This is a genomic window from Parabacteroides goldsteinii (genome assembly GCF_020091425.1).
Classification (GTDB): domain Bacteria; phylum Bacteroidota; class Bacteroidia; order Bacteroidales; family Tannerellaceae; genus Parabacteroides; species Parabacteroides goldsteinii.
The window spans coordinates 4,786,728-4,844,398 of the sequence record NZ_CP081906.1 but is presented as its reverse complement, the minus strand read 5'-3'; the positions used below and the strand labels follow the sequence as shown (position 1 = coordinate 4,844,398).

Below are 57,671 nucleotides of genomic sequence, written 5' to 3'. Positions count from 1 at the left end.
ACGTGCAGCTTCCTACCGAAGTCCAGTGGGAATGGGCTTGCCGTGGTGGTAGTGACCAGCCTTTCTGGTATGGTGCTATGGACGCAAACTTCGGACCGTATGAGAACCTGGCCGATGTACAGTTGGAAAAGATGGCCGTTACAGGTATCGATCCCCAACCGATGGAGAAGGATAATCCCTGGTTCCCGTATTATAACTATATGCCGAAGGTTGATACGGTCAACGACGGTCTGATGATCCCGACGGAAGAATATACCTATAAGGCAAATCCGTTCGGCCTGATCAACATGCACGGAAACTTACAGGAATGGACCCGTTCGATCTATGCTCCGTATCCTTATAATGACAAATCTCAGGAAACCCTGGAAGCTAAACAGGTAGTTGCCCGTGGCGGTTCCTGGGTAGACCGTCCGAAAGATGCAACGGCAACAGCGCGCCGTGCTTATCTGCCCTGGCAGAAAGTGAATAATGTAGGGCTTCGCCTGATCATTGAGGATTGAAAACCGGATCTATGTAAATGATCATTGTTCTTACAAAAAATACTACTTATCAATAGGTGAAATGAAAACTTATTGATGAGTAGTATTATACTTTGGAAAACTGGAGGGTCGAGTCAAATATGCACTAAGTTAATTTTGCCAATGGGTTATTCATTGGTTGTCCCTGTTAGCCATGCGACTTTTTGGCAGGATTCATGCGGCTGCCCTATTATATCCGCATAGAGTTCCGGACGACGGGCGTTCCGGTAACGATATCCTCCAGCTAGTTTTAACTTTTCGGGGATAGCTGTAGCTATCACGAAATCATCTCCTAATTTACGGCATTCTGCCAATATATCGCCAAAAGGATCCAAAATCATTGAGCAGCCGTTCTTGATCTCATTATAATCATGCCCGATCGGATTAGAGAATACCACATAAATCGCATTGTCATAAGCACGGGCGGGAAGCCACTTCATGAGCCAGGCTCGTCCTTTCAAACCATCGAACTCCTGTCGTAAGGTAGTAGGGTTGTTCTCCCTGTTTTCCCACAAAGCGGGATTGATTAAGCCGGCTCCAGGACGAGGGGATGGAGTACACATTGTCACGTGGGGCATGAAAATAATATCCGCTCCCAATAGGGTAGTGGCACGTACATTTTCTATGATATTATTATCGTAGCAAATCAATATGCCGCATTTCCATCCTTTAATATCGAACAGTACATATTGGTCACCCGGTAAGATATGCGGATTGATGAACGGATGTAACTTGCGATACTTCGCCTTTAAGCCTTGCCCATCCACGCATACTTGCGCCTTATAAATACGATCCCCGTCTCGTTCGAAGAAACCGGCCAATAGCGTGATGTTAAACTCCTTCGCGATGGCAATCAAGGTTTGCGTGCTTTCCCCTGTAGGAACTGGTTCGGCGATAGCCAGTAATTCTTCATAAGACAAATCCTTGGCGAATGTATATCCGCAAACCGAGCATTCGTGAAATGCTACCACATCCGCTCCCTCAACTGACGCTTTCCGGCACATATCCCGGATGACAGAAAGATTATACATTTTATCGTTATCCCGTGTCTCAAATTGTACGGTGGCGATTTTTAATGGTTCCATGATTTTTGTTTTAAGTTTTGCAAAGATAGTGAACTTCAATCATGTAGTACTAAACTTTAGTATTTTACTAAGCTCTTTAACTCCTTCCGAAGCACCGGACTTTATAAAGTGGATATCGTTGCGGTAGGTATTCACCTCTTTCGGGTCTATCAGGTAGATCGGTTGACCGCGGCGTACGTAATTCAGTAGTCCGGCAGCCGGATAGACGTTGAGGGAGGTGCCGATGATGACGAAAATGTCGCATGATTCTACCATACGTATGGCCGGGTCGATCATTGGAACCGCTTCACCGAACCAGACAATGAACGGACGAAGCTGTACACCGTGCGGGTCTTTGTCTCCGATATGGATATCCGGATTCTCGGGTGACAAGTCGTAAGTCGTATTCAGGTCGCGGACGGAACAGGATTTCATCAGTTCGCCATGCAGATGGATCACATCGCTGCTGCCGGCCTGTTCGTGCAGGTTATCGATATTTTGTGTAATGATATGAACGTCAAAGTCCTTTTCCAATTCAGCCAGTCCGATATGTCCTGCGTTGGGCTTGGTGTTGAGCAATTCCCTGCGTCGCTGGTTGTAGAAGTTGAGGACCAGTTCAGGGTTGGCGGCAAAGCCTTCGGGGGTTGCTACATCTTCCACCCGGTATTTTTCCCAGAGACCGTCGGAGTCACGAAAGGTCGAAATGCCACTTTCGGCGCTCATGCCGGCGCCGGTCAGTACGACTAATTTCTTTTTCATAAGGCTATTGTGTTTTAAGTTTAGCAAAGATAGGTAAATAATAAGAGATACTGTTATGAATTAGAAACAAATATTTCCGGTGTATTCTGTGGGATCGGTTGTTTTTTCGGGAGTAAAGCGAGGTGTTATTATTTGTATAAATTACATAGTTCTGCTGGAACTAGGATGAATAAATCGTTGCAAATATATAAACAAATACAATACAAACAAATTTTAACCTGGATTTTTGCAATTTATTTAATAAATACCAAAATGTATTATCAAAGTATAGCCTTGATGGGGAGGTGTTATTGAAATTATTCACTCGTGTATCCCTGTACATACCTTAAAAATCCTAGTTCCAGCAGAACTCTGTTGCTTTTTGTTCTTGTAAAATTGATTGATAAAAATTTATTACTGGTTAGGGTGTGATAATATCAAGTTTGATGTGATGATATTTTTAGATCTAAAATGTTGATAAATGAACAATTAATTATTTAAATTCATGAAAAAACTGTTATGTTTATCGAATGCAAATAATGCTACGCTCCTGAAAATCCCAAAACAAGCAGGCATTATCACCAGCATTTTACTGGCTTTTTCTCCGGTAATGAGTGCTAACGGAAATCCGGTAGCGGAGCCGGAAATTGTGGTACAGGTTTCTCAGCAATCTTCGACAGTAAAAGGTGTTGTAGAGGATGATATGGGTCCTGTAGTAGGAGCAACGGTAGTTGTGAAAGGAACTACGAACGGTACGGTAACCGATATGGACGGCAACTTTTCTTTACCCGGGGTGAAAGAGGGTAGCATATTGGTCGTTTCGTATGTCGGTTATCTCTCTCTGGAAATTACTTACACCGGACAATCCTCTCTCCGGATTCAGCTGAAAGAAGACTCGAAACAGCTGGATGAAGTGGTAGTTGTGGGGTATGGCTCACAGAAAAAAGTGAATCTGACAGGATCTGTCAGTACGGTAGATTCCAAGGTCCTTGAATCTCGCCCGGTTCAGAACGTATCGCAGGCACTTCAAGGCGTTATCCCCGGTTTGAATATGTCGGTAGGCAGTAGCGGAGGTATGCTGGATGGATCACTGAATATTAATATCCGTGGCGGAGGTACGATCGGTCAGGGATCGAGCGGAAGTCCGTTGGTACTGGTTGATGGTATCGAAGGGGATATGAATACCGTGAATCCGAATGATATTGAAAATATCAGTGTCTTGAAGGATGCAGCTTCGTCTTCCATCTATGGAGCACGTGCCTCATTCGGTGTGATCCTTATTACGACCAAAAGCGGTAAATCCGGTAAGACCCGGGTGAATTACTCGGGCAACGTACGTTTCTCCGATGCTGTCCAAGTGCCGGAGATGGTCGATTCTTATTCATTTGCCCAATATTGGAATAGGGCAAATACGAATGGGGGAGGAAATCCGATATTCAATGACGACGCCATGAAAAACATCAAGGATTATATGGACGGTAAGTTCACCGACCCTACCAAACCTGAATACTATGGTACTGTTGCCGGATCTGATGGTAAATGGAATAACTATGGAGGCGCTTTTGCCAACACGGATTGGTTTGCCGAGTTCTATCGTGACTGGGTGCCTTCTACGGAACATAATCTTAGCCTGAGTGGTGGTACTGATAAGTTGACCTATATGCTCAGTGGTAGTTTCCTTGACCAGACCGGCTTGCTAAAGCATGGCGATGACAAGTTCAACCGTTATACAATGAATGCAAAGATTTCGGCAAAACTGGCCGACTGGGTCACTGTAAACTACACCGGCAAATGGACGCGTGAAGATTATCATCGCCCGACCTATCTGACGGGCTTATTCTTCCATAATATTGCACGCCGCTGGCCGACCTGTCCGGTTGTCGATCCGAACGGGCATTATCAGCGGGATATGGAAATTGTCCAGCTGGAAGACGGAGGAAAGCAAACCAGCCAGAAGAACTGGTATACCCAGCAGTTGCAGGCTATTTTCGAACCTGTTAAAGACTGGCGTATCGTTGCTGAAGGCAGTATGCGTTCTTACTACCGTAAACAGAGCTGGGCGGTATTGCCTATTTATGCGTACGATGCCAAAAATGAACCGTATCTTCTTTCCTGGAACGGTGGTGCAGCCGGCTACTCGGAAGTATCGGATTCACGTGAGGATGAAGACTACTTCTCTACCAATATTTATTCGGATTATACCAAATCGCTGGGCAATCATAACTTTAAAGTAATGGCCGGTTTCAATGCCGAACTTTACCGTCCGAGCGGATTGAATGGCTTCGGTACGGATCTGATCTCTGCGGATGTCCCGTCGCTCGGCCTGACACAGGATAATAAGAAAGCTAGTTCCTGGGCACGTGAACGGGCCATTGCCGGTTTCTTCGGACGTATTAACTACAATTATGCCGACCGTTACATGCTGGAAGCCAATCTGCGTTACGATGGTTCTTCCCGTTTTATCGGCGATCAGCGCTGGGGCCTTTTCCCTTCCTTCTCGGCAGGTTGGAATATAGCTCGCGAAGCATTCTTCGAACCCCTGAACAGTGTAGTCGGAACATTGAAGGTAAGAGCATCCTGGGGACAGCTCGGTAATAACAATACGGACAGTACCGATGCCTGGTATCCGTTCTATCAGAACATGCCGACCGGCACGGCTTCTTCCAGTTGGCTGATAAACGGTACCCAGCAGAATGTGGCCGGCCTTCCGGGCATCGTCAGCAGTCTGATGACCTGGGAAACGATCGAATCATGGAATGTCGGTTTCGACTGGGGATTGTTCGACAATCGCCTGACCGGTTCATTCGATTATTACAACCGTTATACATATGATATGATCGGGCCGGCTCCTCTGTTGCCTTCCGTTTTGGGAGCCAATGCTCCGCAGATCAACAACTGCGATATGAAGTCGTATGGATGGGAACTGGAAATGTCATGGAGAGACCGTATTCAGAAATTCGACTATGGTGTTCGTCTGGTAGTATCCGACAACTTGCGTAAGATACTCAGGTATCCGAATGAAACAATGGCCCTGAGTACGTATTATAAAGGACAGATCCTGGGGGATATCTGGGGATACCAGACGGTCGGGATCGCACAAAGCCAGGAAGAGATGGACAAACATCTTGCCAACGGCGGTACGCCTAACTGGGGAACAAGCTGGGGACCGGGCGATATCATGTATGCCAATACCGATGGTAAAGACGGTGTAGACAGCGGAGCCAATACGCTCGACGATCATGGGGACATGAAGATCATCGGAAATAACACGCCACGCTATAACTTCGGTCTGACATTGGACGGAGCCTGGAACGGACTCGACTTCTCTATTTTCCTGCAAGGTATCATGAAAAGAGATTATATGCTGGGTGGCCCGTATTTCTGGGGAGCACAAGGCGGCGAATGGCAATCCTGCGCTTTCAGCGAACATATGGATTACTGGCGTCCGGAAGGCGACCCGTTAGGAGCCAACACCGGAGCTTACTATCCGAAACCCTATTTCAATACCGACAAGAACCAGCGTACCCAGACCCGCTATTTGCAAAACGCAGCTTATATACGTTTGAAGAATATGCAGGTCGGATATACCTTACCGAGAATATGGACGCAAAAAGCAGGAATGGAATCGGTACGTATTTATGTTTCCGGTGACAACTTGCTGACTTTATCTGATATCAGCGGCGTATTCGATCCTGAATTGCTGGGCAGCGACTGGGGAGACGGTAAACTCTATCCTTTGCAGAAAACTATTTCAATCGGTTTAAATGTAAACTTTTAATTCATTGAATGAATATGAGACTAAAATTAAAACATATATATGTCGGCGCATTGATCGGTATGGGCGGATTGGCGATGACATCCTGTAACGACTTTCTGGAACGCGCTCCGATCAGCCAGATAACCCCGGAATCTTATTTCACAACAGTGGATCAGGTGGGTAATTATGTGCTTAACTATTACGATTCCCAGCTCGAAAATTCCAACGGAACCAAGATGTATCATCAAACGTCCTGGAATTCCGGCGTGCAACGTAATGATGCCAATACCGATAACCTGCTGACGGACGAAGGCAACCTTAATTATTTTGCCGGAAACTGGCAGGTGTCGGCCGGTAAGACCACACAAGGCTTGTTATCCCGCGTCCGTGTATGGAATTATCTGTTTGAAGAGGTGCTTCCTAAAGAAGAGGCCGGAACGATCCAGGGGGCGAGCGATCTGCTTAGCCATTATATCGGGGAGGCCTATTTTTTCCGTGCATTGAGTTATTACGTAGCCCTTGTGAAATACGGTGATTTCCCGATCGTGGAAGAAGTACTGCCCGACCAGAGCGACGTGCTTGTCGAACACAGCAAACGAGCACCCCGCAATGAAGTGGCCCGTTTTATCCTGAAAGACCTCGATGAGGCGATCTCCCGTCTTAAAGATCATGGATTTCAAATGAACCAGCGTATCAATAAACAAACAGCGCTACTGCTGAAATCGAGAGTAGCCCTCTTTGAAGCTACTTTCGAAAAATACCACCAGGGTACGGGCCGTGTACCGGGCGATGCAAACTGGCCGGGAGCTAAGATGGACTATAACAGCGGTAAATCGTTCGATATACCCGGCGAAATAGACTTTTTCCTGACTCAGGCTATGGATGCTGCGTCAGCAGTAGCCGATCAGGCCACGCTGACGGATAACTCCCATGTGATGAACCCCGTTTACGGACAAGTATACGGCTGGAATCCTTATTTCGAAATGTTCAGCACGCCGGATGCGTCAGGGATTAACGAGGTGTTGCTATGGAAGCAGTATAATAAGGGATTGAGCATTTCCCATTGTGTACCCATCCGTTTGCAGGTAGGTGACCGCACCGGAATGACCCGTGCACTGGTTAATACTTTCCTGATGAAGAACGGGCTGCCCATTTATGCTGCCGGTTCGGGTTATCACGGAGACGTCACCGTATCGCAGGAGAAAAAAGACCGTGACGAACGCCTGCAACTGTTTGTCTGGGGAGAAGAAGACGTACAGCGCAGTGATACGAAAGACCCTGCAATAGCCGATACCGGTGTCGTAGTGCACATGGAAAATTTCCGTATCATTTCAGATGCCGAACAAAACCGGGATATCACCGGATACCGTCCGCGCAAAGCTTACACATACGATTACGACCAGAACAGGAATGACGAATTGCTGGGAAGTAACGGTTGTGTTATTTTCAGGGCTACGGAAGCCTATCTGAACTATATGGAAGCATGCTATGAGAAAAACGGTTCGCTCGATGGCAAAGCGCAAGGGTATTGGAAAGCTATCCGCCGCCGTGCCGGTGTTGATGAGGATTTCTCAAAAACCATTGGTGCAACCAATCTGGGCAACGAAAATGACCTGGCCGTTTATTCCGGCGATCAGTTGGTGGATCCGACACTTTATAATATCCGTCGCGAACGTCGTTGCGAATTTAATGGCGAAGGCATGCGTTGGGACGACCTGATCCGGTGGCGTGCCTGGGATCAGTTGCTTACGAAGCCTTATATCATTGAAGGTGTGAACTTCTGGGATGCCGCTTACCTGAAATATACAAAAACGGTAGACGGTGTAGAAGTTTCGGCAGTAGTTGCCGACGGCACGACTGAGGCAAATGTTTCGCGGAAAGAAGATAGTAAATATTTGCGTCCGCTACGCAGGACCAGTATCAACAACCAGCTTTACGATGGACTGACCTGGCGAAAGGCATTTTACCTTAGTCCGATCGGTTTGCAGGATATGCAGCTTGCCGCCACCAATCCGGAAGATATAAACACCACGGTAATGTATCAGAATCCGTATTGGCCGATGGCACCTGGTAAAGCACTGGAATAATACTGAATATTTAAAGAGTACATACAGTTAACTGAATTGATGGTTAACAAGGTAGGGGAAGAGAGTTCGGGAGAATATTCTTCCCCTTTTTGATGAATCTCTATTTATTTCGACTTGCCTATGATTTTTGACGTGTTTTTTATTGCATCCTTTAATTATTATCGTACATTTGCTGTGCATTTCATTCCAAAAGGTGGGGAAACCTGCCAATTCCCGTGGCGGGCATTTTTATGTCCGCTTACGATCATTCTATATGGCGGTTCCGTACCCCCGTGTGGAATATTAATGTATCTACTGCCTTTTGGGGTGAAATGCAACGGGACAGGCGGAACCGCTCTTATATTCAGAAAATCTTCGCCTTCACATCTAATATTAATAGGTATGGACACAGAATTTTTAACTGCCCAACAAAGTGAAGACCTGCAAAGGTTAAGTGGAAACCCCTCTCCTTTTTCTGAAGAAGAACTAAAAGATTTTTACCTCAAACTGGCCCGTCTGATCAATCCGGGCGCATGTTCCTCTAAACGCACCGACTTTGAAGTATTGAGCATACTAAGCAAAGACCTGAAGAGAAATCTCGGATTTTTATGTAAGTATACGCAACACTCCTGGGATGAAGGATTGTTAGAAATACAAATGGCCTGTGGAGTTTATTCCGTACAGGACAGTATCCCCAAAACGCAGCGATTAGAAATGAATACTTCCCTGGGAAGACATTTACAATTTCTTGCCCGGATGGCATCCAGCTGTTCAGTTGCAAGAAAGATGCATGCGGAATATACCCGGCATTTTATTAATGTAGAATACCTGCTAAGGCAAATGGGGAAATGATAAAGAGGCTGATTCAAGACAGTATCTTTATCATCTGAAGTTTTTCTGTTTTTTTCCTTCATTTGTTCATATAGGAGTTACTGTGCAGATGATTAATGGTTTGTAGATGAACATAATGAAGGATATCATCCTGTAGCATCTATATAATTCAAATTTTCCATGTAATAAATGAATAAAGGAAATTTTCTGTATATCAACAAAAGAGTAAGTCATATGTTGTAAGCATTTATCTTATTATTCTTTAGTTCAAAAGTCATGTCCGATTTCTTGTCCGTCAATTGTCAAACGCTTGTTCGACTAATATCGGATAAGCGTCCGACATATATCGAACAAGCGTTTGACGAATGACGGACAAGAACGGATACAGCACTTTTGATCTAAAAGTATATCAGTCCCACTCTACCTGTACACTAATAAAGAGATAAGATATACCTTTGGATTTGCCGGTATCCAATGGTTGTTCATGATGAAGTGATAGGGAAGAAATAGAGATGTTTACATCGATTCAATTACAAATTATATCGGATCCTTCATTGTATTCATTTTGTGTTCTTTGATTTATAAACTCTATATGTTATAGATGAAGGAATGAAGAAAAAAAACGGAAAAACTTTTATTGGGAGAGTCTGCAATCAGTTTTGTTTTATTTACTGGCATTAATACATCTCTTATCCCCTTTCAAAGAGAAGAAATAGGTACAACTAGTCATATTCACAGATGGTTCACTTCTTATCAGAATTGAGCTATTTATAGTGACTGGTTGTACCTGTCTCCCCTCTCAAGAGGGGAATTGGTTACTCCCGTCGCTATAAACTGATAGCTCAATTATTTCTATATTGACTCAATCATCCCAAATTATTCAATATATCCGTTTTACCTTCCTGTACCAGGCGGTAAATCATTTCGCCGAACAAGGTGTTAACCCAGGCGAACCAGGAGCGGGTGAACTTCTTTGGATCGTCTTTGTGGAATGATTCGTGCATGAAACCGGTGTCGCCGTCCGTATCACGGAGCATTTTTACACAGTGGCGTATTTCTTCGTTGTCGTTGGTCGTATTGCATCGCATGATGATACTCATCGGCCAGATAAAGTCGAAACCGATGTGCGGACCGCCGATACCTTCGCCTGCCTTGCCTTTATAGAAGTAGGGGTTCAGCGGACTCAGAACCAGTTTGCGGGTATTCTGGTAGACCGGATCGTTTACATCGACACATCCCAGGTAGGGCATAGCCAACAAACTGGGGACATTGGCATCGTCCATGAAAACGTGGTTATAGAAACCGTCTGCCTCGAAAGCATATACCTTTCCGAATTCGGGGTGTTCTACAATACCGTATTTCTCGATGGCGGCAGCTACTTCGTCGGCCAATGAGTCGCACTGGCGGGCAAAGTCGTTATCCTTTTTGATGTCGCGCATCATCTCTGCCAACTGGCGGAGTGAAGTGACGGCAAACATATTCGACGGGATCAGGAAACCGAACAAAGTCGCATCGTCAGACGGGCGGAAAGAGGAGACGATCAATCCGACAGGGTTTACCGGACTACCGTAACCGTCGTTCAGCAAGGTGTCTCCCTGGCGGTCTGTCTTACGGGAGAAACGATACGGACCGAGTCCATCCTTACGTTGTTGTTCAATGAACGTTTTATAGACGGTTTTCATTGCTTTCTCCCACTCGGCATCGAAAGGAGAGGTGTCGCCGGTCTTTTTCCAGAAGTGATAAGCCAGGCGGATGGGGTAACAGAGCGAGTCGATCTCCCATTTGCGTTCGTGAAGTTCCGGTTTCATCTCCGTACGGTCACTTTCCCATTCGCTGCCTGTCGGGCCTTCGTTGAAACCGTTGGCATACGGGTCGATGTTGATACACCAGGTCTGGCGGTTGATAACACCTGCCAGCATTGTCTTTACTTTCGGGTCTTCATTTGCAAAAATGATATGCGGAAAAACCTGTGCGGATGAGTCACGGAGCCACATCGCATGGATATCACCTGTAAGGACGAATGTGTCAGGCTTGCCGTTTACCATTTTATGCTCACAGGTTGTGTCGAGTGTGTTTGGAAAACAGTTCTCAAACATCCAGGCCAGCTTCGGATCTTTCAGTTTGGCTTTTGTCGTCTGGATTGCCTTTTCGACGGCGGCAGAAGTAAACTGGCGTTTTTCCGGTGCCGGACGTTGGCAAGTATACTGTAATGTGTTAGACACGAGAGGTGCGCCCGGTGTAGCCGATTCTGCCAAATGAGCAAATGATTTTTGCCCGACCAACAGACCTGCCAGAGACAAACCTCCGGATTTTAGAAAGTTTCTACGTGTAGTCATGGGTTTATATATTTTATTTATTGAATGTTACTTGTTTCAGCAAAAAGCTCGATCATACAGGCATTGTCCAGTAGCCACTTGAACTTTTTGTTGTCGGTCCCTGCCCAGTCATTTCCCAGGAATCCGTTTTCGTCGCGGGTATATTCCCAGGCGTAATGGGCATTGTCCGCCATTGTTCTGACATATTTATAATCGTTGTCTATCTCCGCCAAAGCAAGGAGACCGCGTAATAAAATGACATTGAACCATGGATTTGTGGGGTAAAAGTAAGCATCTTTTCCGTTAATCCCTGTACGTTTCCCTAAAAAATGCTTGTAAGCGCCTTTTGCAGTGTTCTTTGCGTCTGCCAGATAAGTCTCGTCCGAGGTCGTCTGGTAGAGGAGTACGCCTGCCTGGATCATTTGTCCGCTGTTGTAGGTGAATTTGGCTTTACCGATTGTTTGATCGAGTCCGATGTTGTCCCAATATACCGAATCGGCAGGGTCGCACAGGTTCTTCTTTGTCCAGTTATATGTTTCGATGGCCTGGTCGAGGTACTTTTGTTCTTTCGTCAGGTTATACAGTTTCATGCACAAGACGGTTGCCGGGGCATTGGAGCAGGTGTTTTTAGAGGTCTTTTTCTGTTCGCACCAGTAGATGCCGCCTCCCAGCGCATCGTCCCATCCGCTGTATATATATTCGTGCAACACTTTTGCTTTCAGGAGATATTGCTGGTCTTTGGTGAGGGCATACAAATCGCAGAAGTCGATGGCCAGCCAGTCATTATCATCGTAAAAGCGGTCGCTTTCACCATTGAATCTCGGATAGCTTTGATAACAGTGCGGGGTACGTGTATTATCCCAATACAGATCCAGTCCCGGGATAATACGTTTTTCCAGTATTTCCAGATATTTCTTATCTCCGGTAACGTCATAGAGGGAGATACAACCCGACAGCATACCGGAGTAAGGCCATAGGAAAGAGACTTCCTGGTTCTTTTTCTGTTCGCTCCCTTCGGCAAGGTAAGTGACCTGGTTTTCCGGGTTTACCGGATAGGTCTCGGAAAGAAGGCCGTACTTTTCGACGTTATACTTTGTCAGGATGTTGGTTAATAAGGAATCTGCGATAGCTACATTCCTGTTTTCACCGGGAAGATGTTGTCCGGTGCACGCACAAAAACACAATGCGAGCAGGCAACAATTAAGAATTGATTTAGTATTCATGGTCTACAATAATTGAATTAAGAATGAAAGGTGCAAATATAATATTTTTCTTTAGTTATTGAATTATAAAAGAGGCAGGTAAAAAACTAGAAATTGTTTTGAGTTTATTGTTTGGTTCCAATGTAGGAATAATTGAGTTATCCCGTTCCCGTGCTTGACACGGGATCGCAAGGGGACAGACTGTATCCTGTATGTATTTTTTGATACCGCCAGTTCTCTTGCGGCCCCGTGTCAAGCACGGGGACAAGATAGCTCACTTTTGACAATAAATAAATCAAATAATAAATTCAAAGCAGTTTCTAATCCGACCGGCGAATAGATCAGTGGTGTATTATATCTAATGACGTTAAGATGTTGATGCCATATTTGTTGTCGGGCGAACTCCACCATTCCGTATCTCCGTTGGCACAACGGATGGCATAGCGGTTGTTATATTTCAGGCGTTCGGAGCCATCAGGAATCCAGAGACCTAGCCGGTATTTTCCTGTTTTCAGGTTTTCCGGAATAATAAATTGTCCTTTGATGGCATGAAGCAAAGGTTTACATTCCGGATCTTTGGGCTGGTATGGTTGGAAGTCGTGAACGTTCGTCTCCGTCAGAAATTCCGTGATCCGGTTTTGTTCATCGATCAGTACAAAATAAACGGGATGCTCATTGAATAAGGTGGAAAAACCTCTGTTAATCAGGGAGAGGTCCAGTGAGATTTCTTTTCCGGCTGCCGGGTTGCCGTTTATTTTGAGTTGTTGCAGTTCCAGCCGGTAACCCAGATGATCCCGGATATAATCGAATACGTTTCGTGTAGCCGGACTTCCGTCCTGATTTTTAAAGTATTTGTCGGAAACGGGCATATGGTTTTCAGACAAGAATGTTTCTTCCACAGGCGTTTCTTTCCAGTACATCATTGAATATTTATCTTTAGTTCCTTTCTCCTTGTAATTATGGATGGCACTGAGCGAGGTATAATGTTGCAGGAAAAGCTGTCTGGCGGTCGCTTTGCCGTCGATAACCCATCCGGCTTCCGGGTTGTCGGGGTCTTCGTTCATGCTCCAGGTGCCCCAGGGGAGTTCTCCGTCTATAATTAAATAAGGACTTTCTTCAACGATCTGGTTGAAGTAGGGAGTCCCTTCGTGCATGCCTCCGTCCCATTGATGAGGTTTTATTACGATAAAATCATCATGGAAAGAGATTCGGTTGTATGATTGGTCTTCCTTGTTGATCAGGTTTTTATATTCGGGAACTCTTACCTGTACCATTCTGTTCTCCGGAGTCATCCAGACTATCTTTTCCAGGATGGTACGTTTGCTGTCGTTTGTTTTTTCCAGTCCGTGGAATGAACTGTGCCATTCGCCCCATGCGCCGATGAATCCGGCTTGAACAACTTGGATGACATCTGTGTTTTGTGCAAGGAATGGCTTCAGTTGTTCCATATGGCGGAGTACATCTTCCAGGGTAGGACCAGTTCCCGCCCTTCCCATAAAGGCGGTTTCATAAGCGAACCGCAACACTGCTTTTTTACCTGATTCCCTTAGTTTATTGAAATAGGTGTCCATTGTGGCAAAAGCATCTTCAGACAGTTCCTTTCCAGCAAATCCGGTGAGATAAAAATAACTCTGGACCAGGCTGATACTGTCTGATGCATACATAGCGGATTCTGATTCTAAATGACTGGTTATATCAGGGAATTGTTTAGGATTCCAGACATCTTTCCGACCGGCAATATCGACTGCTATTTCTAACCGTAAACCTCTTTCCGGATTGTACAGACCTTCCTGTCCGGCAGGGTCGTCGGCATAGATGCCGCGGAAGGTGATTGTCTTTGCTTTTTCGTTGCCTTTGTCCGGATTATTTCCGTGTATACAATTGGCAAAGCAAAAGAATAACCCTGATAGAATAAGAATAAAGCATTTTTTTTGTTTCATGAGATATGATTTAAGAGAGAATAAGCCCTATACTAATAATATAACTAGTATAAGGCTTATCTGTTTTTATAATTAATCAGTTTTTACCATAAAGGATTCTGAATCAGAAGCCGGCTTTTTTGTATTTCATCCTGTGGTATCGGATAAAGGTACATGGCACGTCTCCAGGCACGGTTTTCAAGAACGATGCGGGTAAAGAAAGAATTGTTGGCTCCGATCGGCTGATCTTTATATCCATTCATGTTCATTGAATGGAGAACGCTTTGGTCTGCCTCTTCACCTTCTCCGCAAATCATCCAACGGCGGATATCGAAGTAGTGCTGTCCTTCCATAAATAATTCCACAGTACGTTCGCGTTGAATCATTTTTCGTTGCAGTTCCTGATTGCCGATGATATTCTTTTTACCGGAAGCGGCCAGTTCTTTATATCCGGGAATACCGGCACGTTGTCTTACCAAATCCAGGTATTTGATAATATTGGGATCGTTCGGATCTATTTCATTACAAACTTCTGCATAGTACAGATAAAAGTCAGCTAAACGGAAAAGAATGGAAGGACGGGCCCAGGCCTTCAAATAATTCCCGGTAAACAGGATTTGACGGTTTTTGAATTTAGTTGGCAGGTAACCGGTACGAGGGTTATCGGCAGATGAGTTGTCGCAGCCTTCCCCTTTGGCAAATCCGAGTGTGTAATCGGGTCTTCCCACCGGTTGAATATGCCAGCTTTTACCTTCATACCCTACACCGGCATAGAAACGCGGTTCGCGGTTGGCATACATATTGAACACATTGGTATCTACCCGCTTGTTTTCGTTACATGGGTTGACTACATCGGTAAAACCATCTTCTTTATACAGGCTACCCGGATCGTCGATTGTTAATCCGTCTTTAACGAAGAAGGCATCCACTAAATCCTGAGATACTCCAAGATATCCCCAACCAGTGTAGCAGTCTCTGGGGTTGGTGTTCTGTTCCATTGTCGAACCGTTCCAAAGGTTGTCTCCGGTAGCCCACAATATTTCGTCATTGTAGTTCTGGAATAATTGATAGACCGATTCGTCCGGATTAATGCTTCCATCTGTATTATATACGGTAAACAAAGTGTGTTTGTTTTGTTCCGCATTATTTAACAGATCTTCCAGGCGGCTTTTAGCGGTGACCCATCTGTTGGCATTGTAAGAAGCAAATATTTTTTTACCGTCGGTATTGGCAACATCCAGTGATTCTTTGTAACCACCATTGAATAGCGGCGAAGCTGCATATACCCAGAGCTTGGCTCTTAATGCTTTAGCTGCGGTCACTGTTGGACGGACAATCTCATTCAGATTGTACCGGTCGTTTCCGGTAGCTGAATGATTCTGGATAATTGATTCAGGCAGGTCGCCGGATTCGATGACTTCTTTTAATAGGTTATCGATGTATTCAACGGTTTCATCCACAGATGCTCTGGCATAATCCAGCCCTTTATCTTCCGGATCGGCTAGTTCATCCAGGATAGGAACCGGGCCATACAGTTCGAAGAGTGAGAAATAACTGTAAGCGATAAGGTATTTTGCTTCAGCCTTCATTCTCTTAACATCTGCCTCCGTTAATTGATATTGGTCGTTAATGTTACCTTTAGGATTTACTCTTTCCAGAAAAATATTAGCATCACGAATATATTGATATAAGTCTTTCCAGCGTTGTTGGAATGGCGCATTAGCAGAAGTGAAACCGGATATCATTTCACTCATACCGACACCACTAAGTGTTGTTTCTCCACACATGGATACCCAAACCCCGGAAAATCCATTGGCTTTATTCTTACCGATACTGGAATATTCTGAAATACTGTTGAACAAATTACCATGCCAACGGCGCATGTAGTTGGGGTTATCGAAAACTTCATCTAATGTAAGGTTTTCTGCCACTTCATCCGATACGTCCAGATAATCACTACATCCTGTGAGGGCTAAAGTTAGAAAGCATGCAGAAGCAATTGATGTTATTTTATTTAAGAATTTCATATTTGTTGTTTTTAAAATGTGACTTCTAATCCAAGAGAATATGTGCTGCATATAGGATATTTGGCACCTGAATTCGCACTACCTAATTCAGGATCCCAGAATTTGATGTTATCCCAAACTGCCACATTGTTCCCTTGCAAATAAACTCTCAAATTTTTCATACGGAGTTGTTTGAGTATTTTGTCATTGAATTGATAACCGATTTCGATGTTCTTCAGTCGGAGAAATCCTGCATTGCGATACCACCAGGTGCTCTTCTCCGTATTATGGCTGAAGTTGCTGGTATGCAAACGTGGAAAAAAGACATCTTGATTGTATGGATTCTCTGCTAACCAACGGTCTGAAATTTCTGTCCGGCCCGAGCCGTTATCAACCCCTTGTGTGAATGGAAGCAGGGCATAATTGTTTGCTAACATATTGGCAGATGTATGTGCTGTTCCTTGGAAGAAGACACCAACGAAGAATCCTTTCCATTCAGCATTTACTCCGAATCCATAGACAATTTCCGGTGTCGGTTGATAGTATTTATGATCATAAGTACGGTCATAAGAGTCGATGACACCATCATTATTTAAATCTTTATATTTGATATCACCAGGGGCAACATTAGCTGCGGGGGTGGGTAGACCGTCTTTCAATTTATAAGTCTGACCGCCATATTCGTTTGTTGTAATATTGAAATCATCCGGAGTATAAAGTCCTTCCGCAATATACAGTAATGGTTTGTCGATGGAGTTTCCTGTATATGTCTGATAACCGTATTTCTGAGGGATTTCGTCTCGTTCAAGGATCTTATTTTTTGCGTAAGTCAAGTTCCCACGAGCAGAGAGATCTACATTTCCTACTTTCTGTTTCAGTATAAGATTGGCGTCGACTCCCTGATTTCTAACAATACCGAAATTCTGGTATGGCTTTACCCGGAGACCGGAAACGTTTGAAACGGTTTCTCTTTGCAATAAGATATCGCTACGACGGTTATAGAAATAATCGGCACTGAAATCGACACGACCTCTGAATAATCCCAAATCAATACCTGTATTCAGCTTTTTTTCAATTTCCCATGACAGGTTAGGCATGGCGAAGCTACCTTCTGCAATCCCATTGCCAGGAGAGTTCCCTTTACCGCCATTGGCTCCTGGTGTTAGTCCGAAACTGTAACTATTAAGACCTGTATTAATATTTTCTCTGTATGGGAAACGTGTATCTTCACCAATATTATCATTTCCGGTTATACCGTAAGAAACTCTCAATTTCAGTTTGCTGATATAATCTTCCGCTCCTCTCATGAACTTTTCATGGCTGACAAACCAAGCTGCACCTACGGCAGGGAAAATCCCCCATCTATGGCCTTGTGCAAAGTTTTCACTACCGGTCATACCCATACTAGCTTCCAGCATATACCGGTCATCGTATCCGTAAGTTGCACGGGCAACCACACTTTGCTTGCGATATGGTAAGAGTTGCAAACCATCTTTATTCTGATATTGCGTTTCTTTTTGCATATACAATACCATACCGGTTACATCGTGTACTTTATTGAAGGAACGTTGATAATTCAAAGAGGCTTCCAAATAGATTTTTTTCGTTCCGTCACGACCGGATATGGCGGGATTGCTCAGAGCGGAACTTTCTTTGATTGTTTTCTTATTGAGGGTTCCGTCTTCATTTCTGCCTAATGCATAAAAGGTTTGCGGAGTTTTTGATCTCTTCATGGTTGAATAGAAGTCGGCATCAAAGCTGACAGACCCCTTTACAGATAATCCTTCTGTGATGAATTTTAGGTCTTGCTTCAACGTTACTTTGGTTTGTAAGAAAGCACTCCATGTTTTACTGTATCCACTATTGTTTAACATGTTGTATGGCTGATATTCAACACCCCATCCGGGAGCTCCATGATCCGAGGCAGTATCGTCAGAATAGTACATCGGAATAACATGTACGGGGAAGTGGCTGATATAATTGAAGATTTCATCCGAAGTATATCCCGGTTGATTTTTCTTCAAATACTGTCCACTCATATCGATAGAAAGTTGAGTCGTTTTTGTCAGGTCCATATCTACGTTGGAACGCAGGTTGAAACGTTGCAATCCGATATTGGCATTGTAATCCTCTTTGGGAGTAGAATCGAAGATACCATCTTCTGAATAGTAAGCTCCGGAAGCAAAAAAACGTACTTTCTCGGAACCACCTCTGAAGTTTACCGTATATCTCTGGCTTTGTGTATGATCCTGAAGCAAATCATACCAGTTTACAGAAGGATATAAATCCCTGTCTATACCGGTTCTGTATTTTTCAAGTGTTTCGTCGGTATATTGAGGATTAAAATACTCTTTGTTCGGATTGCCTTGGTCATTCCACAATGCTTCATTATATAATGACAGGTAATCATAAGAATTTAAAGTCTCAGGCATGCGTGTCGGAGTGACAATACTGTATTGTGCGCTGAAATTGACAGATGTCTTTTGGGCTTTACCGCGTTTGGAAGTAATCAATACAACACCATTCGCACCTTCTGCACCATAAACGGCAGTAGCAGCAGCATCCTTTAATACGGTGAAACTTTCGATTTCATCTACATCGATATCGTCCATACTTCTGGGAACACCGTCTACTAATACTAGAGCAGATGTACCGCCGGCATATGAACTTTGTCCGCGAATATAGAATGCAGCAGCATCGTTACCCGGCTCACCGCTTCTCTGTACGGCAATTACACCGGCAATTTGTCCGGCCAACGTGTTGCGCAGGTTACGCTGTTTTACATTTAACTCAGCCGGTCCGATCGTGTTCAATGAAGATACAACGCTCTCTTTTTTCTGCTGGCCGTAACCGATTACGACAACGTCTTCCAGACCTACGGAGGCTTCCATCATGCGAATGTTGATGTTAGCTTCGCCTTTGTAGGTTTTTTCTTCCGTATTAAATCCGATATATCGGAACTCAATGACGTCGCCTTCGTTGACGTCATTGAGTATATATTTACCATCTATATCTGTTGTAACACCATGGGTGGTACCTTTGATAGTAACTGTTGCCCCGATAACCGGATTGCCGTCAGCATCAGTCAATAAACCGGTAACGGTTTTTTTTTGCTGGTTGGTACTCAAAACCTCTGCATTTTCTTTTGTCTGTGATTTTTTGACAATGATCTGTCGACCTTTTATGGAATAGGTGTCGTTTGTTCCGGCAAAGATTTCATGAAGAATTGTTTGAACAGGTTGATCGTTCAGGTCTATGGATACTTTTCTATCCAGGTCGATTTTAGTACCTTGGTAGATAAAAATGAATTCACTGTTTTTTTCGATATAGGAAAATACATCCCGTACCGTTTTGTTGTTCATTTTTACAGTTAAATAAACTTGTGCCGAATAATTTTCGGTTAAATTGGCTGTTGCCTCTGCTGCAATGCATAATAGACAGCCACTTAAACAAATACTTTTTAGATAATTAAATCTTTTAGATTTGATACTCTTTTGTTTTTTCATACATTTGTGTGTATTTTTTAGTAACGAACTAGATTAATACTTTCCTGAGCCAGGCAATATGACGGTATTGTCTGGCTTTTTCAGTATCATATACTTTTCTCTCTTGAGGGGGAGATGTGGAATTTCCCTTTTCATTTTGTGTGTTTATTTCATAAGCAAATATATTTTAGGTTAAACAATCATTTATTGAAAGATCCGGATACTCCCGTCCGGCTCGGTTTTATATTTAATATCCAGTAACTCTGTAAGAATATCTAATGAGTTATTTATGCCACTCTTTAAGTCCAGCTTTCCTGAAACCGGATATGAGGCTATGGATGGTTCGCATTCGATATGAACGCCATAATAGCGTGATAAACGTGTGAATACATCTCCGGCGCGATGCTCTGCAAACAGCATGATATAATCTTTCCATGAAATGTATTCATTTACATCTACGATGCTGACTGTTGATTCTCCGTGGGTAATAGCGATTTTCTCATTGGGTCTGATCGTGGTTTTCTGATTGTTGTTATCCACTTCCACTTTACCTTCTACCAGTACGACGGATGCTATAGCGTCGTCTTTGTAGGCGGAGACATTAAACGTTGTGCCCAAAACTTTTACATCGAAATCCTTTGTCTTAACGAAGAATGGACGTTTGGGGTCCTTGGCTACTTCCAGGTAAACCTCTCCTTCTACAAGAATTTCTCTTTTGTTTTTATCGAAGTCGGAAGGATAAATAACATGACTTCCGGAATTGATATACATAGATGTTCCGTCTGAAAAGGTTATGGTGGCCCTTTTTCCTTTCGGGACGATAATGTGGTTGAGCTTTTCTTTGTGACGGACGGGGCTTTCTTTAGTAACATCTTCTTTGTTTACCTGTAGTGTCCCATTTTTTTTGTATTCCAGAGAAGCTTCGTTGGAGAGTTTCATCCGGTCGTTTTGGGTGATCAGGGTGATCTCTTTATCTTGATGAGGTATGCTATCGTTCAATAAAGATGTCGCCAGCATATCCCAGTCGTAGGAGTTTGGCGAATATAGAAAGTTGATTGATAAGGCTGCAATCAATAACGATGCGGCAGCAGAAGCAGCGTAAAGCCATAGTTTTCTCCGTTTGTGTTGTATCTGATAGCTGTTTTTCAGATCTTCCAGAGATTGTTCGATTCTTTGCAGGTCAACCTTTTCGGTTTCCTGTATATGATCGATCAATGCCTGTCCGGCCTTTTTGAAAGAAGTTTTCTGTATGTTGTTTTCTGCTTTGTTCATCCTTTTTTCGTTGTCTCTCTATTATAAGTACGGCGAAATTGGGAAAAGGTACTTGTAAGAAACCGAAAAAAGTTATTTTTTATTCAGAAAAAATATTTTACGTAATTGTACGAGTGACTGGGATAGTCTGTTTTTGCTGGATTGATAGTTGATATTCAATATGTCGGCAATTTCTTTGTGAGAGATACCTTTGATATAAAAAAGATATAATATTTCTTTTTGTTTGGCAGAAAGTTCCTGATAAGCCAACGACAGATTGCTTATATCTTCTTTAAGGGCAGATTCTTCTTCTGTTGTAGTGTGATATACTTCCGGTATTTCGTCAATGAAGATGAAATCATTGTGTTTTTCTTCTTTTTCAAGACTGTCCAGCAGATTGTTGCGGAAGGCTTTAAGTAAATATCCTTTTACAGAGGGTGTGTCTGATAAGTTTCGTGATTTAGACATTAGTTTTATAAACAAATTCTGAATACAGTCTTGCACCAGATCCTGATTGGCAGAAAGTCTGCATCCGTAATTCAAAAGTAATGGATAGTATCGTCTGTATATCTGTTCAAGGGCTTCTTTGTCCCCTTTCAGATAAAGTGACCATAGTATTTCGTCAGACTGATTTTCCATTAATGAGTATTTGAACTGTTTAAAACAATATGGATAAATTTAAGAAATCTCCTCCTATCTCGTCTGCAAATGTATGATATTTTTGTGGATAGGGTAATATTATTTCATTGTTTTCAAAAGAAAGAGGTTAATCAAAAATATCAGGCGGGATATCTTTGATTAACCTCTTTTGTAGTATTTGGATTTAGCTATCAGTTAAAATTCAGCCGGTAGCAAAGGCCAGTTCGTATCTTTTGTATGGACTTGTTCCATTAATGTTTTCAATTCGGCAACCTTTTCGGGATTGCGATCGATCATGTTGTGTACTTCCGATGGGTCGGCAGCGATATTATACAACTCATATTTGGGCGATTTCTGGATATCCAGCAGGATCAGTTTCCAGTTTCCCCGGATGATGGCCTGGCGTCCGTTCATTTCGTGGAATTCAAAGTAGAAGTAGTCGTGTTGCTTCTGGCCTTTTTCTCCTTTTAATGTAGGCAGGATACTGATACCGTCGCATTCCGGAGCTTTCTTAGTATGGATGACTTCGGCAAAAGTAGGCATCATATCCCAGAAAGCACAAGGCTGGTGGGAGATCGTTCCTTCTTCTATTTGTCCGGGCCATGCAGCGATCATCGGTACACGGATGCCTCCTTCATATAAATCCCGTTTGATGCCGCGGTAGATGCCATTGCTGTTAAAGAATTCAGGGTCGGCTCCTCCTTCACGATGTGGCCCGTTATCGCTGGTGAAGATGATGAGTGTGTTATCATATAACCCCAGTTCCTTCAGTTTGGCAACGATCTGGCCTACATATACATCGTAGCGGTAAACCATTGCTGCGAATGTGGCATGCGGATATACCTGGGAACAATAGCCACCTTTACGGAACATAGGTCCTGAATCGGTACCGTGATGAGGCTGTTCCGGATACATTCCTCTGAATTTCTGGATAATACTGTCTTCCGGTACCAATAATTCGGCATGGGGTAAGACATAAGGAATGAAGAGGAAGAAAGGCTCTTCTTTATTATCATCTATGAATTTCAGGGCATGTTTGTGGATCTCGTCCTGGGAATAGGTGCCATAGGCTCCGTTTGCATTTTCAGGATAATCAATTCGTTTATCGTTATCCCACATATGGTCAGGATAATAGTTGTGTGCAAGAAGCTGGCTGTTATACCCGAAGAACGTATCGACGAATTGCTTGTTCGGATCACCGGTGCTGCCAACTTCTCCCAGTCCCCATTTCCCGAAAGCTCCGGTTTTGTAACCGGCTTCTTTGAATATTTTGAAGATGGTGTTGGTGCCGGTAGGAAGGGCTACTTCATAATCCGGGTTTACACTGGAATTGCCACGGATGCAGGTATTTCCAGTGTGCATTCCGGTTACCAGGCTACAACGGGAAGGGGCGCTGACGGTCGTTCCTGAATAACATTGGGTGAAACGTATGCCCCGCTGTGCCAGTTCGTCTATATTAGGTGTCTGGAATTTTTCCTGTCCGTAACAACTCAAGTCGCCGTAACCGAGGTCATCAGCCAGGATGAATACGACATTTGTTTTCTCTTTGGCTGAAAGGGATATTGCACTGCTCCCAGCGGCGAACAGGCAGATACTGTAAAGTGAAATATTTCTTTTCATGGAATTAAGTGGGAATTTAAAAGGCTGTTTCAAAACGAAGGTTTCAAAAACAGCCTTTTATAATTAGTAATGGAATTGTTTATTCAGCATTGGAACGCGGATAACCTTCATTCTGATCCAGATTCTGATTCAGCAGCAGTTCGTTGCTAGGCAACGGGAACAGGTAATGACGGTCTACCCATCCAACCGGTTTACTGAAGAATACGATACGTCCTTCATCTCCGTTTCGGTCCAGTTTTAGTTTGAAGTTGGACGGATTGGCGTTATCACCCATATGGCGTGTGTCTTCCAGGTCTGATTTTTTCAGGTAAACACCGAATTGCTGTGTATTCATGTATTCAGCCTTTTTCCAGCGGCGCAGGTCGTCGAAACGATACCCTTCGAACATCAGTTCCACACGGCGTTCACGACGGATCTCCCATAAAACCGGATCGACGCTCTGGTCCCTTTTCGGGTCGAATGAAGCATTGATTTCGCTGACTTTCATATCTGCGACATGTGCTCGTTTGCGTAATACATTGATCGTGGCATCGGCAACGCTCTGGTTGAACTGTCCCAGTTCCCAGGCTGCTTCTGCGTGATTTACCATCACTTCACCCATACGGAACAGCGGGAAGTCGGTGGAGTTTACGCTACCTGCCGAGTTGACCGGAGTAACTGTGTTATAATATTTCCATACATAGTAACCGCCGTAAGAGGTCATAAAACCTTGTCCCATATTATATGAGTTTTCGCGGAAATGGGGAACCTCACGTAATATCTGTCCGGCCCATTGTAAAGCAGGAAGTGTCTTGGTCGAACCGGCTGTATTCGAGATCTGAGCCATCAGGTCGATATATTCTTTATCTCTCGGATCGTCCGTGAAAGTGACTTTCGACATATCCATATTGGTTGCTGACGGGCTGTTCACCTTGTAAGGCGGACATACATTGTAATATAACCGGTAGTCCCTGTTTCTGAATTCGGTATATACATCGGCGTCTCCCGTTTCTTTATTTCCTTCGAACAGGTCGCTGGTATAGATCGGTTTGCCGTCCTGGCAAAGATACGCTGCGATACCATCCGAGCTGATCTCCGAATAATGGGAAGATGTTCTTACGTAACGGGTCATATTGTGACCTTTTCCGTCAGACAGGAAGTTTTTGTAAAGCAAGATCCCTGTCGTGCCTTGTAATTCTTCGGAGTTGAACAGTTCGTCGTAATGATTGTGTACAGTAGGATGCGCGTTAATCAGTTCCTTTGAAGCATCGAAACTTGCCTGGAGATATTTCAGACCATCAGAGATGCTGTGATATTTCTGCCAGGTCCCTTCAAACAGTCCGTAACGGGAGATCAGTGCACAGACAACATCACGGTTGATCGTATTTTCTCCGTCACCGTCCGGATTGATGTTCTCTTTGGAATATTCCAGCATTTCCAGTATTTTAGCTGCCAGTTCCGTACGGGGAGTTCTTTTGGCATACAAAATTTTCGTATCGGTATCTTTTAAGGCATTTTCTACCCAGATGGCACTTCCATAATGAGCGATCAAACGATAATATTCATTCGCTTTGAAGAAATACCCGAGACTGCGCCAATGCGCTTTTTCCGATTCTGTCATTTGTGAATTGTCCAGGTTATCCAGCATGATGTTGATGGCACGGATACGTTCGTACGGTTTACTCCATTCGTCAGCCGTACTGGGAACGGTTGTTTTTTCAGGCCATGTCCAGGGATTTTCACTGCCCGGATTCCCATAAAAACCATTGTCGGAATAACTATCGAAAATATATTTTTCGTTAGGTCCTCCTTTGATCGCTGTCGGTCCGGCATAAGCTGTCAGATAGGTATAGAATTTCCAGGAGTATGTTTTAAAATTGTCATAACTCACAAATACGGTCTCTTCTGTCTGCTTATCGAGCGGAAGTCTTTCCAGGTAGTCGTTGTTCAGACATGACTGAAACAGGGTGGTGCCTATTGCCAGGAAACTTATTAATAACTTTTTCATATATAGTGAATCTCCTTTACTTTAGAATGTTACATTAATACCAAAAGAAAATTGTCTCATCAACGGATATGACCATCCTGCAGCTTTCGAGTCGCCTTCGATATTAGCGTTTACTTTGTTGCTACCCGGTGCCATGCTGTATGAGTCAGGATAATAACCTTCCGGCAGATGATGCCATGTGAAAAGGTTTTCACCACTGAAGAATACTCTCAGTTTTTGAATGTACAGTTTGTTGCACAGATCGGCCGGTAAATTATAGCCGACAGTCAGGTTCTTTAAGCGTACATACGAACCGTCTTTCAGGTATTTGGTCTGGCGTTTGTTGTTGTAACCGTTGTTACCGCCTTCTCCATATACTCTCGGATAATAAGCATTCAGATTGTCTTCCTGCCAGTAATCGGTCTGGTAGTCGAATACGGAAGTAACGAACTGTCCGTTAGGAGCCCACAAATCGCTGATCCATAAATCGCGTTTGCCGACACCGGTGAAGAATAAAGACAGGTCGAAATCTTTATAAGAGATACCGGCATTGATACCATACTGGAAGCGCGGAGTGCTGTTTCCGATTTTGCGCAGGTCGCCCGGGTTGTTTTCCGAGTTGTCACCGTTACTGATCTTTCCGTCGCCGTCGAAGTCTTTGTACAAGATATCTCCGGGCTTTACGTTATCCCTGTTTTGACCCAGGAATACCGGAATATCATCTTTCAGCTTTCCATCGACAAAGTCGTTTTCCGTGTAGAAACGATCAGTAGTATATCCCCAGATTTCACCAAATTCCATACCTTCCCGATAATACATTTTTTCGATATTGTTATCTGAAGCATCTGTATAAGTCAACAGGTTATCATCGTTACTGTATTTAGTAATCTTCGAACGTGAATCATACAGGTTCAATCCGATATTATAACGGATGTCTTTTCCGATCTTGTCGCTCCATGTAACAGCCAATTCCCAACCTTTGCTGCGCATATCGGCGGCATTTACTTTCGGAGCATTTGCACCCAATACGGCCGGCAGCGGTTTGGCTGCAGTAAGCATATCTTTCGTATCGCGTTGGTACCAGTCGAAAACGATACCCAGGCGGTTGAACAGGTTCAGGTCGACACCAATGTCCAGCGTATTGACTGTTTCCCAGGTAAATGATGAACTAACCAGTCCCGGAACACCTAATGTAGTTACATATTTATCTGTGCCCGGCAGAATCCAGTTATAGTCATTTTTCGCATCGATCGTCGGCAGATAAGCATAATAATCCACATTCTGGTTACCGATGCTACCCCAGGAAGCTCTAACTTTCATGTTGTTCAACCAATCTTTCGTATCTTCCATGAAAGATTCTTCCGAAATACGCCATCCGGCAGAGAAAGAAGGGAAGAAACCGAAGCGGTCGTTTTTCGGGAAACGGGACGAACCGTCATAACGTCCGTTGGCTTCTACCAGGTATTTACCTTTGTAAGAATAAGTCAGACGATAGAACAAACTTCTAAGGGCATATTCTTTGAATGAATCTTCGGAAGTGATCGTTCCGGTAGATTGTGAGATAGATGGCAACCCTTGGTTGATCGGGTCTTCACGGGTCGCTTTCAGTGATTCGTAATACCAATTTTCCTGGTTATATCCGCCCATGACTGAGAAAGAATGATCGTCGATATCTTTGGAATAGGTAGCAAAGATGTTGATTGCATTTGTCGTTTCAAAGAATTGTTTCATCTGATACTTAGAGTTCGTATAAGTATCTTTCTTTTCTCCTGTTACGGGTGCAATATATTTATAAATTTCATTGAACTGTTTTTCCGAACCCCAGTTACGGTTGAAACTGTATTCTCCGATGATGTCCAGACCTGCAAGCGGTTTGATCATGACACGGCCCAGGATACGGGTATTGTTTGCCCGGTTGATTTTAGGAGAAGCCAGTCGCAACAGGTTGGACGGCGTACCGTAAGGCAGTAATTCATTATCATCTTCGGTGGCATAGTCATAACCCAGCGGGCACATGCTCGGCATACTGCTGGCAAATGACCAGACCGCATTTTCCCCGTGTTCGGAAGTTCCGGACTGGGCCGTCGATGTTTTCGAGTCTGTATAACGGAAGTCTGCCTGTAAAGTCAACCATTTGTTGGCATCCATACTTACGAATGCAGATGCGTTATAACGTTTGTAAGAGTCCTTGTCAGTCACCAGGATACCGTCTTCGTCCATCATACCAAAAGATACACGGTAAGTCGCTTTGCTGCTACCGCCTGTTACGGAAACATTATGCTGTTGCTGGAAGCCGAAATTATCCATCATATCGTCGATCACATCGGTCGGAGCCAGGTTGTAACGTACACCGTCGGACCATACATAACCATCCTTGTGTTGCCCGTTGCGATATTCGTCCAGATATCCTAGCCATTGTTCCGTATCCTGTCCGCCATAATAACGTTTCAGTCCCATATTGGCATACGTTTGAACCGTTGTATAAGGGTCGACCTTATTCGGCAGGGCAGCCGGAGTGGAGAAAGAGAAGTTATTGTTATAGCTTACACGCATCGGCGTATCTTTTTTCCCCTGTTTGGTTGTGATCAGGATTACACCGAAGGCTGCACGAGCTCCGTAGATCGCTGAAGCGGCGGCATCTTTCAATGTCGTAACGCTTTCAATATCATTCGGGTCCAGCAAATCAATATCCATCGGTACGTTGTCGACCAATACCAGCGGGGCACCGTTTGTATCGTCATTGATACTGGTAGCACCACGAACGTTCATATTGATGGTTGTACCCGGTTTACCATTGTTGCGGCTGACCTGCAGACCGGGGATTGCTCCTTCCAAAGCCTGTGCCGTGTTACCTACCGGGCGGTTACCTACGACATCTTCCATTTTAACGGTTGTGATCGCACCGGTCAGGTTTACCTTTTTCTGGGCTCCGTAACCTACCACTACCACTTCGTCGAGTGCCTGGCTGTCTTCTTCCAGGATTACGTTGAGGGTCGATTCGTTACCAACTTTAATTTCTTTAGTGTTATAACCAATAAAAGAAACTTGAAGGATTGCTCCCGGTTGTACAGTTAGTGTAAATTGACCGTTGACATCGGTGATCGTTCCGTTGGTAGTCCCTTTTTCGACAATGTTGGCACCAATAACTTCCAGTCCGCTTTTATCTTTGATAACTCCGGTTACAGTCTTTCCTGTCTGTTGGGATTGAGCAGTCGAATTTATTTCGGAAGTATTTTTTTTCATAGAAAGCACAATGTGCTTACCTTCCATTTCGTAGGTAATGTTTGTGCCGTTGAAGAGTTCCGACAATACTTTGTCAACTGTCTTTTCTTTCGCTTTAACAGAAGCCGTCCGGCTGACATTTACATTATTCTTGTTGTAAATGAACAAATAATCGGTCTGTGATTCGATTGAATTTAAAATTTTACTAACTGCCACGTTATTCTCGTTCAGAGTTACCCGGGCGTTCTGAGAACTTACATTTCCTGCAATACCAGTGAATGCGCAACTCAGTAGAAGGAATGTTGATAATTTCATAATCCGTCCCAAATGGTTTGATTTATACTTTTTAGGTACAAAAAGGGTTTGACAAAGAAAATTTATCATAACTTTGTGTGGATTTAAATGTTAATAATGAGATAATTAATCGATGTTGTCTCTGATTAGCTTTCGGCCGGGGGATGTGGGGACATCTTCCGGCTTTGCTTTTTTTCTTATGGGTCTCTGTTCATGGTGTATTAATTTTAAGATGTAACATATTTATATGATTGTAATTGTATTTAAATCATCGTCTCTTATATATTTGAATGATACGTCTTTCTGAAGAACTCTCAAAGCATATTCTATACCGTCGGTTTGCCTGAACTTTCCGGTGCAGCGGTATTTCGATACGTTGTTATTTTTTATGAAGATGTCGATGCCATAATAAACGGAGAATTTTTTCATCAGGCTGTCGAATGGTTCGTCATCCAGGCAGATCAATCCTTCTCTCCAGCGCAGATGTTCCATATTACTGATTGTATCTTTTCGCAACGTACCGTTTATTTCTGTTACTTTCTCATGGGGAGTGAGTGAAACATGCTCGGTATTGTTGGATGAGAAAACTTCGACTGCACCTTCCAGCAGGGAGGTTTCGAATGCACTTAGTTTATTCTGATAGGCGGAGATATTGAAAGTTGTTCCTAATACTTTGATATCATACTTGTGTGTTTTTACGATAAAGGGCGCCTTTTCATTTTTCGTTACCTCAAAATAGCCTTCACCATCCAGTATGACTTCGCGCTTCTTTTTCCCGAATGAAGTGGGATAGGTCAGTTTTGATTTGGAGTTGAGCCAGACCCGTGTGCCGTCTTCCAGCACCAACTCTACACGCTGGCCGGCGGGAACCATAACGGCTTGTAATCCCTGGGCTTCTTTATTCCCGGAGATAATCCAGATCCACGAGAGGGCAAACAGTAGAGCGACGGAAGCGGCGATACTCGCTACTTTCCAAAGAATAAATGATTTATTCTGAACTGAGAATGCTGTCGCGTTCTCAGTAGGCTTTGTATAGTGTATTAATAGGGCATTCCAGATTTTGCGCTCTTCCAGATACTCCCGGTAATTGTCACCGGAAGCCTCCGCCCAATCCATGATCAGTTTCTCTTCCTGGGGGGAAGTTTCGCCTCTGAAATATTTATGTAGTAATTCTTTTTCCATTCTTTCGTATTGACTTAGGTTCCCGTTCAGGGGCCTTTCATACTAATAACACCCCATTCCCGGATTACCCTAACGAAAAAAGAAAAAAAAATTACATCTTTTCAGATCAGCACTGATCACAGATCGGTGAAAGCTTGTAAAATATATGTGTGTTTGACTTGGGAATCAATGTTTTATTTGAAATAACTATGTTCCTTGATTACGGCTCCTTTGTCATCGAAATAAACTTTCATTTCTTTTCCTTCGCGTGTCACCAGGATAACCTTGTATTTAACATATGTGCTGTTATTCGACACGTAAACGGATTTTATCAGACAGTCTTGGTGGACATTGTTTACACCCTCCTGAAGTATCTGGGGGATATTCGTAACGTCTATTTCATAAAACTTATCCTGTTTTTCTACCTGTGTTTTGTCATTACTCAGTATATTTTGTGCCTGGCTCTGTGATGTAAAAGCGGCGCACATGGCAATCACTGCCATTAAAACAATCTTTTTCATATCTTTTTTGCCTTAAAATTGAAAACCTAAATTTATCTTTTGCTATATATAATCCAATATTCGTGCCAGAAAGGTAAACTGAACTATTCTTTCAGGTAACATGTTCTAAATGGGCAGGTTAATTTTTTTATTGATTAACCGGATTAAAAAGAAGTACATCCGTCAGGTGTGGAATTTCTCCATACTTGTGTGGATTTTTCTACAAGAAGAAGTACCTTCTGTAAGGAATCGAAGGAGAAACAAAAAAATTACTACCTTTGTCAGGTTGTGATAGAAATAAAAATATTGCATGATATATAATGTATAGAAAATCAAGATGAAACAAACGAGTATACTAATCACTATTCTCTCATTTTTTCTGTTAACGGCTTGTGTGACAAAGCAGGCTAATGAGACTGTTGTTACAGTCACGATTGAACCTCAGCGCTATTTTGCGGAAAAGATAGCAGGAGATAAATTCAAAATAAATTGTGTAGTTCCTGCCGGGCAAAGTCCTGAAACATACGATCCTACTCCCCAGCAAATGATACAGATCGGAAGAAGTATCGCTTACTTGCGTATCGGTCCTATCGGGTTTGAACAGGCCTGGATGGATAAGATACGTGAAAATAATCCGAAACTACAGGTGTTTGATACATCTGAAGGAATGAACCTGCTGACAGATACGGAAGATGACGACCATGCACATGAACATGGCACGCACGATCATGATGCCCATGCCGGAGAGGAGGCGCATCACCATCATCATGGCGGAGTCGATCCGCATATATGGAGTTCGATTGCCGGAGCTAAGGCTGTTGCCTGGAATACGTTGAATGCATTTATTGAACTCGATCCCGACAATACGGAGTATTTTTGGCAGAACTATAATAAACTGGTGGACGAGATCGATAAAACAAATACTGAGATAAAGCAATTGCTCGACCCGTTGACCGACCGTACATTTATTATCTACCATCCGGCACTGACTTATTTTGCCAACGAGTTCAATCTCACGCAACTTTGTATCGAGATGGACGGCAAAGAACCTTCGCCTGCACAACTGAAACGGTTGGTGGAAACAGCGCGTGCCAACAATGCCCGCGTCGTATTCATTCAACAGGAGTTCGATCAGAAGAATGCCGAACTGATTGCCAAAGAGACAGGCTGTAAACTGACTGTAATCAATCCGTTGGCTTATGACTGGACTAAAGAAATGATTCATATTGCAAAAGCACTGGCTGATGGACAAACTCATTGAAATAGATAAGATAACAGCCGCTTATGGGAATAAGACTGTTTTGAAAGATGTCTCCCTGACCGTATGGAAAGATGATTTTCTGGGCATAATCGGTCCTAACGGCGGTGGTAAAACAACACTGCTGAAGGTGATCCTGGGATTACTTCAGCCGGTATCCGGTGCGATACGTTTTTATCAGAATGGGGTTGAAGTTTCTTCTTTACGGATTGGTTATCTGCCTCAACTGAATAATATTGACCGTAAATTCCCTATTTCCGTATGGGAAGTGGTCGCTTCGGGACTAGCTGCTGAAAAGCCTCGTTTTCGTTCTTACACGGCTGTCCAGAAGGAGCGTATTGAGGTGGTGATCCGGCAGATGGGGCTCGAAGATTTGTACACCCGTTCAATCGGAGAGTTATCGGGAGGGCAGCTACAACGTGTTCTGTTAGGCCGTTCGATCGTTTCACGTCCGCAATTACTGATTCTTGATGAACCAAACTCGTATGTCGATAAACGGTTTGAGTCGCGTTTTTACCAGTTACTGGAGGATATCAATAAAGAGAGTGCCATTATTCTGGTCTCTCACGATATCGGCACGGTCCTGGCCATGGTGAAAAATATTGCCTGCGTGAACGAGACTTTGCATTATCACCCCGGTGTAGACGTTTCGGAAGAATGGTTGGGCGAGAAATATGCCTGCCCGATCGAGTTGATCGGACACGGGAATCTACCGCACCGCGTATTGAAAACACACGAACATTAATATTCTTAATTCCACCATGTCACACACACTTTGCTTAATCTCATTACCGGAAGCCGGTATTATCGTAGGCATTGCCGTTATCCTGTTCGGATGCAAGGCCGTTACGCAAAATCCTTTTATCTCCAGAGGACAGAAGATTGTATGGATACTGATCATTATTGTTCTCAACTGGATTGGTCTGTTATGGTATTACTACACCTATTATATGAAGAATAAAGACTGAGTTATGAAGATATTGATTACAGGTGCAAGCGGATTTATCGGTGGTTTTCTGGTAAAGGAAGCGTTGCGCCGGGGATATGAAACCTGGGCGGGCGTACGTGCCACAAGCAGCCGTGAAAACCTACAGGATGAACGGATTCATTTTATTGATCTTAAATATAACAACCGGGAGGCATTGACTGCCCAGTTGAAGGATTTTGTCCGTGAGCAGGGCGCCTGGGATTATGTTATCCATAATGCAGGTCTGACAAAGACGCTCGATAAGCAGAATTTCTTCCGTATCAATGCAGAGAATACGCATAACTTCATAGAGGCATTGGCTGCTGCCGGTTGTAAACCGAAAAAGTTTCTGTTGATGAGTAGCCTGAGCAGTTATGGGAGGGGAGACGAGGTGAATTTCCGTCCGATTCGCCTGGATGATCCGCAACAACCGGATACTGCCTATGGAAAAAGTAAGCTGGAAGCGGAGAACTATGTGCGCAACCAATCTCATTTCCCTTATGTGATCCTGCGGCCGACGGGTGTGTATGGCCCTGGTGAAAAGGATTATTTTATGGAGATCAAAAGCGTAAAGTCGGGATTTGACTTTGCGGTAGGATTCATTCCCCAGCGTATTACATTTGTATATGTAAAGGATTTGGCGAGAGTGGCATTCCTGGCGTTGGAAAATGAAACAATCCTTAACCGGCATTATTTTGTGGCAGACGGAGATGTGCATACCGACGAGTCATTTGCACGGATGATACAGGATATAGTAAAGAAAAGGCATGTGTTGCATGCCCGCATCCCGTTGGGATTGGTTTATGTAGCGTGCCATTGTTCCGAGTGGATAGGCAAATTGTTGAATAAGAGTATGACACTGAACACCGATAAATATATCATCCTGAAGCAGCGTAACTGGATTTGCGATGTTACGCCACTTCAGGAAGAACTAGGTTTCACTCCTGAATACCCTTTGCGCAAAGGGCTGGAGGAAAGTATTGAGTGGTATTGTAAGGAAGGGTGGCTGTAGATCAGTCCACCTTTTTTATGCTACCTAAACCTGCCCTTTCCTCTTTAATGGAAGGGTCTCCTTTATATCTGATATTCCCGCTACCGGCTATCTCGGCATAGATATTATTCGTTGCATGAGTTTCCAGTAAACCACTGCCCGCTATCTCACACGATACGTCTGATAGTAAGAAATTCAGTGCATGTATTTTCCCGCTACCGGCAATTTCGAATGCTGCTCTCTCTCCCGTACCAGCCAGGTTGAATGTTCCGGAACCGGCTATTTCACCTTTAAACTCCTTCGCATACAAGGTAAGTGCATCTACGGTACCGCTACCGGCTATAGATACTTCCAGTTGGTTTACCGTAACAGTATCTTTCATGTGAAGCATGACGCTGCCTGCCAGGTTAAATTTGATCTTGTCGTTCGAAGACAGCTTGCTGTTTACATTGAATTTTTCTGCACCGGCCAGATCTACCTTCTTCAACTGCCTGGAATTGGAGGTAATGGTGAATTGGGTCGGACGGAGGCGGAGTGTTTTATTTTCTCGTTTAGGGCGGATGACAAGCTTATTATCATCCGTCTTGAAATCGAAAAGGTCATAAATGTTCTGATCGACCGTGACAGTCAGTGCAGGCGCCGATTCTTCCTGCGTGTAATTGAAAACGGCAGCTGATGCATCGACGCTAATCTGATCGTAGTCTGAAATGTCGATCGTATGTGTCGTTACATTTCCGTCTCCTTTTACAGCAGGGAAAAATATGCATCCTTGAGCAAGTAAAAGGATACTGCCCAATATTATAAATGATAATTTCTTACTCATCTTATTTTACTTCTTCTACGGATCCTTTACCAATAACTTTCTGTTGAACGGCTGTCGGGCCTTTATAACGGATTTTGCCTTTGCCGACAACGTTTGCCTTGAGGTTGTTGGTGGGGTGAACTTCCATCGTTCCGTTACCGGTCATTTTGCAACTCAGTTCAGGAACGTCTACACCGAAAGCCATGATCTCTCCGCTGCTGGTGATGCTGTATTCACCTTCCTTGGCATTCCCTTTTTTCAGGTTGATAGTGCCGGAGCCGTTGATGCTGCACTCCAGTTTGTCTACTTGGAGGTCATTGACAACCATATTGGCGCTACCGGAAACATTCAACTCCAGTTTTCCTACTTTTATCAGTTCTTTTAGTTGTACCAGGCAGTTGGAGTTTGCCTTGATCTTTACCTCGTCACCAGTCAAAGAGCTGTTTATCATGAAATTCGCATTTCCGGCGGCTTTTACCTCTTTCAGCCATTTGGAGTTGGTCTTTACGATGAATTTGGTATAGTGATCCACTTTGGCACCTTTGAAACCAACAGAAAGTTCGCGGTCTTTTATATTGATGTTGACGTATTCATGCAGGTTTTCATCAACCGTAATTTCGATATAGGGTTCTGCATTCGACTGTTCATAGTTGAAATCGATAACGCCGTCAATCTTGATGGCATTGTAATCATCGATCTTTATTTTCTTTGTAGTAAGGGTACCGTTGCCCTTCACATGATCTGCCGCCTGGACTGTAAATAACAGGCCCAGCAACATGATAATAGATAATAACCCTTTTGTTCTCATAATTTATTTGTTTAGTATTGCCTTTTCTTATAATAAATAGACGTGACTCCGATGCGGTCGGTTACAAAAATAGGAGTATTTTAATTTATAAGTCCAACATTTCGTATATTTTTATAGGGAATTAAGTTTTGGAATTATAATGAATAACCCGGATATCACTATTCATCCAATACCTTGATGAAAAGTAATTCCGGGTTTTCCAACTCCCAATATAATGATCTCTTATTTTATGTGGTCGATATCGCTGGAACCGCTTGAATGCTTTTTAACTTCCGGATTGCCTTTGTATTTGATATCGCTGCTTCCGGATGCGTTGGCTTCCAGTTTTTCGGTAACGGTTGTGAAAATGTCACTGCTGCCGCTTGCAGAACATTTCAGTCTTTTTATAACGAAGTCGTATGCTTTGATATCACTGCTGCCGCTGCAACTATATTTTCCGTCGTTTGCTTTTCCTTTCAGATTCATGTCGCTGGAGCCTGAGGAGTGGGTATCTATTCTGTCACAAATCAGATCGGATACTTTCAGGTCGCTGGCCCCGCTCAGGTTGATCTTGCACAGGTTAGTTATGCGTATCGGTTTTTCCAGATAAACATCGCTTGCTCCGGAAGCACTGATTTCCAGGTTTTCTCCGGAGAGGGAACTGCGCAGAAAGAAATCGATGCCCCCTGATACCCCTAATTTATTTAATTCTGAGGAATGGGTTTCTATAATCAATTTGCTCGGATTAATACGAGTGCCGCGTTCTGTCTCTATCTGAAGTACGTCTCCGTTCGAGTTGAACTTTAATTCGGAAAGGAGGTTCTCGTCGATGGTGATCTTTAAGCCGGATTTACCGCCCTTCTGTGTGTAATTCACCTGGGGAGACTGGTTCTTGCCGAAGAAAGAGTTTCCGCCTGTTTCGATTCCCTGGCCTACTTTTATCTGTTTATAATCGGCGACCTGGATCTCTTTGGTTATTATATTACCGTTCCCTTTGATTTTCTCTGCAAAACAGGATATAGTGCTGAATGCGATTAAACTGATGATGGCGAATGTAATTCTTTTCATGATGTTCGTTTTTAAGTGATGTTATTTAGTTTGCACTTTTTAATTTACCGGAGCCGATGATACTTTTGCTCGTAGTGGGATTACCTTTATAATAGACATTCCCGCTTCCTACGATGTTTGCTTCCAACTGATTTCTGGTATGAGTCTGGATATTTCCGCTACCGGCTATGTTGCATTCCGTTTTGCCGGTGACGCATTTGTAGGCTTTAATGTTGCCACTTGCAGCCAGATTGTATTCTGCGCGGTCCGCTTTGCCTGCAATCTGGATATAACCGCTGCCTGCCAGGCTGCATTCTATTCCTGCCAGATCGATATTGGAGGCTACTACGCTCCCGGAGCTGGCCAAATTGATTTCCAGCTTGTTTCCTTCTACTTTCTTTTCCAAAAGAATATTGCCGCTGCCTGCCATGTTGATTTCCAGTTTTCCGATATTTATCGGACTGGCAATAATGAAATCGCCGGAAGATACCACGTTCAACTCTTTTATTTCGCGTGAGTTGGTTATAACCTTGAATTTGGTCGGTTGAAGGTTATATGAATTACCGTTACGACTATTTTCCTTGATCTTTTTCGGACCGATTATCAACTCCTTGCCGTCTACCTGTGCTTTCAGTAACGGAAACAGATTCTCGTCGATCATGATTTTCAGATAAGGAGCGGCATCCGATTGTTCATAAACGAACTCCATGACTCCGACTGTCGATATTTCATTATAGTCGCTGATAGAAATTTCTTTGGTAATGATATTTCCGTTTCCTTCCACTTTTTCATTGGTGAAAGCAAATCCTGTCAATGTGATCAGTAAACAGGCAATAAGGAGGGATACTTTTGTTTTCATCTGTATAATTTTTTAGTTCTTTTATTTATAAGACGAATGCTATTGCGTTTAGGTTGCAGATTGGAAAGAGTTTTTTCAGGAAAAGTGAAAGAAAAGGGGCGGGTAGATAAAAAAGAAAACCGCAATCCATATAATTAACGGATGCGGCTTCTTTGCTTTCCAACGAAGCAGTCTCACGATTCCTCCTTTGCAAAGACTTGTTAACCTTAGATCTAAAATACTATGAAAAAAACTCATTGCAAATATAAGAGGAATTATAATATGTGCAATATACTATCGTCTCAATTTATTGTAAATTTGTCACTTTATGACGTAAATGTTACAATTTTTGAATGATTTGTTACAGTATACCGAACTTTTCCGGGATAGAATCCATAATATCAAACAGTTCTGACACTGTTTCAGCGCGCAACATGGCGACACGTGTTTGCTTGAAATCGCTAATTCCTTTGAACAATGGAGTGGCTGCCAGGTGGCGTCGGATATGCAAAATACCGCGTCGTTCGTCCAGGCGTTCCACACTTTGGTTGACCTGCTGTTTAAGGATATCCAGATACCAGGTGAATTTTTCTTCCGGCAGTGCTTCCCCGGTAGTCAGGAAATGTTTCACTTCACGGAATATCCAGGGGCGTCCGATACTTCCGCGACCGATCATAACACCATCTACTCCGTAATTGTCGAAACGCTGTTTGCATATTTCGGCAGAGGTCACATCGCCGTTGCCGATAATGGGGATATGTATCCGGGGATTATTTTTTACCTCACCGATCAGTGTCCAGTCCGCTTCGCCGGTGTACATCTGGGCACGGGTACGGCCATGGATGGAAAGGGCGGCGATGCCACAATCCTGCAACTGTTCGGCCAGGTCGACGATTATTTTATTATCCGCATCCCATCCCAGACGTGTTTTAACCGTAACCGGAATATTGACGGCTTTTACTACTTCTTTCGTTATTTCAAGCATCAAAGGAATGTTCCGGAGCATACCGGCTCCGGCACCTTTGCCTGCCACTTTCTTGACCGGACAACCGAAGTTGATATCCAGTATATCAGGACGGGCAGCTTCACATATTTTGGCTGCTTCCACCATTGCATCTACTTCTTTTCCATATATCTGGATAGCGACCGGACGTTCATCTTCGGCAACGGTCAGTTTTTCCTGTGTCTTGTTTACGCTGCGTATCAAGGCGTCGCTCGATACAAATTCCGTATAAACCATATCAGCACCGAAGCGCTTACACATCAGACGGAAAGAGATATCCGTTACATCTTCCATCGGTGCCAGGAATACCGGGCGTTCACCTAAATCTATTGAGCCTATCTTCATACCTTCTTATTATAGACCACAAAAGTACAGCTTTTTCCGCGAAGATTTATGATGGAATTGTCTGCAATCAGGGTAATTGTATCCAATTAAACAGAGTTAGCATTTCAAGTGATACAATATAACAATCGGATTTTCATCTCCATTCATCTTTTTTAGAATGTCTGGAGCTTTTTTAAGCATACCTTTATCTCGCAGATAATCAATAGTTGAAGCAGGGGTGCACTGTATAGATATTTTTTTGTTCTTATACCAATGTAACGGGGCAATAGGTAGTCCATGATCTATATCATTATTTATTCCCCACATGGTCATCCAAAAATCAACATTTGAAATATCATTCCATTTATATGGAGTAGGTGTGGATAATATTTTACCACTCTGTTTATCATAAAGCATTATGTACGATTTTTCCTTATATACATACCTAAAGCAAATAGATTCAGGGAATTCTATTATATCGTAAAGAAATAGTTCGGTATTTGTTGGTATAAAATTCAAGAGTGAATAAGAACTTTTTAAAGATTCTTCATTTAGATTCCTCTGCCAGCAGAATGCTGGAGTGATTGTATCTTTAGTCAAACGATAAATAGTATCATTTGTCATGGTTGAAAACAATACTCCCGAATCACTGGGTATACATCTTGTTAACTTAAAACCTGATTCTTTTGATGGAGATATTTTATCATTTGAAAAATTGTTTTTCATCATTATTGTATCTCCTTTTCCCATATTGCTAAATATACCAATTCCAAAATGTCCTTTTGCCTCAAAAGGTATGCCTTCGGAACTAGTCTCAACGACTCGTCCTTCTCCAATAGGATAAGAGTAAAAACTCATTCTCCCTCCCCGGTCGAACGCTTCTTCAAATTTCCCATCAAAATTGTATATTGTTGTCTGGTACGCCCCGGTGATATATAGTTTACTATCTTTTTCTACTGAATACATACTTATAGGAAAAAGAAGTTCTCCAGGGCCTTGTCCATATTTTGCTACTTGCCTAATGAAATTCCCTTTTATATCAAATTGAAGCACTCCACATGTAGGGTCAGATAAGACAAATATATAATCTTTGGTAAGGACTACATCCATTATTTTCCCAACCATTGAGCTGTTGTCGTCGGTTAATTCTAATGGAATATATTCTATTCTTTCAATTTCCTTTTTAATAGAAATTGCATCATTGGAATTTACATAAGCTCTAACATCAATGGAAACAAGCTTATTTTTTGTAGTTTCTGCCTTCTCACTACATCCTATACTGATTATTGATACTATGAGTATAGGATACATTTTAATTTTATAAAACTTCATATCTTATAGTATTACATGATTTTTAATTGAGTTATGCGCAAATATAGAATGACAGGAATAATAAATAGCTACACTTTAGAGTAGAGAAATCATTTATGCGTGATTTTTTTTGAGACGATGTCGTAAAATTGATTATAATGTTCGTATTTTTAGCAGACAGTAAAAAACAAGACATGAAAGAATTTAGTGTAGAGAAATTTTTTGATCCTGTTAAGAGGCCAAAGATTGATGACGATCTGAATGAAAAGATGAAGAACAGTATGGATATTGTTCATCGTATGGCATGTACGTTGAATCACTCTTTGTATGTGATTGATTATCTGAAACAATCATTTGTCTATGTGTCTCCTGATAAATTGTTTTTGTGTGGCTACTCTGTGGAGCAAGTACTTGAGTGGGGGTATTCATTTTATACCAGGGTTGTTCCCGAAAATGATTTAAGGCGTTTATTGGAAATTAATAAGGCCGGTTTTGACTTTTACTATAAACTTCCGATCGAAAAGCGGTACATGTATTCTATTGAATATGATTTTGACCTTGTGCATATAAACAAAAAAGTAACCAGGGTAAATCAACGGTTGATACCGCTCATAATTAATAAGGCTGGCGATCTTTGGTTAGCGGTATGTGTTGTGACACCGCTATATTCGAAAGCTAAAAATAAAACGATCATTAAAAATTTCAATACAGGGGAACAATTCATTTATCAGGAAAAGGAGAAATTCTGGTACAAAAATACTTTACCACTTCTTACAGTTAAAGAGAGACTCATTTTGCAACTGTCTTCCCAAGGTCATACAAATGCAGCTATAGCCGAAGAATTGTCATTGAATGTGAATACTATCAAGTTTCATAAAAGGAATATATTCCAAAAACTGGATGTTGAGAATTGTATTGAAGCAATTACAGTGGCATCCCATTGGGGATTAATTTGAAATGTAGCAAAATAAAGATCCGGATATGGATGAATTATTCTTTTGATGCGGTTATCCTGGCCTTTAATGAATAATCTACTGCGTTTTATAGTAGATTAACTATGTGTTATAGTTGTATTACTGGAAAATATAGTTATATTTGTGCATTCCTTTAATAAAACAACAGATTATGAAACGATTGACATCGAAAGAAGAAGAGATATTAGGCTATTTCTGGGCGAAAGGCCCTCTGTTTGTCCGCGAACTTCTCGACTTGCAGGAGGAACCCAAGCCGCATTATAATACGCTTTCAACCATTGTCCGTACATTGGAGGAAAAAGGATATATCGGTTATAAGGTATTTGGAAATACACATCAGTATTATGCATTAATCTCGGAAGACGAATACCGGAAGAAGACCCTGAAGCAGGTGGTCGATAAATATTTCGATAATTCCTATACCCGTGTCGTCTCTACTTTGATTGAGGAAGAGGCGTTGACTCTTGACGAATTGCAAGAGTTGATACAACAGATTAAAAATAAGTAAAAACGTAGGCTTATGGGAGCTTTACTTTTGTACATACTGAAATCCACTATTTGCCTGATATTATTTTATTTAGGCTTCAAGGCGTTGCTTAGTAACGATACGTTCTTCCGTTTTAACCGGTGGGTGTTGTTGGTAGGAATCGCTACCTGTATGTTGCTGCCAGCCATAAAGATACAGACTTCCGAACCTTTATTGATACAACAGCCGATCATTCATTTGGAAAAGATGATAGCTGGTGAGGAAACAGTTGTAACTTATCTTTCGGATAATAACCCCGAGGTCGATATGATTCCTGTGGTTACGCCGGCTAAAATGATTGATTGGGGACAAATCATTGCTCTTCTTTATTGGGCAGGATTTATTTTTTGCCTGATGACAACTTTGCTCTCATTCAGAAAGATGTTTGTTTTGATTCGGAGTGGCCGCAAATTGCAACAGGGGCGCTATACATTAATATTAGTTCCTTCCTGTGTGTCCCCTTTCAGTTGGGGACGTTATATTATTCTTTCGGAAGAAGATTATGAGAAATATCCTGACGAGATTCTGACGCATGAAATGATGCATTTGAAATCTCATCATTCCATTGACCTGCTTTTTGTGGAGTGCATTCTTTGGCTTCACTGGTTCAACCCGGCTATCTGGCTGTTGAAACGGGAGTTAAAGGATATTCATGAATACCAGGCCGATAAAGGAGTACTTACCCAGGGCGTCGATGCAACAAAATATCAACTGTTACTCGTGAAAAAAGCTGTCGGCTCCAGCCTCTACACTCTTGCCAACAGCTTCAATCACAGTAAAATTAAAAAACGTATTACTATGATGTTAAAAGGTAAATCAAACAATTGGGCCCGGTTGAAGCTATTGCTCCTGGTCCCCGTAGGACTTATCGTCCTGAACGCTTTTGCCCGTCCGGAAGTAAACCGGCAGTTGGAAACGCTTGTACAGAGCAAAGATAAGGAAACTCCGCCGGAAGAACAACAGGATATGAAGAGTTTCTTTAAGATGGAATTGGATAGTTATATGAAAAAGGTGGAACCGCAAACCCGGTTTGAACCTGATGAGATTATAGCTTTCATGAAAAAGAATACTGAGCCGAAGGATCTATTTATCAATGCTAAAGGTGATGTGCTGTTGAATAATGATTTTGCAAACTATAAAGAAAAGGAACAATTCCTGGGCAAGTTGCAGGATTTATTTGAAAAAAGTAAAAAGCCTGTTTCCTTCTATTTCCTTATTGACATAAATACTCCGGAGGAAGCTACTGAGGCCGTTTTACATTTGGTAAAAGAGGCATTTGATAAGCGGCAAAAAGTTGTAGGTGCTGATAAAGCCCCCTTCCTTCTGTTTGAGGATGCCAGAAATAATAAGAATTTTCCGGGAAAAGTAAGTATGGCTCAGTCTTCAAAAAAAGGAACAGTATATATTATCCAAAACAAAAAAGTAGTGGGAGTGATAAATGGTGATGTCGCAGACTACAAGCTTCCTGATTTTTCTAAAGATATGGTTACTATCCAACCCGCTGGAAAAGATGTGTCTTCATCTCGATTAAATAGTGTAAAGGATATGATTGAGAAAAATGGTTTCTCATGTCAAATTAATACAAGTGTATTTAAAAATGGAGATGCGCTTCCTCCACCACCACCACCACCAAGTCCGGATGCCTATGTCGCTTTCAATTATAAAAATGGGGGAAAGGAACAAGGACTTATTGTATATGAGCGATATCTTAAGAATACAAATGAGATTGACAAGTGGTTCAACAGTATTTATAATGATGATATTTCATCTGTTACTATTACTGTATATAAGAAAGCACCGGATGGTATGCTTGATGGTGTTGAAAAATATTTGAAAGACAAAATCAAATATGACGTCGAGTACATCGTCAAAAGAGAATGATATTGCTATTGTAAATAGTAGAAGGGTGTCTCAAAAGGACACCCTTCTTCCGTGTTATCCTTAGCAATAAAAACTTAATCGGCTTTATTCGTGTAATGTAGTAAGAATCCCATATCTTTGTATCTTTCTGATTAAAACCAAACCTCTGAATAAAAAGGAGCTGGAATAGATGATATACAAAGTAGGGATAATCATTTTCATTTACCTTTTCGTTGCTTGTTCTTCAGCTGAGCGAAAAGAGGCTGTAACTGTCGGGGAACTTTTCCGGCAGGCTGCTTTCTATGGGGAAAGGTTACAGTATATTCCTGCATTAGATACTTATCAACAGGCTATCAGGCTGGCCGAAAAGGATAAAGACAGCCTTGCTCTTTCTCATGGCTATTTGGAAATGGGAAAAATTTACCGGAATCAATCTTTGAAGCAAAAGGCCCTGCAAAGCGAGAAAAAAGCATTGTCTTATCTCGGAGGTGCAGGCGGTGATTCACTTCGAACAGTGCTTTACCGGGAGATGGGGGATATTTATATGTTGTCCCGAATGCCGGACAGTGCCTTCTATTATTATCAAATGGGTGATTGCCGGATAAAACAGGCGAAAGTATTGCAGCAGGGAGGACAGTATAAGGAGTCGGAGGCTTTACTGAAAACTGAATTGGAACAAACAATCCCCCAGGAAGAAAAAGCGGAACTCTTTCTGGCTCTGGCCGATTTGCAAATAAACATGGGTAAATTGGAAGAAGCTGAAACGAATTTAAGTCAGGTACCCTCTTCCCATCCGCATTTATATGCCGCTTTGTCCCGGATTGCCCAATGTCGCGGAGACAGCTTGCAAGCTGATTTTTATCAAAAGAATTATCTCCACAACCTGTCCGTTTTACGACGGCAGCAGGAAGACAATCAAATAACTCAACTTCTCTGGACTTCGGAGCAGAAAGAGTGGGAGAGACGTCTCTCGAATGCTGAAAATACTCAAACAGGGCGGTTGTATCTCTGGAGCGCCCTGTTTATCCTTTGCGGTACAAGTCTCTTGGGGTATTCCCGTTACCGGAAGAAAAAGGCGGCCGTCTCCCTGTCGGAAACAGATTTCCTCTCTTCGGAAGTTTATCAGCGTTTCCACCGGAAAGAAGAATGGAGGGCGGGTAGTAAGGACTGGGAAGAGTTGTTGCAAGCTTTCAACCGGACCTACCCGGAGTTTCGCGAACGGCTGAAAAAGAAAATACCGAAACTGAGTGAACAGGAATGGCGCATATGCTGCCTGATTAAAATGGATGTTCCCCCTTCTACAATGGCTATGTTGCTCTGTTGTACCAATCAGGCTATTTCGATGCGCCGCGTCCGTCTTTACCAGAAAATGACGGGTGAAAAGGGAACGCCGGAACTGTGTGACTCCTTTATTCGTGATTTTTAAGCAGATGTGAACTGATGTGAAACCGTGAAGGAGACTGTTTCTTCTACTTTTGTCAGAAAAAGCGTATGAAAAAGATGTTATTAGGGCTCATGGCAGCCATGATGGTTTTAACCGGATGCGGGTCGAAGCAGTCGGTCGGCGAATTACCGGAGATTGATTTGACGGCAAAAATGTTTTCTTCCGATAAGGTTGGAATAGCGGACGAAATAGAATCGATTGAGTATATTCCTCTGGAGTTGACCGATGAATCTCTGATTGCAAATGTATTGGATGCATGTGTTTCCGACGAGTATATCTTTATTTATTCTACCCGGCAGGAAAGCGTTTTGCAGTTTGACCGGAAAGGAAAGTTTGTCCGTCCTATCGCAAAGACAGGGAATGGTCCGGGAGAAGTCGCACAGATTATATCGCTTACCATCGATGAAGAAAACCGTCTTTTTTGTGTTAACGAGTATTTTTCTACCTTGTTCTACTCTTTTGACGGCGAATTTATTAAAAAGATAACGAGTCTGCGTCCTAATTCTTATCAGCTTTCCGTCGGGGCGAATACGATGGCCGAATTAGGCCGGATGTATGTCCCTATGAATATTCCGGGAATGTTTAGCCTTGGAATTTTCAACTGGGCAACGGACGATACGATTGCATTTTGGCGGACGATTGGAAATGTGGATGTAATGCCGCTGGAAGAAGTCAGTTTGAAAGGATGGATATATAATGGCAGCATGGATGGTTGGTTTTGCTATTCGGATGGGATAGATACCGTCTGGAATGTGAATGCAAAAGCAATTTCACCGGCATTTCTTATCAGGCATGGTTATTCTGCTGCCGATGAGGAAGAAATACGTTCCTCTAAAACAGGAAATGCCGCTGTGGATGGTAAATTCAGTATTTTCAATATCTTTGAAACTCCCCGGTCTTATTTTGTCAAATGTTTCAAAGGTTCCGACCAGTCTAATTTCTTTTTGTACAGCCTGAATAAAGAAACCGGAGCCTTGTGTCGTGAGGCTTCTCTTATCGACGCAGACGAATTGTTCGGATACAACAGGGCTTTGACCGGCATCGGTATCCGCAATGAAACGGACGGGGGGCTTCCCATCTGGCCTTTCTTCTCCTTTCCGGCTAAAAAACTAATGATACAATTCAATACGGCGGTAGAAATCGAATATCTCAAAGAGAAATATCCCGACCTCAGGAAACACCCTGTCCTGCAACAGGTAACGGAAGATTCGAATCCGCTCGTTACTATTTATCATTTACGTTGAAAGGCTTAAAAGGTATCGGATGAAACGTATTTATAGATAAGGTTGTTACCCGGAAGAGCCGCGTAAGCATCGGTCTGGTACATCCTTAAGGGAATCTGTTTCTACATAATGAAACAACTGTTCCATTATGTAGAAACACTTGTTTCATTAGGATGAAACAGTAGCAATGATTGGGTGTTTTAAAGACTGCATGCCGGTAAGAGGCTAAAAGTTAACCGATTTTATTCATGTAATATTAGGAAGAAACCCGTATCTTTGTGGTTTCTAATTTAAAACCAAACAGCTTTGAACGAAAAAGATTTTGAAATAATGGCGCCGGTAGGTTCGTATGAATCGTTGATGGCGGCTATTCAGGGAGGTGCCGACTCTATCTATTTCGGCATTGAGGGACTGAACATGCGTTCGCGTTCTTCCAATAATTTCACGACAGACGATTTGCGCAAGATTGTTTCTATCTGTAAGGAACACGGGATTAAAAGTTATCTGACGGTCAATACAGTTATTTACGGGGAAGACCTGGCTCTGATGCGCGAGATTATCGATGCGGCGAAGGCGGCGGAAGTCTCTGCGATCATTGCGGCGGATGTGGCTGCAATGAGTTATGCGAACCGTATCGGACAGGAGGTGCATCTTTCTACCCAGTTGAATATTTCGAATGTGGAGGCGCTGAAGTTCTATGCCCAGTTTGCCGATGTGGTGGTGCTGGCCCGTGAGTTGAACCTGAAGCAGGTTTCCGAAATCTATCAGCAAATCGTTGAACAGCAGATTACCGGTCCGGGAGGCGAACTGATTCGTATCGAGATGTTTGCACATGGTGCTTTGTGTATGGCTGTCTCCGGCAAATGTTACCTGAGTTTGCACGAGATGAATGCCTCTGCCAACCGCGGGGCCTGCATGCAGATTTGCCGCCGCGGCTATACGGTGAAGGATAAGGACAGCAATATCGAACTGGATATAGAGAACCAGTATATCATGTCGCCCAAAGACCTGAAGACGATTCATTTCATGAACAAGATGATGGATGCAGGCGTCCGGGTATTTAAGATTGAAGGCCGTGCCCGCGGACCCGAATATGTGCGTATCGTAACGGAGTGTTACAAGGAGGCGGTGAAGGCTTATTGCAGCGGAAGTTATGATGAAGAGAAAATCGCTGTTTGGGACGAACGTCTGAAAAGTGTCTTTAACCGTGGTTTCTGGGATGGTTATTATCTGGGGCAGCGCCTGGGTGAATGGAGCAGCAAGTATGGTTCCGGTTCGACCAAAAAGAAAGTCTATGTGGCGAAAGGAATCAAATATTTCAGCGGTATCGGTGTGGCGGAGTTTGAAATGGAATCGGGTTCGCTGAAGGTGGGTGACGAGATTCTGATTACCGGTCCGACAACCGGTGCGGTGATGCAGACCATCGATGAAATACGTGTCGACCTCAAACCGGTGGAAGAGACAGTCAAGGGCGAACGCTTCTCCTTTAAAGTCTCCGATAAAGTACGTCCCTCGGACCGTCTTTATAAAATGGTATCAACGAACGATAAAGAACTGAAATAATGAAAGAGTATATTTTTAAACTGACAGACAAAGTGCGTGACTACGAATGCGACTTGCAGGGCGTAGTGAATAACTCCAACTATCAGCATTATATGGAACATACCCGTCATGAGTTCCTCGAGTCGCTGGGAGAAAATTTCGGTGCCATGCATGATAAGGGAGTGGACGGGTTTGTCTCTCATGTGGAGATCGACTACAAGACCTCTTTGAAGAGCGGCGACAGCTATATCTCCTGCCTGAATGTATATAAGAAAGGCGTAAAACTGGTCTTTGAACAGGATATCTACAGAGCCTCCGACGGTGCGCTGGCAACTAAGGGGAAAGTCGAATCGGTTGTCGTACAGGACGGCAAGCTGACCCGCGGCGAATATTTTGACGAAATGTTGAAAAGGATACAAGACAAACTATGACAGTATCATGACAGATAAACGGATTTACCAGATTGGCTTAACTATGATAAACGGGGTGGGAGATGTCCTGGCCCGTCAGCTTCTGCAAACCTTCGGCGACGCAGAGGCTGTCTTTGCGGAAAAGAGACAGACATTGGAGAAGATTCCGGGTTTCGGCAGCCTTACCGCTGCTGCCGTCAAAAGCCCGGAAGTGCTTCTGCAAGCCGAGAAAGAGTTGACTTTTATTGAAAAGAACCAGATAAGCTGTTATTTCCTGACAGATGAGAGTTACCCCAAACGTTTGAAAGAGTGCACCGACGCTCCTGTACTACTCTATTTTAAAGGGAAGACCGACTTGAATAGTACACATATTGTCAGTATTGTCGGGACGCGCCACATAACAGAATATGGCAGGACGATGACGGAAGAGTTGATACATGCCTTGTCGGCCTCTTATCCGGATTTGCTGGTTGTGAGCGGACTGGCTTATGGCGTCGATATCTGTGCCCATCGGAGTGCCCTGAAGTATGGACTGCCGACTGTAGCTGTGCTGGCTCATGGTCTGGACCGCATCTATCCTTCCTCACATCGCTCCGTAGCTGTTGAAATGTTGTCTCATGGCGGATTGTTGTCCGATTTCCCCAGCGGAACGGAACCGGATAAGCCGAACTTTGTCCGGCGTAACCGGATTGTTGCCGGATTGGCGGAAGCAACGATTGTAATGGAATCGGCAGAAAAAGGGGGCTCGCTTATTACGGCTGACCTTGCTTTTTCCTATGGTCATGATGTCTATGCATTCCCCGGACGGGTAAACGATTATTATTCCAAAGGATGCAACGCATTAATCCGGCAGAATAAGGCGGGTTTGATAACATCGGCTTCCGATTTGGTGTCGGCACTTTGTTGGGACGTGAATAAAACGCCTTCGCCTGCCCCTGTCCAGGCTGAATTGTTTTTCGAAGAAGACGACCGTGCAGGAACAGTCATAAAACTTCTTCGCGAAAAGGGAGAAATACATATCGACCAACTGGCTACGGAACTGAATCTGCCTGTCCGCGAACTGTCTTCCCTACTATTTGAACTGGAAATGAACGGACGGATTAAGGCGCTGCCGGGAAATATCTATAAACTTCTGACATGATATGATAACGTCCTTTGAATAAAAACAACGGTTCGGTTATTTTGTTTTAGAGATGTAGATAGTTTCTTTTGTGTAAACAGGAAGTATCTTTATCTTTGTCAAAAGCATTTATTATGGAATTGCGAACAGCGAATGTAGTCAGATATATTATGCCTCTCCGGGAGGGAGGTTCGTTGCCGGCTTTGGCAGAAGCCGACGATGAATATAAATATGTCGTAAAGTTCCGGGGAGCCGGTCATGGGACCAAGGCCCTGATAGCCGAATTGATTGGCGGTGAAATAGCGCGGGCATTGGGTTTCCGTGTGCCTGAACTGGTCTTTCTTAATCTCGATGAGGCTTTTGGGCGTACCGAAGGGGATGAGGAGATACAGGATTTATTGCAGGCAAGCCGTGGGTTGAACCTGGGATTGCATTTCCTGTCGGGTGCCCTGACATTTGACCCGGTAATCAATAAGGTCGGAGAAAAACTCGCTTCCCAAATAGTCTGGCTGGATGCCCTCCTGACGAATGTGGACCGTACGACCCGCAATACCAATATGCTGATGTGGCATAAGGAATTATGGCTGATTGACCATGGTGCGTCACTCTATTTCCATTATTCATGGTCGAACTGGCGCAAACATGCTTTAAGCCCGTTTATCCAGATTAAAGACCATGCCCTGTTGCCGGAAGCCGGTAAGTTGGGGGAAACGGATGCCGAATTTAAACGTATTCTTACTCCGGATAAAATCCGTGAAATTGTTTCTCTGGTTCCGGACGACTGGTTGCGGTGGAACGAAAGTCCCGGTACGCCGCAGGAAATAAGAGACGTTTATATTGAATTCCTGACAGAAAGGATTGCCCATTCCGAAACATTTATAAAAGAAGCGCAGCATGCAAGGAAAGCACTTATATGAATACGCCGTTATCCGTTTTGTTCCCCGGGTGGAACGGGAGGAGTTTATTAATGTGGGTCTTATCATGTTCTCTAAACGGGCCCGGTTTATAAAGGCGCGTTATCAGGTGGATGAAAAGAAGCTCTGTCTGTTCTCTTCCGAACTGGATATGGATTCGCTTTATGCCAGTCTGAAAGTATTCGACCGCATCTGCTCCGGCACTGCCGACGGTGGCCCGATAGCCTCTATGGATATTCCCGAGCGTTTCCGTTGGCTGACGGCTGTGCGCAGTTCTTCCATCCAGACTTCGCGTCCGCATCCCGGCTTTTCGACTGACCTGGAGGTTGCGTTTGAAAAGTTGTTTGCGGAGTTGGTTCTGTAAATCTACCGGAACGTTTTTAGCGGATAAAATGCTCTCTTTAATTGTTAATTTTAGCGGTTTTTGCCAGTATTGTATATAGTTTTATCTTAACTAACACTTTTTGGCGAAAGATGCTTGGAGGCTTAACATATATTGTCTGTAAAAAGCTTGACAAACGCTTGCTACAGGTGTATCTTTGTACTGTGGTTTTTTCATAATAGTATTAGATTTAAGGTTAACAAAGTTTGATTAGGGCTTGTCGTGAGACAGGCTTTAATTGTTTATAGAGGTTTGCTAAAAATTGAAATGGTCTGGGTCTGCACCCAGTCTCAGATTCTTATTAAGAGCACTTATCCGGGTCATATCTTCGTCTGTCAGTTCGAAATCCGTACATTTCAGATTCTCTGTCAATCTCTCTTTATGGATGGATTTGGGGATGACTATCACTCCACGTTCCAGATTCCAGCCTAAAACGACCTGTGCAGGAGTCAGTCCGCGCTTTTTAGCAATCTCGGTAATGACAGGGTTTGTCAGAATGTCTGATTTGCCGGCTCCCAATGGTCCCCATGCTTCCGGACGGATATTCCTTTCCAGGCAATATTGGATAGTTGCCGCCTGGGAAAGGTAGGGGTAACATTCTATCTGGTTGACTGCTGGTATGATTTCTGCTTCTTCGAGCAAATCGGCTAAATGATGTGTCTGATAATTGCTGACTCCGATTGCTTTTGCTTTTCCGCTTTTATACACTGCTTCCATCTTTTTCCAGACACTGACGTAAGTCTCTTTTACCGGCCAGTGCACAAGATAGAGATTTACATAATCCATGCCCAATCTTTTCAGGCTGGCTTCGATCGCTTCTTCTACTTTTCCCGACCGCTGGTCGTCATTCCATAATTTAGTGGTCAGGAATATCTCTTCCCGTGGGATACCTGAGTCCCGGATTGCCTTGCCGACAGCTTCTTCATTTCCATAAATCATGGCTGTGTCTACATGTCTGTATCCGACAGATAAAGCTGTTTTTACTGTTTCATATGCAATGTTTGCATCTTCAACCCTGAATACACCGACTCCGATGGAAGGGATTTTTGTTCCGTTGTTTAAAATAACTTCTTTCATTTGATCTTTTGTTTTTTATTCCCTGTATATAAAACAGATAAGTGATGGCTTTGTTTGCCGGGAAAAGGAAGGATTGTTTTTACTATGAATATTCCTGTTATGTGAGTTTTATTGGTTACTTTTGTAAACAGTCAGTAACTCAGTTATTTATAAAATCGATTATAAATGATATCTATCTTTACTTATATATTTATTGTTATAGCAGGAATTATTCTTTTAGTTTTTATTGCCGGCCTTCTTTTGCCGGATGAAAGAACTGCAACCAGTGAATGCTTTTATAATGCTTCACCCGAGAAGGTGTATAATGCACTCATCAATAATGCTGATTACGGTTATCGCAGTGATCTGGAAGAGACTGTTATTGTGGAAGAGAAAGACGGCATAGAAGTCTGGGATGAAATAGCGAAGAACGGCTCTGTTATCCGGTTCAGGACAGCCCGTAAAGTACCTCATTCCTTATATGAATTTGAAATTGTGAAAGGAAACGGATTCACCGGGTACTGGAAAGGCGAACTGAAAGTAACCAGTACGGGAGGAACTCATTTTACATCGACGGAAATTATCCGGATGAAGAATCCTTTTCTGAAAGTCGTTTCCCGCCTTTTCTTTGATCTGGAAAAGTTTATGCATACTTATCAGAATGACCTGCGCGTGAAACTTAGTGAAGATATAGCCTGAAAAAAGGGAGTCTTAATCGACTCCCAGGAATTTGAACGGTTTAGCTTCAACAAATTGCTCTGCCGTGTTGCCGGCATAGGTTTTACCGCTAACCAGGTCAAGCATCTTCACCGGTGCTTTTTCTGAAAAATCCACATCTTGTAAATTTACCCAGAATACATTAGGCTGGATGGTCGATTCAAAGAAATAAACCTTATTCTTTTGGTCGGAAACGGTTCTCCATCTTGTCGATGAGATATTCGGTTCGTTAGGTGTTGTGATACCTAATGGTACTGACGTGTTACGGATTACGCTGAATACACTGGCAACGGCCGTACGGGTATCCGCCACTTTCGGAATAGCATTAATATAGAAAGAGGCTCTGACAAAACGGTCGGCAGCACGGTTGGTTCCTGGTAGGAATGTTGTTCCCCCGATATTTTTCCAGTAATCATTCAAGGCCAGTTGCTGGTCGAAAACCGGGGAGTTAGTCATTACCTGGTATGACTTGTCATGATGGATTTTCAATTCTCCGCCGATATATTCAAAGATCGCATTGTCACCATCGGCATCCGAGATGGAAAGATGTAATGTTGCCATGCGGGTTCCGTCAGGCATCATGTCCGATACAACTTCGAAGGTGCCTTTTTCAACATAGGAAACTGCTTCATCGACTGTGGCGAAATTATCCAGTATATATTGAACCCAGGCGGCAATGGACAGTCCCGGTTTTTTACCATCCCACTGCGGGTATTCCGACTCTGCCAGCCAGAGCAGATTGGCGACCAGTCCCTTTTCGTTCATCCCGTCCGTACTGCAAATATCGTAGGCGGAAGCAACTACACTTCCATATTTGGAAGTCCATTCAAGCGGATTCTTTCCTATTTCTCCATTACGCTTCATACCTCGCGGAAATATCCACAGGTTGCTGCGGGTATCTTCTTTCCAGTCCATCGACCGGGCGGTCAGAACTGTATTGTCTTTTCCCTGATAAACAACTCTGGTGCAGGCTTCTGTGGTATTTAACTGAGTGCCCGCTGTAATGGCAGCTAGCGCTATTCCCCATTTCTGTATACGTCTCATAATCTTATCGTTTTACTTTATATATAAACGATGAAGAGGTTGTAATGTTTAAGTAATCTGACTCTTTTTACGCTGTAGAAGAGTGGATTTAAGGAATTGGTCAGAAATCGCTTATTCCGGTCAGTACCAGCAATGCCGGTAAATAATCTTTCAACCGGCTACGGAATAGTTTCAGTGCTTTCGAAATATGGAATTCTACTGTTTTGATACTGACTTCCAGTTCAGCTGCAATTTCCCGGTTGGTTTTGCTTTCATACCGGCTTTTAAAGAAAATCGCGCGGGTTTGTTCCGGCAGTTCGTTTAATGTTTTTCGGATGATCTCTTTGACTTCGACCGTGAAGAGGTCTGACGGGTCGCACGACTCCAGGGACGAGATACGAAAATTCAGTTCCCGTTGCCGGTGGTCATATAATTGGTCTTCCACATCTGTGCGGATGGTCTGGTGGCGTAAGTGGTTGAGTGACTTGTTTTTTACAGTTGTTAATATGTATCCGGGAATATTGGTGTCGGCTGGCAGTTCTTTTCTTTTTTCCCAGTATTGGATGATTGCCTCCATGTAAATATCCTCTGCGGCGGCCATATCCCTTACGTATGAATTGGCAAACAGAATGAACGGCTCTTTGAATTGACCGAAGAGCGTTGAAAATAGTGAAGATTCCGTTTGTTGTTCTCCCATAACAGATGCAAAAGTAATAAAAAAGTGCCTTCTGATGACGTTTGTGTAGTTAAAAGCATTACTTTTGTAGCTTGTAATTAGTTGAAAACGAAAAAGAATGGATAAAGTAAGTTACGCACTTGGCTTAAGTATCGGAAATAATTTCCAGAACTCGGGCATTAATGATCTTCAGATTGAAGACTTTGTGAAAGGATTGAAAGATATTTTAGGTGGTCAGACCCCGGAAATCAGTTATGACGAAGCTAAGCAGGTGATCAACGATTACTTCATGAAGCTGCAAAAAGAAAAATTTGAAATAAATAAGAAAGCCGGAGAGGAATTTCTGAATATCAATAAAGGAAAAGCGGGTGTAGTTACCCTGCCCAGCGGATTGCAATATCAGGTACTTCAGAAAGGTGAAGGTCCTAAACCGACTGCTTCTGACAAGGTGAAATGTCATTATCACGGAACATTAATCAACGGAACAGTGTTTGATAGTTCGGTACAGCGTGGCGAACCGGCTGTATTCGGAGTATCGCAGGTTATCCCGGGATGGGTGGAAGCATTGCAGTTAATGCCGGTAGGATCTAAATGGAGATTATTTATCCCGTCAGACCTGGCTTATGGCGAACATGGAGCGGGTGAAGCTATCGAACCGAACAGTGCATTGGTTTTTGATGTTGAATTGTTAGATATAGTAAAATAATTTATAGAGAAAAATGAAAAAGATTAATGTTTTAGCTGCTACAGCGATTGTAGCTTTAGGCATTGCTGCCACTTCTTGTGATTCTAAGCCTAGTGCAAATTTGAAATCGGCAGTAGATAGCGCAAGTTATGCTATTGGTGTTTCTACCGGTGCCGGTTATAAAGAAAATTTGAAAACATTACCTGGTGGCGAAGCCAATATCGATGCACTGATCGCAGGTTTTGTTCAGGCTATTAAAGGCGATTCTACAAAGATGACTCCGGAACAGGCTCAGACTTATCTGAACACTTACTTCGTAGAAGCTCAGGCTAGAGAGTCTCAGCAGGCTAAGGAAGAAGGTGAAAAGTTCCTGGCTGAAAACAAAACGAAAGACGGCGTTATCACAACTGAAAGCGGCTTGCAATATAAAGTAGAAAAAGAAGGTACTGGTGCAAAACCGGCAAAAGAAGATAATGTGAAAGTACATTATACAGGAACTCTGTTGGACGGATCTGAATTCGATAGCTCTGTTAGCCGTGGCGAACCTGCTGAATTCAGAGTTGATCGTGTAATCCCGGGATGGACTGAAATCCTGCAGATTATGCCGGTCGGATCTAAATATATAGTTTGGGTTCCTTCTGAACTGGGTTATGGTCCTCAGCCTCCTCGTGGAAGCAGCATCAAACCGAACAGTCTTCTGAAATTCGAAATCGAGTTACTGGATATCGTTAAAGACGATCAGAAAAAGTAATATCTCATTTTGTAGATAAAGAGGCGGGTAAATTATGCTAAAAAGCATTATTTGCCCGCTTTTATTATTTATTTGCTACTTTTTTCTTTCAGAATGATAGATTGTTGAAAATAATTATATACTTTTGATATATAAATAAAAAGAGCGTATAATAAAGCGATAGTAGAAATGGAGAAAATAGACAAACTGGACCGGCAGATATTGAACATTATTTCAAAGAATGCCAGGATTCCTTTCAAGGATGTAGCTGAAGAGTGTGGTGTGTCGCGTGCAGCCATCCATCAACGGGTACAGCGCATGATTGATATGAATGTGATCGTTGGGTCGGGTTATCATATTAATCCTAAGATTCTGGGATATAATACTTGTACATATATCGGTGTGAAACTGGAACGGGGTTCTATGTATAAAGACGTAGTGCCTGAGTTTGAGAAGATACCCGAAGTGGTTGAGTGTCATTTTACAACAGGTCCTTATACAATGCTGATCAAGTTATATGCCCGTGATAATGAACATCTGATGGAATTGCTGAATACAAAGATTCAGGAGATACCGGGGGTTACTGCTACAGAGACTTTGATTTCTTTACGTCAAAGTGTTAAGCGTGAAATTCCTATCTGTAACGTAAACGAATAAATTAGTTTAAAAAATAATGGCCCGGCCTCTTGATGAGTTGCCGGGCTTTTTTATATCCAAGGCAATTACTACTTTTGTAGAGTTGAGTTATATGATCCCATGAAAAAATATATAGGACTGTTTGTTTTGTTATGCTGTTTTTCTTCGTGGCTTACTGCCGGAGAAAGTTACTGTTTTCGTGTCTATTTGAAAGATAAAGGCGATTCCGGCTTTACCGTGGAAGAACCGGAGGCTTTTCTGTCGAAAGAATCCATTCAGCGGCGTAAAAAGGCGGGAACGCCGGTCACCGCTTCCGATCTTCCCATTGCGCATGCTTATCTGGATACATTGGTCGCTACCGGCGCTGAACCGGTGGTGCAGAGTAAATGGCTTTCTACCGTAGTCGTGACCAGTAAAGACAGCACAGTTGCCGACCGTCTGAAAAACCTGACGATGGTCGACTCTGTAAAATGGGTATGGAAAGGGCATGATGTGACTCCGGCCCAGGAAGATGATCAGGAGATCTGTCTTTCTCCTTCTGATGCTCCTTTGAAAGAGAAATACGGATATGCTGAAAGGCAGATCAAAATGTTGAATGGAATCAAACTGCATGATGCCGGCTTCCGTGGGGAAGGGATGCGTGTGGCAGTGATAGATGCCGGCTTCCAGAATGTAGACCGTATCTGCGTTTTCGATTCCCTGCAATTGATCGGGACGCATAATGTGATTTATCCGGGCCGCAGTGTGTATGAAGCAGACGACCATGGGACGAAGGTTCTGTCTTGTATGGCTGCCAATATGCCCGGGATCATGGTCGGGACCGCTCCCAAAGCGTCTTATTTGCTTATAAAAAGCGAGGACAGCGATTCCGAATACCCGATAGAAGAAGACTATTGGGCGGCGGCTGTTGAATATGCCGATAGTGTAGGAGTCGATGTGATCTCCTCCTCATTAGGTTATTTCGCTTTTGATGCAGATGAATTATCTTACGATCAGTCCGCTTTGGACGGAAAGAGTTCTTTGATCAGCCAGGCGGCACATATCGCAGCGCAAAAGGGGATCCTGATGTTTTGCAGTGCCGGAAATGAAGGAAACGGCAGTTGGGGGAAAATTACTTTCCCTTCCGATGCATCGGATATTCTGACGGTTGGGTCTATTACGGAAGATAAAAAGAAAAGTATTTTCAGTTCGGTAGGATTTACTGCCGATTACCGGGTGAAACCGGATGTGGTGGCATTAGGGTCGGGCAGTTGTGTGATCGATCCACAAGGAAATGTACGTTATGCCAGCGGAACATCTTTTGCAACTCCTATACTGGCGGGATTGGGCGTCTGTCTGTGGCAGGCGTTGCCGGAGTTGAGCAATAAGGAGGTCATTGCTTTATTACAGCAGGTTTCCAGCCAGTTCAAACAGCCTGACGCCGAACTGGGGTACGGTATCCCGAATATATATAAAGCCTATAAGAAAGGAATGCAGTATGCCAGGACTGAACATTAATCCGGAATATATGGGCGAAGAACGCAGGGAACTGTCTTTGCTGGAATTGAATAACCTGGTGCGCGGTGCGGTCAGTGAGGCTTTCCCCGGCACTTGCTGGGTTCGTGCGGAGATGAGTGATGTGCGGACGAATGCTTCTTCCGGGCATTGCTATCTGGAGTTTATTGAAAAAAATCCTATAACCGGGCAATTGGTTGCCAGGGCACGCGGCTCGATATGGGCTAAAACGTTCCGGATGCTGAAGCCTTACTTTGAGATGGAGACGGGGCAGATGTTTGCTTCCGGACTGAAGGTGCTGGTGAAAGTATCGGTCGAATTTCATGAACTGTACGGATACAGCCTGACGGTGCTGGATATCGATCCTGCCTATACAT

General features: G+C 43.2%; 47 protein-coding genes (2 of these 47 cut by a window edge). 24 read left to right on the top strand and 23 right to left on the bottom strand.

Translation table 11 applies throughout. The annotated features are described in order from the left end of the window. On the top strand, positions 1–500 hold the 3' end of the coding sequence (locus K6V26_RS20465; protein WP_224263703.1) for an SUMF1/EgtB/PvdO family nonheme iron enzyme. 2,962 nt of this gene lie to the left of the window's left edge; 500 of the gene's 3,462 nt are visible here — the last part of the coding sequence; the start codon falls outside the window, past its left edge; its stop codon occupies positions 498–500. A gap of 146 nt (positions 501–646) precedes the next feature. On the opposite strand, the gene K6V26_RS20460 is transcribed toward K6V26_RS20465, so the two are convergent. Next, entirely contained in the window at positions 647–1,603 is a 957-nt protein-coding gene (locus K6V26_RS20460) for a nitrilase family protein (RefSeq protein ID WP_007655830.1), read from the bottom strand. Positions 1,604–1,642: 39 nt separating this feature from the next. Beyond that, complete coding sequence (locus tag K6V26_RS20455) at positions 1,643–2,341, bottom strand: SIR2 family NAD-dependent protein deacylase (protein WP_007655829.1); 699 nt, start codon at positions 2,339–2,341, stop codon at positions 1,643–1,645. Between the two features lie 484 nt (positions 2,342–2,825). Here K6V26_RS20455 and K6V26_RS20450 point away from each other — a divergent pair, with 484 nt between their 5' ends. The 3 genes from K6V26_RS20450 to K6V26_RS20440 all read left to right on the top strand — a co-directional run bounded on the left by K6V26_RS20450 (position 2,826) and on the right by K6V26_RS20440 (position 8,995). After that, positions 2,826–6,098 (top strand): SusC/RagA family TonB-linked outer membrane protein, encoded by a 3,273-nt coding sequence (locus tag K6V26_RS20450; RefSeq protein WP_195586140.1) that lies wholly within the window; start codon positions 2,826–2,828, stop codon positions 6,096–6,098. A 14-nt stretch (positions 6,099–6,112) separates the two neighbouring features. Then, the gene (locus K6V26_RS20445) at positions 6,113–8,164 is read left to right on the top strand and encodes a RagB/SusD family nutrient uptake outer membrane protein (RefSeq protein ID WP_195586141.1); all 2,052 of its coding nucleotides are present in this window, start codon (positions 6,113–6,115) and stop codon (positions 8,162–8,164) included. Between the two features lie 381 nt (positions 8,165–8,545). Further along, positions 8,546–8,995 carry a hypothetical protein gene (locus K6V26_RS20440; RefSeq protein WP_224263702.1) on the top strand — a complete coding sequence of 150 codons (450 nt, stop codon included), beginning with the start codon at positions 8,546–8,548 and terminating at the stop codon, positions 8,993–8,995. An 845-nt stretch (positions 8,996–9,840) separates the two neighbouring features. Here K6V26_RS20440 and K6V26_RS20435 read toward each other — a convergent pair. The 12 genes from K6V26_RS20435 to K6V26_RS20380 form a co-directional block, all read right to left on the bottom strand. Continuing rightward, positions 9,841–11,310: a glycoside hydrolase family 125 protein gene (locus K6V26_RS20435; protein WP_224263701.1), complete on the bottom strand. Its 1,470-nt coding sequence runs from the start codon at positions 11,308–11,310 to the stop codon at positions 9,841–9,843. 17 nt (positions 11,311–11,327) lie between these two features. Beyond that, positions 11,328–12,512, bottom strand: coding sequence for a glycoside hydrolase family 76 protein (locus tag K6V26_RS20430; RefSeq protein ID WP_224263700.1), 1,185 nt, complete (start codon positions 12,510–12,512; stop codon positions 11,328–11,330). Positions 12,513–12,832: 320 nt separating this feature from the next. Continuing rightward, complete coding sequence (locus tag K6V26_RS20425) at positions 12,833–14,431, bottom strand: DUF4832 domain-containing protein (RefSeq protein WP_224263699.1); 1,599 nt, start codon at positions 14,429–14,431, stop codon at positions 12,833–12,835. Positions 14,432–14,514: 83 nt separating this feature from the next. After that, on the bottom strand, positions 14,515–16,437 hold the full coding sequence (locus K6V26_RS20420; RefSeq protein ID WP_224263698.1) for a RagB/SusD family nutrient uptake outer membrane protein: 1,923 nt from the start codon (positions 16,435–16,437) through the stop codon (positions 14,515–14,517). A gap of 11 nt (positions 16,438–16,448) precedes the next feature. Then, positions 16,449–19,922, bottom strand: a complete 3,474-nt coding sequence (locus K6V26_RS20415; RefSeq protein ID WP_224263697.1) for a TonB-dependent receptor — start codon at positions 19,920–19,922, stop codon at positions 16,449–16,451. Positions 19,923–20,105: 183 nt separating this feature from the next. After that, positions 20,106–21,173, bottom strand: coding sequence for a FecR family protein (locus tag K6V26_RS20410; RefSeq protein WP_224263696.1), 1,068 nt, complete (start codon positions 21,171–21,173; stop codon positions 20,106–20,108). Between the two features lie 72 nt (positions 21,174–21,245). Further along, complete coding sequence (locus tag K6V26_RS20405) at positions 21,246–21,791, bottom strand: RNA polymerase sigma factor (protein WP_224263695.1); 546 nt, start codon at positions 21,789–21,791, stop codon at positions 21,246–21,248. 195 nt (positions 21,792–21,986) lie between these two features. Continuing rightward, the gene (locus tag K6V26_RS20400; protein WP_224263694.1) at positions 21,987–23,411 is read right to left on the bottom strand and encodes an arylsulfatase; all 1,425 of its coding nucleotides are present in this window, start codon (positions 23,409–23,411) and stop codon (positions 21,987–21,989) included. A gap of 79 nt (positions 23,412–23,490) precedes the next feature. Then, positions 23,491–25,398, bottom strand: a complete 1,908-nt coding sequence (locus K6V26_RS20395) for a RagB/SusD family nutrient uptake outer membrane protein (RefSeq protein WP_224263693.1) — start codon at positions 25,396–25,398, stop codon at positions 23,491–23,493. A gap of 21 nt (positions 25,399–25,419) precedes the next feature. Beyond that, positions 25,420–28,914 (bottom strand): TonB-dependent receptor, encoded by a 3,495-nt coding sequence (locus K6V26_RS20390; RefSeq protein WP_224263692.1) that lies wholly within the window; start codon positions 28,912–28,914, stop codon positions 25,420–25,422. A 222-nt stretch (positions 28,915–29,136) separates the two neighbouring features. Further along, entirely contained in the window at positions 29,137–30,075 is a 939-nt protein-coding gene (locus K6V26_RS20385) for a FecR family protein (RefSeq protein WP_224263691.1), read from the bottom strand. Positions 30,076–30,248: 173 nt separating this feature from the next. Continuing rightward, the gene (locus K6V26_RS20380; RefSeq protein WP_224263690.1) at positions 30,249–30,575 is read right to left on the bottom strand and encodes a hypothetical protein; all 327 of its coding nucleotides are present in this window, start codon (positions 30,573–30,575) and stop codon (positions 30,249–30,251) included. Between the two features lie 316 nt (positions 30,576–30,891). On the opposite strand from K6V26_RS20380, the gene K6V26_RS20375 reads away from it, so the two are divergent. Genes K6V26_RS20375 through K6V26_RS20360 form a run of 4 tightly spaced genes read left to right on the top strand, consistent with a single transcriptional unit; the run spans position 30,892 to position 33,791 of the window. Next, positions 30,892–31,815: a metal ABC transporter solute-binding protein, Zn/Mn family gene (locus K6V26_RS20375; RefSeq protein ID WP_007655806.1), complete on the top strand. Its 924-nt coding sequence runs from the start codon at positions 30,892–30,894 to the stop codon at positions 31,813–31,815. Further along, positions 31,799–32,557 carry a metal ABC transporter ATP-binding protein gene (locus tag K6V26_RS20370; protein WP_007655805.1) on the top strand — a complete coding sequence of 253 codons (759 nt, stop codon included), beginning with the start codon at positions 31,799–31,801 and terminating at the stop codon, positions 32,555–32,557. The genes K6V26_RS20375 and K6V26_RS20370 overlap by 17 nt, the downstream gene beginning before the upstream one ends. A 16-nt stretch (positions 32,558–32,573) precedes the next feature. Beyond that, complete coding sequence (locus tag K6V26_RS20365) at positions 32,574–32,780, top strand: hypothetical protein (RefSeq protein ID WP_007655804.1); 207 nt, start codon at positions 32,574–32,576, stop codon at positions 32,778–32,780. Between the two features lie 3 nt (positions 32,781–32,783). Next, entirely contained in the window at positions 32,784–33,791 is a 1,008-nt protein-coding gene (locus K6V26_RS20360; protein WP_224263689.1) for an NAD-dependent epimerase/dehydratase family protein, read from the top strand. Position 33,792: 1 nt separating this feature from the next. Here the strand turns inward: K6V26_RS20360 and K6V26_RS20355 are convergent, their stop codons facing one another. The 6 genes from K6V26_RS20355 to K6V26_RS20330 all read right to left on the bottom strand — a co-directional run bounded on the left by K6V26_RS20355 (position 33,793) and on the right by K6V26_RS20330 (position 39,903). Continuing rightward, positions 33,793–34,593 carry a head GIN domain-containing protein gene (locus K6V26_RS20355; protein WP_122329028.1) on the bottom strand — a complete coding sequence of 267 codons (801 nt, stop codon included), beginning with the start codon at positions 34,591–34,593 and terminating at the stop codon, positions 33,793–33,795. Position 34,594: 1 nt separating this feature from the next. Next, positions 34,595–35,380 (bottom strand): head GIN domain-containing protein, encoded by a 786-nt coding sequence (locus tag K6V26_RS20350; protein WP_007655800.1) that lies wholly within the window; start codon positions 35,378–35,380, stop codon positions 34,595–34,597. Between the two features lie 222 nt (positions 35,381–35,602). Beyond that, positions 35,603–36,427: a head GIN domain-containing protein gene (locus K6V26_RS20345; protein WP_007655799.1), complete on the bottom strand. Its 825-nt coding sequence runs from the start codon at positions 36,425–36,427 to the stop codon at positions 35,603–35,605. 25 nt (positions 36,428–36,452) lie between these two features. Beyond that, positions 36,453–37,265 carry a head GIN domain-containing protein gene (locus K6V26_RS20340; protein ID WP_224263688.1) on the bottom strand — a complete coding sequence of 271 codons (813 nt, stop codon included), beginning with the start codon at positions 37,263–37,265 and terminating at the stop codon, positions 36,453–36,455. A gap of 340 nt (positions 37,266–37,605) precedes the next feature. Then, positions 37,606–38,592 carry a tRNA dihydrouridine synthase DusB gene (gene dusB, locus K6V26_RS20335; protein WP_195437183.1) on the bottom strand — a complete coding sequence of 329 codons (987 nt, stop codon included), beginning with the start codon at positions 38,590–38,592 and terminating at the stop codon, positions 37,606–37,608. A gap of 96 nt (positions 38,593–38,688) precedes the next feature. Continuing rightward, positions 38,689–39,903, bottom strand: coding sequence for a 6-bladed beta-propeller (locus tag K6V26_RS20330; RefSeq protein WP_224263687.1), 1,215 nt, complete (start codon positions 39,901–39,903; stop codon positions 38,689–38,691). A 173-nt stretch (positions 39,904–40,076) separates the two neighbouring features. Between K6V26_RS20330 and K6V26_RS20325 the strand changes: the two genes are divergently transcribed. The 10 genes from K6V26_RS20325 to K6V26_RS20280 all read left to right on the top strand — a co-directional run bounded on the left by K6V26_RS20325 (position 40,077) and on the right by K6V26_RS20280 (position 50,259). Then, positions 40,077–40,838, top strand: a complete 762-nt coding sequence (locus K6V26_RS20325; protein WP_224263686.1) for a helix-turn-helix domain-containing protein — start codon at positions 40,077–40,079, stop codon at positions 40,836–40,838. 169 nt (positions 40,839–41,007) lie between these two features. Further along, a complete protein-coding gene (locus K6V26_RS20320) occupies positions 41,008–41,364 on the top strand; it encodes a BlaI/MecI/CopY family transcriptional regulator (RefSeq protein WP_010801464.1) in 357 nt (118 codons plus the stop codon). A 12-nt stretch (positions 41,365–41,376) separates the two neighbouring features. Then, the gene (locus K6V26_RS20315) at positions 41,377–43,263 is read left to right on the top strand and encodes a M56 family metallopeptidase (RefSeq protein ID WP_224263685.1); all 1,887 of its coding nucleotides are present in this window, start codon (positions 41,377–41,379) and stop codon (positions 43,261–43,263) included. Between the two features lie 169 nt (positions 43,264–43,432). Continuing rightward, positions 43,433–44,668: a tetratricopeptide repeat protein gene (locus tag K6V26_RS20310; protein WP_224263684.1), complete on the top strand. Its 1,236-nt coding sequence runs from the start codon at positions 43,433–43,435 to the stop codon at positions 44,666–44,668. 65 nt (positions 44,669–44,733) lie between these two features. Beyond that, entirely contained in the window at positions 44,734–45,930 is a 1,197-nt protein-coding gene (locus K6V26_RS20305) for a 6-bladed beta-propeller (RefSeq protein WP_224263683.1), read from the top strand. Positions 45,931–46,215: 285 nt separating this feature from the next. Further along, positions 46,216–47,472, top strand: a complete 1,257-nt coding sequence (locus tag K6V26_RS20300) for a peptidase U32 family protein (RefSeq protein WP_044215189.1) — start codon at positions 46,216–46,218, stop codon at positions 47,470–47,472. Further along, positions 47,472–47,882 carry an acyl-CoA thioesterase gene (locus K6V26_RS20295; protein ID WP_007655786.1) on the top strand — a complete coding sequence of 137 codons (411 nt, stop codon included), beginning with the start codon at positions 47,472–47,474 and terminating at the stop codon, positions 47,880–47,882. Before K6V26_RS20300 ends, K6V26_RS20295 begins: the two co-directional genes overlap by 1 nt. A 7-nt stretch (positions 47,883–47,889) precedes the next feature. After that, complete coding sequence (dprA, locus tag K6V26_RS20290) at positions 47,890–49,002, top strand: DNA-processing protein DprA (protein ID WP_224263682.1); 1,113 nt, start codon at positions 47,890–47,892, stop codon at positions 49,000–49,002. A gap of 113 nt (positions 49,003–49,115) precedes the next feature. Next, the gene (locus K6V26_RS20285) at positions 49,116–49,898 is read left to right on the top strand and encodes a HipA family kinase (RefSeq protein ID WP_224263681.1); all 783 of its coding nucleotides are present in this window, start codon (positions 49,116–49,118) and stop codon (positions 49,896–49,898) included. After that, a complete protein-coding gene (locus K6V26_RS20280) occupies positions 49,876–50,259 on the top strand; it encodes a DUF3037 domain-containing protein (RefSeq protein WP_224263680.1) in 384 nt (127 codons plus the stop codon). Before K6V26_RS20285 ends, K6V26_RS20280 begins: the two co-directional genes overlap by 23 nt. 273 nt (positions 50,260–50,532) lie before the next feature. On the opposite strand, the gene K6V26_RS20275 is transcribed toward K6V26_RS20280, so the two are convergent. Beyond that, entirely contained in the window at positions 50,533–51,354 is an 822-nt protein-coding gene (locus tag K6V26_RS20275; protein WP_010801471.1) for an aldo/keto reductase, read from the bottom strand. Positions 51,355–51,519: 165 nt separating this feature from the next. Here K6V26_RS20275 and K6V26_RS20270 point away from each other — a divergent pair, with 165 nt between their 5' ends. Next, the gene (locus K6V26_RS20270; RefSeq protein WP_224263679.1) at positions 51,520–52,032 is read left to right on the top strand and encodes an SRPBCC family protein; all 513 of its coding nucleotides are present in this window, start codon (positions 51,520–51,522) and stop codon (positions 52,030–52,032) included. Positions 52,033–52,044: 12 nt separating this feature from the next. Here K6V26_RS20270 and K6V26_RS20265 read toward each other — a convergent pair whose 3' ends face one another. Continuing rightward, positions 52,045–53,094 (bottom strand): linear amide C-N hydrolase, encoded by a 1,050-nt coding sequence (locus K6V26_RS20265; RefSeq protein ID WP_010801473.1) that lies wholly within the window; start codon positions 53,092–53,094, stop codon positions 52,045–52,047. Between the two features lie 100 nt (positions 53,095–53,194). Next, a complete protein-coding gene (locus tag K6V26_RS20260) occupies positions 53,195–53,770 on the bottom strand; it encodes an RNA polymerase sigma-70 factor (protein WP_082208570.1) in 576 nt (191 codons plus the stop codon). 97 nt (positions 53,771–53,867) lie between these two features. On the opposite strand from K6V26_RS20260, the gene K6V26_RS20255 reads away from it, so the two are divergent. The 5 genes from K6V26_RS20255 to xseA form a co-directional block, all read left to right on the top strand. Beyond that, positions 53,868–54,455: an FKBP-type peptidyl-prolyl cis-trans isomerase gene (locus K6V26_RS20255; RefSeq protein WP_007655777.1), complete on the top strand. Its 588-nt coding sequence runs from the start codon at positions 53,868–53,870 to the stop codon at positions 54,453–54,455. 13 nt (positions 54,456–54,468) lie between these two features. Continuing rightward, a complete protein-coding gene (locus K6V26_RS20250; RefSeq protein WP_007655776.1) occupies positions 54,469–55,185 on the top strand; it encodes an FKBP-type peptidyl-prolyl cis-trans isomerase in 717 nt (238 codons plus the stop codon). A 168-nt stretch (positions 55,186–55,353) separates the two neighbouring features. After that, on the top strand, positions 55,354–55,821 hold the full coding sequence (locus tag K6V26_RS20245) for an Lrp/AsnC family transcriptional regulator (RefSeq protein WP_007655775.1): 468 nt from the start codon (positions 55,354–55,356) through the stop codon (positions 55,819–55,821). 99 nt (positions 55,822–55,920) lie between these two features. Next, positions 55,921–57,297, top strand: a complete 1,377-nt coding sequence (locus K6V26_RS20240) for a S8 family peptidase (RefSeq protein WP_224263678.1) — start codon at positions 55,921–55,923, stop codon at positions 57,295–57,297. Next, a protein-coding gene (gene xseA, locus K6V26_RS20235; protein WP_010801476.1) for an exodeoxyribonuclease VII large subunit crosses the window boundary here: on the top strand, positions 57,278–57,671 show its beginning. The gene runs 950 nt beyond the window's last position; the window shows 394 of its 1,344 coding nt (coding positions 1–394); the start codon lies at positions 57,278–57,280; its stop codon lies beyond the right edge, outside the window. Before K6V26_RS20240 ends, xseA begins: the two co-directional genes overlap by 20 nt.

What these genes read in the sequence shown, in the direction of transcription:
- K6V26_RS20405 (WP_224263695.1), bottom strand. Translation starts at nt 21,791, where the DNA reads ATGGAAAATCAGTCTGACGAAATACTATGGTCACTTTATCTGAAAGGG.
- K6V26_RS20355 (WP_122329028.1), bottom strand. Translation starts at nt 34,593, where the DNA reads ATGAGTAAGAAATTATCATTTATAATATTGGGCAGTATCCTTTTACTT.
- K6V26_RS20310 (WP_224263684.1), top strand. Translation starts at nt 43,433, where the DNA reads ATGATATACAAAGTAGGGATAATCATTTTCATTTACCTTTTCGTTGCT.
- K6V26_RS20445 (WP_195586141.1), top strand. Translation starts at nt 6,113, where the DNA reads ATGAGACTAAAATTAAAACATATATATGTCGGCGCATTGATCGGTATG.
- dusB (WP_195437183.1), bottom strand. Translation starts at nt 38,592, where the DNA reads ATGAAGATAGGCTCAATAGATTTAGGTGAACGCCCGGTATTCCTGGCA.
- K6V26_RS20330 (WP_224263687.1), bottom strand. Translation starts at nt 39,903, where the DNA reads ATGAAGTTTTATAAAATTAAAATGTATCCTATACTCATAGTATCAATA.
- K6V26_RS20375 (WP_007655806.1), top strand. Translation starts at nt 30,892, where the DNA reads ATGAAACAAACGAGTATACTAATCACTATTCTCTCATTTTTTCTGTTA.
- K6V26_RS20435 (WP_224263701.1), bottom strand. Translation starts at nt 11,310, where the DNA reads ATGACTACACGTAGAAACTTTCTAAAATCCGGAGGTTTGTCTCTGGCA.
- K6V26_RS20455 (WP_007655829.1), bottom strand. Translation starts at nt 2,341, where the DNA reads ATGAAAAAGAAATTAGTCGTACTGACCGGCGCCGGCATGAGCGCCGAA.
- K6V26_RS20240 (WP_224263678.1), top strand. Translation starts at nt 55,921, where the DNA reads ATGAAAAAATATATAGGACTGTTTGTTTTGTTATGCTGTTTTTCTTCG.
- K6V26_RS20345 (WP_007655799.1), bottom strand. Translation starts at nt 36,427, where the DNA reads ATGAAAAGAATTACATTCGCCATCATCAGTTTAATCGCATTCAGCACT.
- K6V26_RS20285 (WP_224263681.1), top strand. Translation starts at nt 49,116, where the DNA reads ATGGAATTGCGAACAGCGAATGTAGTCAGATATATTATGCCTCTCCGG.
- K6V26_RS20440 (WP_224263702.1), top strand. Translation starts at nt 8,546, where the DNA reads ATGGACACAGAATTTTTAACTGCCCAACAAAGTGAAGACCTGCAAAGG.
- K6V26_RS20385 (WP_224263691.1), bottom strand. Translation starts at nt 30,075, where the DNA reads ATGGAAAAAGAATTACTACATAAATATTTCAGAGGCGAAACTTCCCCC.
- K6V26_RS20365 (WP_007655804.1), top strand. Translation starts at nt 32,574, where the DNA reads ATGTCACACACACTTTGCTTAATCTCATTACCGGAAGCCGGTATTATC.
- K6V26_RS20460 (WP_007655830.1), bottom strand. Translation starts at nt 1,603, where the DNA reads ATGGAACCATTAAAAATCGCCACCGTACAATTTGAGACACGGGATAAC.
- K6V26_RS20275 (WP_010801471.1), bottom strand. Translation starts at nt 51,354, where the DNA reads ATGAAAGAAGTTATTTTAAACAACGGAACAAAAATCCCTTCCATCGGA.
- K6V26_RS20380 (WP_224263690.1), bottom strand. Translation starts at nt 30,575, where the DNA reads ATGAAAAAGATTGTTTTAATGGCAGTGATTGCCATGTGCGCCGCTTTT.
- K6V26_RS20370 (WP_007655805.1), top strand. Translation starts at nt 31,799, where the DNA reads ATGGACAAACTCATTGAAATAGATAAGATAACAGCCGCTTATGGGAAT.
- K6V26_RS20415 (WP_224263697.1), bottom strand. Translation starts at nt 19,922, where the DNA reads ATGAAAAAACAAAAGAGTATCAAATCTAAAAGATTTAATTATCTAAAA.
- K6V26_RS20395 (WP_224263693.1), bottom strand. Translation starts at nt 25,398, where the DNA reads ATGAAAAAGTTATTAATAAGTTTCCTGGCAATAGGCACCACCCTGTTT.
- K6V26_RS20340 (WP_224263688.1), bottom strand. Translation starts at nt 37,265, where the DNA reads ATGAAAACAAAAGTATCCCTCCTTATTGCCTGTTTACTGATCACATTG.
- dprA (WP_224263682.1), top strand. Translation starts at nt 47,890, where the DNA reads ATGACAGATAAACGGATTTACCAGATTGGCTTAACTATGATAAACGGG.
- K6V26_RS20320 (WP_010801464.1), top strand. Translation starts at nt 41,008, where the DNA reads ATGAAACGATTGACATCGAAAGAAGAAGAGATATTAGGCTATTTCTGG.
- K6V26_RS20315 (WP_224263685.1), top strand. Translation starts at nt 41,377, where the DNA reads ATGGGAGCTTTACTTTTGTACATACTGAAATCCACTATTTGCCTGATA.
- K6V26_RS20245 (WP_007655775.1), top strand. Translation starts at nt 55,354, where the DNA reads ATGGAGAAAATAGACAAACTGGACCGGCAGATATTGAACATTATTTCA.
- K6V26_RS20280 (WP_224263680.1), top strand. Translation starts at nt 49,876, where the DNA reads ATGCAAGGAAAGCACTTATATGAATACGCCGTTATCCGTTTTGTTCCC.
- K6V26_RS20425 (WP_224263699.1), bottom strand. Translation starts at nt 14,431, where the DNA reads ATGAAACAAAAAAAATGCTTTATTCTTATTCTATCAGGGTTATTCTTT.
- K6V26_RS20305 (WP_224263683.1), top strand. Translation starts at nt 44,734, where the DNA reads ATGAAAAAGATGTTATTAGGGCTCATGGCAGCCATGATGGTTTTAACC.
- K6V26_RS20390 (WP_224263692.1), bottom strand. Translation starts at nt 28,914, where the DNA reads ATGAAATTATCAACATTCCTTCTACTGAGTTGCGCATTCACTGGTATT.
- K6V26_RS20350 (WP_007655800.1), bottom strand. Translation starts at nt 35,380, where the DNA reads ATGAGAACAAAAGGGTTATTATCTATTATCATGTTGCTGGGCCTGTTA.
- K6V26_RS20430 (WP_224263700.1), bottom strand. Translation starts at nt 12,512, where the DNA reads ATGAATACTAAATCAATTCTTAATTGTTGCCTGCTCGCATTGTGTTTT.
- K6V26_RS20410 (WP_224263696.1), bottom strand. Translation starts at nt 21,173, where the DNA reads ATGAACAAAGCAGAAAACAACATACAGAAAACTTCTTTCAAAAAGGCC.
- K6V26_RS20420 (WP_224263698.1), bottom strand. Translation starts at nt 16,437, where the DNA reads ATGAAATTCTTAAATAAAATAACATCAATTGCTTCTGCATGCTTTCTA.
- K6V26_RS20265 (WP_010801473.1), bottom strand. Translation starts at nt 53,094, where the DNA reads ATGAGACGTATACAGAAATGGGGAATAGCGCTAGCTGCCATTACAGCG.
- K6V26_RS20450 (WP_195586140.1), top strand. Translation starts at nt 2,826, where the DNA reads ATGAAAAAACTGTTATGTTTATCGAATGCAAATAATGCTACGCTCCTG.
- K6V26_RS20295 (WP_007655786.1), top strand. Translation starts at nt 47,472, where the DNA reads ATGAAAGAGTATATTTTTAAACTGACAGACAAAGTGCGTGACTACGAA.
- K6V26_RS20270 (WP_224263679.1), top strand. Translation starts at nt 51,520, where the DNA reads ATGATATCTATCTTTACTTATATATTTATTGTTATAGCAGGAATTATT.
- K6V26_RS20260 (WP_082208570.1), bottom strand. Translation starts at nt 53,770, where the DNA reads ATGGGAGAACAACAAACGGAATCTTCACTATTTTCAACGCTCTTCGGT.
- K6V26_RS20255 (WP_007655777.1), top strand. Translation starts at nt 53,868, where the DNA reads ATGGATAAAGTAAGTTACGCACTTGGCTTAAGTATCGGAAATAATTTC.
- K6V26_RS20360 (WP_224263689.1), top strand. Translation starts at nt 32,784, where the DNA reads ATGAAGATATTGATTACAGGTGCAAGCGGATTTATCGGTGGTTTTCTG.
- K6V26_RS20250 (WP_007655776.1), top strand. Translation starts at nt 54,469, where the DNA reads ATGAAAAAGATTAATGTTTTAGCTGCTACAGCGATTGTAGCTTTAGGC.
- K6V26_RS20325 (WP_224263686.1), top strand. Translation starts at nt 40,077, where the DNA reads ATGAAAGAATTTAGTGTAGAGAAATTTTTTGATCCTGTTAAGAGGCCA.
- K6V26_RS20400 (WP_224263694.1), bottom strand. Translation starts at nt 23,411, where the DNA reads ATGAAAAGAAATATTTCACTTTACAGTATCTGCCTGTTCGCCGCTGGG.